Below are 56064 nucleotides of genomic sequence, written 5' to 3' on the forward strand. Positions count from 1 at the left end.
GCTCCCGGCGATCGAGACGCCGTGGGTGGCGGCGGTGCGGACGAGGGCCGCCGCCGAGCCTCCGGGCAGGCGCACCCACAGCGACAGCCCACCGCGCGGCGGCTCGGGCGTCCACTCCGGCAGGTGCTCGGCCATCAGCGCCTGCAGGAGACGCAGACGCTCCTGGTGGATGCGGCTGTTGGCTCGACGGAGGTCATCGGCGCGCGCGATCAGATCGAGTGCGAGCAGCTGTCCCGGCACGCTGGTGGACTGGTCGGCGAGCTGGCGCGCGCCGCGGAGCCGACGGCCGAGCACCGGGTCCGCGCGCAGCCAGCCGATCCGCAGCCCCGCCCATACCCACTTCGACACCGACTCGACCACGATGATGGGGGCATCGGCGCGTTCGGCCGCGAGCGTCGGCGGCACGACCCCGTCGAAGGAGATGCCGGCGAGCACGCGGTCTTCGATGACGGGTACGCCGTACTGGGCGGCGAGCTCGGCGACGCGATGCCGAGCGGCGGGCGGCAGGCGCGATCCGGTGGGGTTCTGATGGTGCGGGTTCACCGCGACGAGCACGGGCCGCAGGCGGGCGAGCGCCTGTTCGAGCGCCTCGACGTCGAGTCCGTCCTCGCCCATCGCGATGCCGTGCACGGTGCCGCCGCGGAGGCCGACCGAATCCGTGACGCCCGGCCAGGTGATCTCCTCTGCGAGCACGATGTCGCCGGGACCCACGAGCGCGTTCACGACGAGGCTGATGGCCTGCTGCGCCCCGTGCGTGACGAGGATCTGCTCCGGCGTGGTCGGCGTGCCCTCCGCGGTGTACATCTCGGCGATGAGGTCGCGCAGTGCAGGAAGACCCGCGGGGTCGGTCTCCGGAAGCAGGGCGAGGTCGAGCCGCGGCTTGTGGTCGCGGATGAGCTGCACTCCGAGATCGGAGATCTGCGGCACGGTGCGCAGCAGATCGATGGCGTTCGGCAGCGCGGAGAAGAGCGCCTCCCCGCGCCCCGGCCGTTGGGCGGGGACGGCGGTTGCGGCTGTCCCGGCGATACGGGTGCCACTCCCCTGCCGCCGGTCGACCAGGCCCTGTTCCGCGAGGTCCGTGTATGCCGCGACGACCGTGCCCCGCGAGACAGACCCTGCGGCTGCCAGCGCGCGCTCCGCGGGCAGCCGGTCCCCGGGGCGTAGCTCACCGCTCGCGATCAGGCCCTCGATGCCCCGTGCGAGCCGGGCGGCGAGAGTGCCGTCTCCCTGTGTCCAACGGCCGAGCCGTGCCGAGAGTGCGTCCGACGACACGTCACCTGCATGCACGAGAGATGCCGCTCGCTCCGCAGCAAGGGCCGAAACCTGATCCATTGGCCGACCATTGGCACTGTCACCTGCGCTCATGAGATCCGATTCTGGACCAATGAACAGGAATCTCGCCACCACTCCTTCAAGCAATGGTCCAATCAACCCCGATTGGACCATCACACAGCTCCTGGAGTGGCTCAGCGACGATGCCCGTCAGCACGATGTGGCGCTGCAGCATCCGCTCGCCCGCATCGAGGCGCTGATGACCGGGGCGCGCTGGGCGCGCACCCCGTCCACGGTTGCGTTGATCCGCTCGATCGCCGCCGCTGTCCACGACGACCCGGCATGGGGAAGCCTCCGGATCGGCGAACTCTCCCCGCAGCAGGAGCCAGGGGTGCCGGAGCGGATTCCCCAACTCACCTGACCGGAGGCTCGTGCCGTCTCGCCGAACCGCGATGCACCTCTCAGCCGATCGTCGGTCGAACCAGCTGCTCCTGCTCCTCGAGCGTCTGCGCCTGCGCGCGCTTCTCCGCCCTCTCCCGCTCCTGCGCCTCGGCCGCCTCGCGGCGTTCCGCACGCGTCTGCGGCTCACCGGAGCCGGCCTCCGCGTGTATCCCCTGGGACTGATCCGTCACGATCTGCGCACGGTCTCGGAAGCCCTCCGCCGTCACCTTGTCGAGAGCGACCTGTTTGCGGATCGCGGCCGCCTTCTCGTACAGGCTCGGGTCACCGTAGCTCGTGAGCACCTTGACCAGCACCGGAAGCAGCTCGATCATGAAGAACAGGGCCGCGATCAGGATGTGCGCCCACAGGATCGTGGGCTCCTTCTCGCTCAACCGGTTCAGACCGCTGATCTGGCTGAGCAGCCCCACGGCTCCGGCATTGCCCTGCGCCACGGCATCCGCCCGGGCGTTGTACGCGGCGAGCGCCTGGTCGTAGGTGTCGCGCGCGGTAGGCAGCTGCGACTTGGCCTGCTCCCGGTTCTGCGCCTCGGACGTGGAGGTGTTCTCCTTGGCGGCGGTGCCGGCCGCGGCGAGCTCCTCGTTGGCGGTGCGCAGCTGCGCGGCGAGCGCGTCGTACGTCTGCTGGGCCTCGGCGAGCTGTGCCTTCGCGGCATCCGAGCTCGCACCCTCGCCGTTGACCCCGGTGCACCCGGGGACCGTGCCTGCGCCTTCGCCGGTCAGCTCGCACTGGTACAGCACGCGCGCCTGGTCGATGACCTCCTGCTGCGCGGTCATCTTCGCGGTGACGTCGTCGACGGTGGCCTGTGCGGCCGACTCCGTCGCAGACGACGAGTCCGTTCCCGCCACGATCCCGGTCGCCGCCTGGTTCTCGAGCTCGGCGACCTTGGCGGAGGCCGCGTCCAGCGCGATCTTCTCCGGCCCCGACTCAAGGGCCTCCTGATCGGACTGCGACTGCGTGATGTTGGTCGACGCGACCTCGCGGGCGATGTCGTTGTGGAAGATCTGGAGCACGAGCGGCTCCGCCACCACGAAACCGATGATCGCCGCCATGATCACTCGCGGGATCGCCAGGCCGATGAGCCGCCAGACGCTCCTCGTCGAGCTCATGGTCGAGGTCAGGAACCGATCGAGGTTGAAGATGATGAGCGCCCACACGAGGGCGAGGGGCACGGCCAGCCACAGCGCCGCCTGCACACCGGTGGTGAGGGCGAAGAGCATCGAGATCGCCGAGACGAGCGCGGTGCCGGCGAGCACGAAGAACATCTGGACGAAGCGGGGGGTCTCGCCCGGGACGCGGTCGAGGATCTCGCCCTCCGCGCCGCCGAGGATCGCCAGGGTCCGCGCGCGCGAACCGGGAGCACGCGGCACGCGCTTCTTCCGCTCCTTCGGGACACGGGGCGCACGCGGAGTCTTCACCGGAGCGGGCTCGTCCGCAGCGACCGCATCGGCGATCGGGGTCTGCTCGGCGGAAGCTGCGACCGACGCGTCGCCTGCGGCGTCTTCGGTGCCGGTGGGCTCGAACTCGCGCAGGAAGTCGAGGTCATCCGTGACGGCGTCGGGTTCGCTGTCGAGGATGATCCGACCCTGCGAGTCGTAGCGACCCGGTCGATGGGCGGAATAGGGCATCCCGATAATCTACGAAACCTCGCCTGTGGATAGCGTGGAAGATTCCTCGGCGTCCACCCGGAATCCCACGTTCCCGTCGCGATATGTCAGCTTCCAAGCCGCGATTGCCTGCCATATCGCGACCGGAGCAGGGTCAGCGCGACCGGAGCAGGGTTCGGGAGACCGGAGCAGGGTCAGGGGGACGGGAGCAGCCGATCGAGGGCCGCCGCGTAGGCCGCGAGGGCGTCGTCGAGGGTGAAGTGCCCCGCAGCGGCGAGCGTGCCGAGACCGTGGATCAGCCCCCACACCACGACGGCATCGGTCGGCCGGTCCAGGCCTGCCGCGGCGACGCCCTCCGCGAGCACCGCCTCAAGCCCGTCGATCAGCGGCGCCATGGTCGCGGTCGGGGATCCGGGAACGCAGACCGTCGGGTCGTACACCGCATCGAACGCGTGCGGATGCTCCACCGCGAAGCGGATATAGGCGGAACCGGCGTCCGTGAGCGCCGCGCGCGGGGTCGACGCCCTCTCCGCGTCGGTGCGGACCTGCGTCAGGAGGTCGGCCATGCTTCGCTCGGCGAGCACCTTGAGCAGCCCGAGCCGGTCCGAGAAGTGGTGATACGGCGCGTTGTGACTGACGTTCGCGGCCCGGGCGACCTCGCGGAGGCTGATCTCCGCCGCAGGCATCCGCTCCAGCAGCTGCATGGCGGCATCCTCCAGCGCCCGGGCGAGATCGCCGTGGTGGTAGCCGTCCTTCGAACTTGACATGAGCAACATCATCTCCTATCTTGACAGTGTCCACCACCTTGACACTGTCCAGATAGGAACCTGACATGCCTGCTCTCGTGATCGACGGCCACCCCGACGCCCGCTCCCTGACCGCTTCCCTGGCCCAGCGGTACGCCGACGGACACGGAGACGCCCGGGTGCTCGCACTGCGTGACCTGGACTTCGATCCCCACCTGCGCTTCGGCTACCGGGAGCGCATGACCCTCGAGCCCGACCTCGTCGACGCGAAACAGGCACTGCACGACGCCGACACGATCGTCGTCGCCACGCCGCTCTGGTGGGGTTCGGTCCCCGCCGTGCTCAAGGGCTTCTTCGACCGCGCCCTGCTGCCGCAGCAGGAGTACCGCTACACGAAGCTCGGCCTCCCCGAGGGGCTGCTGCCCGCACGCCGCGGCCGACTGCTCCTGCTCGCGGACACCCCGTGGTTCGCGGTGCCGTTCACCGGGCTGCCCGCGCAGACCCAGGTGGCCCGCAACACCCTGCGGCTGTGCGGCGTGGGGTCCGTACGAGTCCACCGCATGCTCGGCGTCAAGGACGCCGACACCGCCACGGTCGCACGGTGGCTCGACCGCGCCGAACACCTCGGCACACTCGACGGTCGCCGAGCGGGGGTGACGCCTCAGCTCATCGCTGCGGAGGCGGCCTCGTCCTCGGTCGTGGCGACCAGCTGACCGCAGGCGCCGTCGATCTCCTTGCCGCGGGTGTCGCGGAGGGTCGTCGGGATGCCGGCGTCATTGAGTCGCCGGACGAACTCGTTCTGCACCGGGATCTCCGACGAGGTCCAGACCGAACCGGGCGTCGGGTTGAGCGGGATCGGGTTCACGTGGACCCAGCCGCGTCCGCGCTGATTGAGCTTCTCCGCGAGCAGGTCGGCACGCCACGCGTGGTCGTTCATGTCCTTGATGAGCGCGTACTCGATCGAGACGCGACGACCGGTCTTGGCGTAGTACTCGTACGCGGCGTCGAGGGCCTCATCGACCTTCCAGCGGGAGTTCACCGGGATGAGCTCGTCGCGGAGGTGATCGTCCGGGGCGTGCAGCGACAGCGCGAAGGTCACGGGGATGTTCTCGTCGGCGAGCTTCTTGATCGCCGGCACGAGACCCACGGTGGACACGGTGATGCCGCGCGCGCTCATGCCCAGACCGTCGGGCTGCGGAGCCACCATCGAGCGGACCGCATCCATCACGCGCTTGTAGTTCGCGAGCGGCTCGCCCATACCCATGAACACGATGTTCGACACGCGCTCCATGCTGTGGTCGTCGGCCTTCTTGCCGCCGAGGCCGCCGTCGGCGATCAGTCGGTTGGCACGAACGATCTGCTCGATGATCTCGGCGGTCGACATGTTGCGGGTCAACCCCGCCTGGCCGGTCGCACAGAACGGGCAGTTCATGCCGCAGCCGGCCTGGCTCGACACGCACAGCGTGATGCGGCCGGGGTAGCGCATGAGCACCGACTCGACCAGCGCGCCGTCGTGCAGACGCCACAGGAACTTGATCGTGTCGCCGCGGTCGGTCTCGAGGCGTCGCACCTCGGTGAGCAGCGACGGCAGCATCCCGGCGACGAGCTGCTCCCGGGTATCGGCCGGGAGGTCCGTCATCTGCTCGGGGTCGGACGTGTAGTGGCGGAAGTAGTGCGTCGACAGCTGCTTCGCGCGGAAGCCGGGGAGCCCGAGCTCCTTGACCTTCTCGGTGCGCTCGGCCGGCGTGAGGTCGGCCAGATGCACCGGCGGCTTGCCGCGCTTGGGGCTCGCGAACTGCAGCAGCGGGCGCCCCTCGGCATCCTTCTGCTGCGTCCACCCCTCGGTCCGGGGGCGCACCTGTGCCGTGCGCGTCTCGCGGACCGCCCCCGAACGGGACGACGCGGGCGCTGCCTGGGGGCGCGTCTCGCGCGTGCGGGGATTCTCCGTCATACCTCCAGGGTACGCGGTGACGGATGGGAAGGCCCTGGGGTGCGGTGCTTCCGTGACGTCAGCCCAGGAGGGGACGCTGTGCAGCACGCTGCTGCACGTACTCGTCGAGGGCCCGCTGTGCGGTGTCCGTGGTCGAGACCGCCGCCACCGGCACGTCCCACCATCCCTCCCCGTCCGGACCGTAGACCGTCGGGTCACTGTCGATGTGGATGAGCGTCGACCGCTCCGAGGCCTTCGCCGTGGCGACCGCAGCGCGCAGATCATCGATCGCCGCAGACCCCCGTGCGATCTCGATGACGTCGACGCCGTAGCTGCGCGCGTTCATCGCGAGGTCGACCGGGAGCACGTCACCGTGCTGGAAACTCCGCGTCTCCTCGTCGTAGCTCCGGTACTTCGTGCCGAAGCGCTCCGTGCCCACCGTCTCCGAGAGATGCCCGATCGAGGCGTATCCCTGGTTCTGGACGATCACGACGATGATCTTGATGCCCTCGGCCACGGCCGTCGCAAGTTCGGAGCTCAACATCAGGTACGAGCCGTCGCCGACCATGACGATCACGTCCCGCTCGACCAGTCAGGCGCTGCGATCGAGCTCGGCCACCACTGCTACCGCCCCGACCTGTATCGCTTCGAGACCACGCTCGTCGCGAAGTAGCCGACGCTCGCGCCCACCCTATGGGATGCGGTCGCCGTAGGCTGACTCCATGATGGACGGCCTGGATGGTTTCGAGTTCGTGCTCCTCGGCGGCGCCCTGGTCATCGGCGGCATCATCATCGGCGGAATCTGGATCATCGTGATAGCCCTTCGCCATGCGCGACCGAGGCCGCCCGAGCCGCAGACCTTCACGACGGCGACCAAGACATCGCACACCGCGGTCGCCTTTTCCGCATCTCCGAACGCCCCTCGCCTGCCGACCGACGTGGTCGCCGACGTCGACCGTCTCACCGCGGGCTCGAACCCCACCCCCGGGTACTCCTCGATCGTCGTGGCCACCCCAGACCTACCACCCAACTGACCGAGTTGTCATTACAGGGGACGCCCGGGAGAATGGAAGGATCCCCCACCGCAAGGAGCCTCATGTCCGACCGCCTCGACCGCGCCCGCAGCACCGGCATCCTCGCCGTCCTCCGCGCCCCCTCCCCTGAGCTGGCTCTGGAGGCGTCCGAAGCGATCATCCGCGGTGGCGTGACCGGCATCGAAGTCACCTTCTCGACACCCGATGCGCCGGCGGTGATCCGCGAACTGGTCGCGCGTCACGGCGACGCCGCGTACATCGGTGCCGGCACGGTGACCACCGCGGCTCAGGCCACTCAGGCCGCTGATGCGGGCGCGGAGTTCCTCGTCAGCCCCGGCACCCTCCCCCATCTCACCCGGTCGATGCTCGACACCGACCGCGTCGTGATGACCGGAGCGATGACCCCCACCGAGGTCATGGGCGCGCTGGAGCTGGGCGTCGACGTCGTCAAGATCTTCCCGGCGTCGCTGGGCGGCCCGTCGTACCTCGGCGCGCTGCGGGGCCCGTTCCCCACCGCACCCCTGATGCCGACCGGCGGCGTGAATCCGGACAACCTCGCTGCGTGGTTCGCGGCCGGCGCTGTCGCCGTCGGTGCGGGCGGAGACCTCGCGAACGGCGCATCGATCGCCGCAGCCGACTGGTCCGACATCGAGCAGCGCGCCGCACGCTTCACCACCGCACTCTCCGCCGCGCGGGGCTGATCGCACCACACGATGACCGACGCCACCACTGATCTGCTCACCTCCGCCGCGGCCGGCGATGCGGGTACCGAGCTCGAACGGTGATCGGGCGGCAACGGTGATCGCGCTCGACCCCTGGGCATGGGCCGCACTCGCCGTGGCCGCGGTGACGATCGGCATCTCCAAGACGGCTCTCCCGGGCGGCAGCATCCTGGCGATCGCGCTGTTCGCGGCCGTCCTGCCCGCACGCACGTCCACGGCCGCGATGCTGCTCCTGCTGATGGTCGGCGACGTGTTCGCGTTGATCGCCTACCGCCGCCACGCCCATTGGCCGACGCTGCTGCGCCTTGCACCGGCCGTCGTCCTCGGGCTCCTTGCCGGATTCGCGTTCCTCGCGCTCGCCGGCGACGGCATCGTCCGCCGGGCGATCGGCGTGATCCTGCTGCTGATGATCGGCGTGACCCTCTGGCGGCGATGGCGGCAGGACCGTGCGCACGCAGCGGTCCCGCCCTCCTCCGGCGGCATCGTGCTCGCCGGTGCCTACGGCACGCTCGGTGGCTTCACCACGATGGTCGCCAACGCCGGCGGCCCCGTGATGTCGATGTACTTCCTCGCCACCCGGACGCCGGTGCAGGTCTTCCTCGGCACCTCCGCCTGGTTCTTCGCGATCATCAACGTGCTCAAGGTGCCGTTCCTCGCCGGTCTCGGCTTGTTCCCCACTCCGGTGCTGCTGATGGATGCCGTCCTCGCGCCGCTCGTGGTGATCGGCGCGCTCCTCGGCCTGCGCGTCGCGCGACGCCTGAACCAGCGCGTGTTCGACCGCCTCGTGATCATCCTCACGATCCTCGGCGCGGCCTACCTCCTGATCTGACCCGGGTCTCCCTATCGGCGAGGCCAAAGCGCCCTGCCCGAATGAGGTGGGGAGGCGGGGCTCAGTCGAGGAAGATGTCGGGGAAGAGCGCGCTGTCGGGCGTGCCGGGGATCGCGGCGTACCCGGAGAAATCGGTCACGCCCTCACCTTCGAGCACATCCTCGACGATGAGCGACTGCCCGGTGTAAGAGCCCGCGGGCTTGAGCAGCACGGCGTAGGCGGCGTCGGCGTAGATGGCGGGCGTACGGCTCGCAGCCATCACCTTGTCGCCGCCGAGGAGGTTCTGCACGGCGGCCGTGGCGATGGTGGTGCGGGGCCACAGCGTGTTGGCGGCGATCCCGTCGCGCGCGAACTCCGCCGCGAGGCCGAGCGTGGCCAGCGTCATGCCGAACTTCGCGAGCGTGTAGCCGGTGTGCGCACCGAGCCACTTCGGCGTGGGGTTCAGGGGCGGCGACAGCGAGAGGATGTGCGGGTTCTCGGCATCCTTCAGGATCGGCACCGCCGCGCGGGACAGCATGAACGTGCCGCGCACGTTGACGTCCTGCATCAGGTCGTACTTCTTCGCCCCGAGGTCGAGCGAGCGCGAGAGGTCGATGACGCTGGCGTTGTTGATGACGATGTCGATGCCGCCGAACTCGCCCTGCGTCTTCAGGACCGCCTCGGTGATGTCGTCGTCATCGCGGACATCGCCCACGATCGGCAGGGCATTGCCCCCGGCCGCACGGATCTGCTCCGCGGCGGTGTGGATCGTGCCCTCGAGCTTGGGATGCGGGGTGTCGGTCTTCGCGAGCATCGCGATGTTCGCGCCGTCAGCCGCGGCCCGCAGCGCGATCGCGAGGCCGATGCCACGGCTGCCGCCCGACATCAGGATGGTCTTGCCTGCCAGTGTCATGGATTCTCCTGGGTTCTCGATCGCGGTTCTGAGGGCGGGGTCAGCGCGGGGCCATGCGGATCGCGCCGTCGAGGCGGATGGTCTCGCCGTTGAGGTAGCCGTTCTCGACGATCTGCTCCACGAGAGCGGCGTATTCGTCGGGTCGGCCGAGGCGGGCGGGGAACGGCACCTGCTGGCCGAGGGAGTCCTGTGCCTCCTGCGGCAGCCCCATCAGCATCGGCGTCTCCATGATGCCGGGCGCGATCGTGCAGACCCGGATGCCGTGGCGCGCGAGCTCGCGCGCGATCGGAAGGGTCATCGCGTGCACGCCGCCCTTCGACGCCGAGTACGCGGGCTGGCCGATCTGTCCGTCGAAGGCGGCCACGCTCGCGGTGTTGACGATGACGCCACGCTCGTCGTCGTGGAGCTCGTTCTTGGCGATCACGGCGGATGCCTGCGAGACGACGTTGAACGTGCCGACGAGGTTGATGCGGATCACCCGTTCGAAGTCGGCGAGCACGGCCGGGTTGCCTTCGCGGTCGAGCACCTTGGCCGGCGGCGCGATGCCCGCACAGTTCACCACCACACGCAGCGGCGCGGCGGACTGCGCGGCCGCGACGGCCGCCTGTACCTCCTCGGCGCTCGTGACGTCGGCGGCGACGAACAGCCCGCCGATCTCGTCGGCCACCTCCGCGCCCTTCGACGAAGCGAGGTCGATGATCGTGACGTGGGCGCCCGCGGCGACGAGGCGACGTGCGGTCGCCAGGCCGAGCCCCGAGGCGCCGCCGGTGATGAGTGCACCCTGTCCGCTGATCTGCATCTGATGTTCTCCTTCGAACGTCGTCGTGCGTCTGCTGTGATGGAACGCGGTCCCAGCCTACGTGGTTCTTGGTGTCATCACGAATGGAGGTACGGCGTCGAGAGCGAGCCTACGACATCACTCCTGACGTGCCGTCGGGCAGGATGGATGGATGTCGATCCCCGCCGAAGACGTCGTCGTCCCCGAACACGTCCGCCTGCTCGCCCGGGGAGCCGACCTCGAATGTGTCTGGCGCAACGACTACGGCGGACTCACCTTCCGCGCCACCGGCACCGCAGAGCCGTTCTACATCAAGTGGGGGCCTCGGAACCTCGAATTCACGTTGAGCGACGAGGCCGAACGGATGAGGTGGGCGTCGGGCTGGATCACTGTGCCGACCGTGCTCGACAGCGGGGCGGACGACACGCACGAGTGGATGATCACTGCCGCCCTCGACGGCCTCAGCGCGGTGGACCCGCGATGGATCGCAGAGCCCGCGACCGCCGTGCGAGCAGTCGGCGAAGGGCTCCGCGCGATGCATGAAGCCCTCCCCGTGCGGGAGTGCCCCTGGGAGTGGAGCGTGCCTTCGCGCATCGCGAACGCGGAACGACGCGGGATCGCCGTGCCGGAAAGCCTCCGGACCGCTCCCGCGGTCGACCGCCTCGTCGTCAGTCACGGCGATGCCTGCTGCCCCAACACCCTGGTGGGAGACGACGGCCGCTGGCTCGCGCACGTCGACCTGGCTCTGCTGGGCGTGGGCGACCGCTGGGCCGACATCGCCGTCGCCTCCATGAGCACCGAGTGGAACTTCGGCCCCGGGTGGGAGGACGCTCTGATCGAGGCCTACGGAGTCGAACCCGACCGCGAGCGTCTCGCCTTCTACCGCGACCTCTGGAATGCGACCTGAGCACCCCTAGTGGTGGAACGCCGAGTCGGGGTGATCGGACGGCATCGGCGCGGTGAGGGCGTCGAGGTGGGCGACTTCCGCCGTGATCGCGTCCAGCAGGTCGGCGGCCAGGTCCATGCTCAGCCCGTTGCGCACGACGATCCGCTGCACCGTGATCTGCTCGAGATCCGCGGGCATCGGGTACGCCGGCACGAGCCATCCGCGCATCCGGAGCCGGTCCTGCAGGTGGTACAGCGTCCAGTTCTTCGTATGGCCGTCCTTGAGGCGCCAGGCGAACACCGGGATGTCGCTGCCGTCGTTCCAGAGCTCGAAGGCCTCGAGCCCCGCGATCCCGGCCGACAGGTACTTCGCGACGTCCTGCGACTCCTGCTGCACGGCACGGTAGCCCTCGAACCCCAGCCGGAGGAACAGGTAGTACTGCAACAGCACCTGCGCCCCCGGACGCGAGAAGTTCAGCGCGAATGTGGGCATCTCGCCGCCGAGGTAACTGACCTTGAACACGAGATCCTCCGGCAGCCACTTCTCCTCGCGCCAGACCACCCATCCGAGACCCGGGTACACGAGACCGTACTTGTGGCCGGACGTACTGATCGAGTGCACGCGCTCGAGACGGAAATCCCACACGAGATCGGGTTGCAGGAACGGCGCGATCATCGCCCCGGAGGCACCGTCGACGTGGATGGGGATGTCGAGCCCGGTGTCCTTCTGGATCTCGTCGAGCGCCGCAGCGATCGCCGCCACCGGTTCGTACATCCCGGTATAGGTGACGCCCATGATCGCGACGACGCCGATCGTGTTCTCATCGACGTACGTCGCCAGGTCATGACCGTCGAGCGTCTTGTGCTCCTCGGAGATGGGGACGTAGCGCGGCTCGACGTCGAAGTAGTTGCAGAACTTCTCCCAGCACACCTGCACGGCGGACGACATCACCAGGTTCGGCGTCGACGTGTCCTTTCCCGCGGCACGTCGCGCCTGCTGCCAGCGACGCTTGAAGGCGAGGCCGCCCAGCATGCACGCCTCGGACGAACCGACCGTCGAGGTACCGATGGCACCCGAGGCGTCCGGCGCGTTCCAGAGGTTCGCCAGCATGTGCCAGCAGTTGTCCTCGATCGCCGCCGTCTGCGGGTACTCGTCCTTGTCGATCATGTTCTTGTCGAAAGACGAGGTGTACACCTGCTTGGCGTCGTCATCCATCCACGTGCTGACGAACGTCGCCAGGTTGAGGCGCGCATTGCCGTCGAGGATCGTCTCGTCCTCGACGATCTGCCTCGCCGTGGCAGGGAGCGAACCCTGGGGCGGGATCAGATGGCGCGGGGCGACCGACGCCTCCCCCGGGCGCGTGAACATCGGCTCGTAGTCGGAGGAGGGCGAACTGCTCATGCGAGAACCTTTCGGTGGAGGCGTCCTTGCGGCCTTGCCGCCCACCGTAGCGAGATCGCGCCGACGTATCGAGCGGTTCGCGACAGACCCTAGCTCCACACGAAGCGGAACGTCCCCACGACGACAGCAGCGGCGAGCGCGAGCGCCATGATCGCGATGCCGCCGATCAGCGCCACCGCATCTCTCGGGTGCAGCCGCGACGGACGCGACCAGGTGCGGGGGATGTCCGAGCCGAATCCGCGGGCTTCCATCGCGAGCGCCAGTTTGGAGCCGCGCCTCACGGCGAACACGAGCAGCACGAAGGCCATGGAAAAGAACCGTCGGAGCACGCCCCGGTCCCCCACACCGCGCGCACGACGAGCCAGGCTCATGGTGCGCCAGTCATCCAGGAACAGGCCCAGCATCCGCGTACCGGCGAGGATGCCCAGCACGAAGCGACTCGGGAGCTTGGCGACCTGGGCCAGCGCATCCGCGAGTTCGGTCGGGTCGGTGCCGCCGAAGAGCAGGATCGTGGGCAGCCCGAGCGCGACCACGCGCAGGCTCACCGCGATCGCGAGGGTGACGGAGTCCTCGCTGATCGTCGCGAACCCGAAGGTCCAATAGATCCGCCCGGCCGGTTCGGCGTAGAGCAGCATGCTCACGCCGGCGATCGGCGCGAAGATCATGATCGGGAGCAGCCTCCGCAGCACCGTCGGGAGACGCAGTCCGGTCAACGGCAGGCACAGCAGCTGCAGGACGATCGCGGCCAGCGCGCTCGTGATGTCGATGGACGCGAACAACGGCACCGACAGCAGCACGGCGAGCACCAGCTTCGTCACCGGGTTCACCCCGTCGAGCCATACCGGCCGTGCGGTCTCGATCACCGTCACGCTGCCGCCCCCAACTCGATGCGATGACCACCCAGATGTCGGACCACGGCATCGTCGTGCGTCACCGCGATGATCGACCGTCCACGCGTGATCTCCTCCTGCAGGAGCGCGACGAGGGAGATCCATCCACGCCGGTCCTGACCGAACGTCGGCTCGTCGAGCACGATCACTTCCGGTGCACCCGCCAACGCCGTCGCGACGGACAGCCGCCGCTTCTGCCCGCCGGAGAGCGTGAACGGGTTGGCCAACGCGAGTGGGGCGAGGCCGAGGCGCTCGAGGAGATCATCGACCACGGCGTCCGTCCTCGCACGGTCCCAGCCGAGCGCGCGCGGACCGACAGCGAGCTCGTCACGCAGCGTCTGGGTGAGGAACTGGTGCTCCGGCTCCTGGAAGACCATGCCGATGCGCGTGAGCAACTCGCGCGACGTCCACCGGATCGGGCGGGTGCCTTTGCGCCCCGCCAACTCGGGTGCCGACCGCACCTCTCCTGCCTCTTCGGGGATGAGTCCGGCGAGCGTGAGCGCAAGGGTCGATTTGCCCGCCCCGTTGGGCCCGGTGATCACGGTCGCGTTCGCCCGCGGTACGTGCAGGTCGAGTCCCGCCTGCACGACGACGCCCGCTTCCCTCGCAATCGCGAGCCCGGAGGCGGAGAGCGCATCGGCTGCCGTCACCCGCTCCAGCACGGGCAGGTCGATGCCCCGCTCGGGCACCCACACCCCCGCATCGGCGAGCACATCGCCGTGGACCGCGAACACGTGCTCGGGCGGTCCGTCCGCGAGCAGCCCGCCGTCGGCCGCCAGCACGATCACACGCGTCATCAGATCGACCCAGACCGGCGTGCGATGCTCGACGACGATCAGTGTCGCACCCGAGGAGACCACGGCCCGCTCGACGCTCGCCCGCACCTCGCGCACACCCTCGGGGTCGAGGTTCGCGGTCGGCTCGTCGAGCAGCAGCAGGCCCGGACGCATCGCGAGCACGCCGGCCAGCACCAGTCGCTGCTTCTGGCCGCCCGAGAGCGCCTTCGTGGGACGCTGCGGCGAGACGTCGAGGCCCACGGCGTCGAGAGCCTCCGCGACTCGGCCCGGGATCTCGGACGCCGCGACACCGAGATTCTCGCAGCCGAACGCCACATCATCGCCGACTTTCGACAGCACGATTCCGGCATCGGGGTCCTGGAGGACGAGCCCCACGCGACCGTGCCGCGATTCCGGGGACGCGCCGTCGATGCGCAGGTCACCGGTCCGCTCGCCCTCGTCATCGCCGCCCAGGACGCCGGCGAGACCGGCGAGCAGAGTCGACTTGCCCGCGCCCGATGCGCCGAGCAGCAGCACCCGCTCGCCCGGTTCGATCGTGAATGAGACGTCGGCGACGGCGGGGCGCTTTCGACCGGCGTACCGCCAGCCCCAGCCCGCAGCCTGCACGCGGGCCGGGGCGGCGAAGCTCACGCTCAGACCTCGCGCACGTGCTCTCGCCCGACGGCGAAGCGGTTGAGTGCGCCGGTGACGGCGAGTGCCCGCACGAGCAGCCAGCCGACCACGCCGGCGAGGATCGCGCCGGAGACGACGACGCTGACCAGATAGATCGTGTTGAACTCGACCGACTTCAGGATGTTCGGCGAGCTGCCGTAGAACAGCTCGAACACCCAAGCGGCGACCGCCGCTCCGATGCCGGCGAGCGCGGCGACCACGATCCCGAAACGACGATAGAAGAACAGCGCGAAGATGATCTCCGCTCCGAGGCCCTGCACGATGCCGGACAGCACGGTCGACACACCCCACACGTTTCCGATCAGCATCGACACGATCGCCGCGACCAGTTCGACGACCAGCGCGGCGCCCGGCTTGCGGATCACGAGGCCGCCGACGACGCCCCCGAGCAGCCAGATGCCGACGGCGATGCCGCCGAGACCCGGGGTCAGGGCATCGGCTGCACCGAACCAGGCGTATCCGATGGTGTTCCAGCCCCAGAACACGAGGCCGATCGCGACGCCGAGGACGGCGGCGACGACGATGTCGACGACGCGCCAGCGCCAGATCGACGTGGGGCGCAGACCGTTCGAGGCGGCGGATGCCTGCTTCGCGGATGCGGACGTGGACGTACTCATCTGAACTCCTCCCTGCGCTGGCATGACCCAGATCAGGTTCGACGGTCGAAGCGCGATTCGCTCCCTCTCAGCCCGGCTCGCCGGACTCCCGTGGTTGTGCTGATGATCTTACCCGGTGGCGACACCGGCGTGGCGACAGGGCTTCGCGCCACGGAACACGCCGGGGATTGGGTACCGTAAACGAGTGACCGCTTCAGATCCCGCCGACGAGGCGACGGGCGTCGTCAGCGACGACGGCTCGCGGACGGCCGCCCCCTCCGGGCCTGTGGACGAACTGGCGATCGCGTCGGACCCCGCCGCCCCCGCATCGGAGAGCGCCGCACCCTTCGCCGCCGATCGACTCTTCGCCGGCGACACGCCCCCGTCGGATCCCTCCGTCGTCTCCGCTGTCCCGGTCGACGCCGCCGCGATCGGCGCGCTGTTCACGGTCGACCGGACGCCCGCACGACGTCACGGCACGGCTTCGTCGGACGACCCCGCGTCGGCGTCCGATCCGGAGCCCGTGCTCGACCCGGAGCCCGTGCTCGACCCGGAGCCCGTGCTCGACCCGGAGCCCGTGCACGACCCGGAGCCGGCGCTCGACCCGGAGCCGGTGGATGGTCCCGCGACTCCGCCACTCACGAAGCCGCCCTTCCACCCCCGCCGACGCGGCGAGGGTGAGGAGGCACAGGAGCCCGATGAGGCCGAAGCGCTCGTCGACGGCGCGGCCGTGCAGTGGGCCGACGACAAGACGGGCGCGACCGCACTGACCTGGGTCGATGCCGCCGCCGTCGGTGCGCACACGGCCACGGCGACGTTCGAGCAGACCCCGGAAACCGAACAGAACGGCGGACTCCTCCGTGGGGCTCGCCTGCGGCCGGCCATCGCTCGTCCGGGAATCCTGGTGCCGCTCGTCGCGCTCACCGCGCTGGTCGCCGGCTATGCGGGCACGACGTTGCTCTGGCCGCTGCACGAGATTCCGCCGACGGCGCAGACCGTCGAGTTCGACACGGTTCCCGCTCCCGCCGCGACGATCACCTGGCCGAGTGAGGGCAGCGCGTCCGTCGGCATCGCCGGGCTCACCACCGCGGCGTCGATCACCGATCCGGTGAGCATCGCGAGCATCACCAAGGTCGTGAGCAGCTTGATGGTGCTCGACCGCATGCCCCTCGCCCTCGGCGAGCAGGGGCCGGAGTTCGGCTTCACCTACGGCGACAGCGTGGACTACTGGAACTACCGGCGCAGCGATCAGTCTGCACTGGATGTCCCCGTCGACGGCGTCCTCACCGAGTACCAGATGCTCCAGGGCACACTCCTCGGCTCGGCGAACAACTACATCGACCGGCTGGCCTCCGAGATCTGGGGCTCGGACCAGGAGTTCGCGGCCGCCGCCGAGGTGTGGCTGCGCGATCGTGCGCTCACCGACATCACGGTGGTCACCCCCTCCGGGTTCGACGAGCGCAATGTGGCGACCCCCGCGGCGCTGATCAAGCTCGGCGAGCTGGCCATGCAGAACCCCGTGTTCGCAGAGATCGTCGGCACCCGGTCGGTGGACCTCCCGGGTGCGGGCACGGTCGTCAACACCAACGGGATGCTCGCCGATCCGGGCGTCGTCGGCATCAAGACCGGCACGCTGGTCGGCTGGAACCTGCTGACGGCGAAAGACCTGACGATCGGGGACACCACGGTGCACCTGTTCGCGGCGGCGCTGAATCAGGCGGGCGACGACGAGCGCCTCGCTCTCACCCGTTCGCTGTTCGCCGAGACGGAGGCCGCCCTGGACGCACAGGAGGCAGCGGTCGCGAAGGGCACGGTCGTCGGACAGGTCACGACCGACTGGGGCGAGAAGGTCGACGTGGTCACCGAATCCGATGCCGATGTCGTGCTGTGGAACGGTGCTGTCGCCACTGCGACCACGGCCTTCGATCTCGGCGACAAGCGGGACGAGGACGCCACCGTGGGCACCTTGACCGCGGCCGGACCGCTCAACACCGTGACGGTTCCCCTGGTCCTGGCCGATGACGTCGAGGGGCCGAGCCCGTGGTGGCGCCTGACCCATCCCCTGGAACTGCTCGGGATCACGGACGACGGGTCCTGACACTTCGCCCGACCGAGTACAGCACGACGCCCCATCCCGCGTGAGCAGGATGGGGCGTCTGCGTGATGCCGCTCAGTCGCGAGAGGCGGAGCCGTCGGCCCCCTCCTCGAGAAGCGCCTGGGCAGCAGCCGTCTCGGCGGCAGGAACCTGCGCCCCCACCGACGCGCCGGCGACGGCCGCAGCCGCGTGCACGCTCTCCTCGTCCGCGTCACCGGTGACCACGACGGGCGTCGAGCCGGTGAGGGCCTCTTCGGCGTCGATGTCTGTGGCCGCCTGCTCGAACTGCGACTGGTACAGGCGCCAGTAGGCTCCCTGCGCGGCGATCAGCTCGTCGTGCGTGCCCTTCTCCACGATGTCACCGTGCTCCATCACGAGGATGAGGTCGGCATCGCGGATGGTGGACAGACGGTGCGCGATCACGAAGGACGTGCGTCCCTTGCGAAGGGCGGCCATCGCGTGCTGCAGCAACAGCTCGGTGCGGGTGTCGACGGCCGACGTGGCCTCATCGAGGATGAGGATCGACGGCTGTGCGACGAACGCGCGCGCGATGGTGATGAGCTGACGCTCGCCCGCGGAGACGTTCGCGGCATCCTCGTCGAGCACCGTGTCGTAGCCCTCGGGGAGGGCGTGGACGAAGCGGTCGACGTAGGTCGCCTTCGCCGCGGCGAGGACCTCGTCGTCGGTCGCGGTGGAGCGGCCGTAGCGGATGTTCTCGCGGATGCTCCCCGCGAACAGCCACGGATCCTGCAACACCATGCCGGTGCGCGACCGCAGCTCATCCCGGGTCACCTCGGCGATGTCCTGACCGTCGAGCATGATGCGTCCGCCGCTGAGCTCGTAGAAGCGCATGATCAGGTTGACCAGGGTCGTCTTCCCCGCACCGGTCGGCCCCACGATCGCGACGGTCTGCCCCGGCTCCACCCGGAACGACAGGTCTTTGATCAGCGGACGATCCGGCGTGTACGAGAATGCGACGTTCTCGAACTCGATGACGCCCTTGCCCTCGACGAGCTCCGGAGCATCGGCATCGTCCGCCTCCTGCTCGTCCGCGTCGAGGAGCTGGAACACGCGCTCCGCCGACGCCGTACCGGACTGGACCACCGCCGCCATGCCGCCGAGCTCGGAGAGCGGCTGCGTGAACTGCTGCGAGTACTGGATGAACGCCTGCACATCGCCGAGACGGAGCTGTCCGTTCGCGACCATCAGACCACCGAGCACCGCGATGCCCACGTAGCTGAGGTTTCCGACGAACATCATCGCCGGCATGATGACGCCGGACAGGAACTGCGCCTTGAAGCTGGCCTGGAACAGCTCTTCGTTCTCGGCCTGGAACTTGTCGAGCGCGTCTTTCTCGCGTCCGAAGACCTTCACCAGCGCGTGGCCGGAGAACGCCTCCTCGACGCGGGCGTTGAGCCGTCCGACCTTGCGCCACTGCGTGCCGAAGGCCTTCTGCGAGCGCGGACCGATGATGCCGAAGATCACACCCATCAGCGGCAGCGTGATGAGGGCGACGAGCGCGAGCTGCCAGGAGATCGAGAACATCATCACGAGCACGCCGATCACGGTGAGCACCGAGGTGAGCGCACCGGACAGCGATTGCTGCATCGTCTGGGTGATGTTGTCGATGTCGTTCGTGACGCGCGAGATCAGCTCACCGCGCTGCACCTTGTCGAAGTACGACAGGGGCAGACGGTTGATCTTCGCCTCGACCGCCTCGCGCAGACGCCACATGGTGCGCACCATGATCACGTTGATGACGTACCCCTGGATCCAGGTGAGGAACGCCGCGGCGACATAGATGGCGAGGACAGCGGCGATGACCAGGCGCAGCGCCCCGAAGTCGACACCCTGACCGACCGTGAAGTCACCCAGCGCACCGACCTGATTCGCGAAGTCGTCCTGACCCGCGCCTCGCAGCGCCTCGACCACGACGTCCTGCGATGTTCCCGCCGGGAACCCCGGGGAGTCGCCGTTCGGCTGCCCGAGTTGGATGGAGATGAACCCCTTGTAGACGAGGTTCGTCGCCTCGGCGAGCACCTTGGGCGCGGCGACCGTCAGCACGACGCCCAGCGCTCCCAGGATCGACACGAACACGAACCAGAGCGCCGAGGGCTTCAGCAACCCGATCATGCGCGCGAAGCTCGGCCCGAAGTTGTCGGCCTTGCCCGGCGCGACGCTGTCCCAGTCGCCGGAGTTCTGTCGGGCCTGCTCCGCGAGCTCGGCCTCGTACTTCTCCTCCGCGGTCAATTCGACCTCGGCCACGGGAGCCGTGGCCTTGCGGCGGCCACGCGTGGGCGTGCCCTGTTCCTTGTTCTGCTCGCTCATGCGTCCACCCCCAGCTGCGACTCGACGATCTCGCGGTAGGTCTCGCTCGTCTCGAGCAGTTCCGCGTGCGTGCCGACGCCCACCATCGTGCCGCCGTCGAGGACGACGATGCGGTCGGCGTCCGTGATGGTGGAGATGCGCTGCGCGACCACGATCTTCGTCACATGCGGGAGCTCCCTCCACAACGCCTGGCGGAGCCGGGCATCGGTGGTCAGATCGAGCGCCGAGAACGAGTCGTCGAAGACGAGGATCTGCGGCTGGTGCACGATCGCACGCGCGATCGCGAGACGCTGGCGCTGACCGCCCGAGACGTTCGTACCACCCTGCGCGATGCGCGAATCGAGTCCGTCCGGCATCTCCTCGACGAAGTCGCGACCCTGCGCGATGTCGAGCGCATGCCAGAGTTCTTCGTCGGTCGCATCTTCACGCCCGTAGCGAAGGTTCGACGCAACGGTTCCGGTGAAGAGGAAAGGACGCTGCGGCACCAGGCCGATGCTGTCCCACAGCGCTTCGACGTCGGCCTCGCGCACGTCCGTGCCGCCGACATGCACCGCCCCGCCCGAGACGTCGAAGAGACGCGGGATGAGCGACACGAGCGTCGTCTTGCCCGATCCGGTCGAACCGACGATCGCGACGGTCTCGCCCGGCTGCGCGGCGAAACTGATGCTGGTGAGCACCGGGGAATCGGCTCCCGGGTAGGTGAACTCGACGTCGTCGAACGCCAGGGATCCCGGTACCGGGAACTCGGTGACGCCGTTCTCGGGACGGATCAGCGTGGATTCGGAGTCGAGCACCTCGCCGATGCGCTCGGCCGAGACCGCAGCGCGCGGGATCATCATCGCCATGAAGCTCGCCATGATCACGCCGCCCATGATCTGGCCGATGTACTGCATGAAGGCGAACAGCGTGCCGACCTGCACCGTGCCGTTGTTCACCTCGATGCCGCCGAACCAGATGACCGAGACGACGGTGACGTTGAGGATGAGCATGAACAGGGGGAAGAGCAGCACGAACAACGAGCCGACCTTGCGACCGACGACCATGATGTCGGTGTTGGCCCCGCGGAAGCGCTCCTCTTCGATGCCCTCGCGCACGAACGCACGGACGACGCGGACACCGGTGAGCTGCTCCCGCATGATGCGGTTCACGTTGTCGAGCTTGCCCTGGTAGCTGCGGAACAGCGGGACCATGCGACCGATCACGAGTGCGGCGAGGATCAGCAGCAGCGGCACCGAGATCGCGATGAGCCAGCTGAGTGTCACCTCGGTACGCACGGCGAAGATGATGCCGCCGATCGCGAGCAGCGGCGCCGTGATGAGCATGGTCGCGCCCATCATCGCGAGCATCTGCACCTGCTGAACGTCGTTCGTGTTGCGCGTGATGAGCGAGCCGGCGCCGAACTGCGAGACCTCGCGCTCAGAGAAGCCACTGACCTTGCCGAACACGTCGGAACGAATGTCGCGGCCGGCGCCCATCGCGGCGCGCGCGGCGAAGTAGGTCGCGGTGACCGACGCGACGATCTGCCCGAACGAGACCGCGAGCATGAACAGGCCGGTACGCCAGATGTAGGCGGTGTCACCGCGGGCGACGCCGTTGTCGATGATGTCGGCGTTCAGACTCGGGAGGTAGAGGGTGCCTGCCACGCTGGCGAGCTGGAAGACCAGCACCGCGAGCAACAGCCACCGGTATCGAGAGAGATAGCGAAAGAGGATTTTTCCCAGCACAGGCGGACTTTCTAGGAAGTATGAAGCGGCGGGTTTCTCGGCAGACGGATGCCGACCGACAACCGGCCACAAGACAGAGTGCCACGATCCGCGGACATTCGTATCCCCCTGTGGACGGACCTTCGCTGACAGCGAACCGCTTTCCCGTGCGATCAGCGGGTCGGTCCGAGCTTGTATTTACGCACTGATACAACTTGTGATAGACATGCAGTACAAAGAGAACGGACTCCGCATGCCTGACCTTTTCACCTCCCCGCTCGCCTCCGCTCTGTGGCGCCTGGATGGCTGGCAGATGCTCGGCGCGCTCTTCACGATGCCGTGGGTCTCTCTGGTCGTCGCGGCGATCATCGCGTGCGGCATCTGCGTGTTCCCCGGAAGGCGCGCGCAGAGGGAGAGCCGGATGCGGCCCGGGGCGGCCACAGCCGGCGGCGTCGTCGCCCGCTACTCGCGAGAGCACCGCACGCTCGGTCTGACGGCGATCGGAGTGGTCGTCGTCTTCCTCGCCGAGAATCTGGTCTCCGGATACGTGCTCGATCTCAACGGCGTCATCTCCTGGTGGCGGTACGCGATGCCGGTGTTCACGGCGTCCGTCGGCATCGGACTCCTGCTCGCGATCGTCGCGACCCTCGGGAGCACGCCCCCGGAACGACCGGTCGCCGTTCCCCGCCGCACGTGGCTGACCTTCAGTCCGCGCGCAGGAACGGCGGGAGCCGCCCTCGCAGTGCTTGCTCTCACGGCGACCACGGTCCTGGCCGGTCTCGCTTCGTCGAACATCAACGGGGGTCCCTATGTCTTCCTCGAGATCGAGATCAACAACGAGCCGATCGACCCGCTCCGACCCTGGTTCTACGGCTGGGCGTACGGCATCCCCGTGCTGATCTGCACCGCGGTCCTCCTGGCAGTCATGGTGGCCGCGCTCCACGCGAGCGCCGTCCGCCCGTTCCTGCGCCCGGAGACGCTGGCCGCAGAGCAGCGGGAACGCCGCGATGTCGCGACGGCGATCACCCGGACGGCGACGTCGGCGCTCCTCCTCACCCTTGCGGGGGCGTGGCGGTTCATCGCCGATGCCGGATCGGTCGTCGGTCTGACCGTCCAGCGCGACGGCGGCTCGGACTCCTACACGGCATTCTGGCGATACGGCGAGATCGCAGGTGTCGGAGGCGGCCTGGCACCGTTGCTGGAGATCGCCGCCTTCGTGCTCCTCTTCCTGGTGATCGGGCAGCTGTACCCGCGCGATCACGGCGCGCGTACGGGCACCGAGGCCGAGAGCCCCGCCGACAGCGAGGCCGTGTGATGAGCCCGAATCCGAAGCTCTCGGCGGCAGATGAGACCAATCCTGCGCTCGACATCTACCGGCAGTTGCGCGGCCTCATCGTCTCGGGCCAGCTCGGTGCCGGCGAACGACTGCCGACCGTCCGCCAGACGGCGAGCGATCTGGGCGTCGCTCCCGGCACCGCCGCACGCGCCTACAAGATGCTCGAGGCGGACGGACTGGTGATTTCGCGCACCGCCGCCGGCACACGTGTCTCCGAGTCGGCTGGGGTCCTCCCGGCCTCGGTGATCCGCCGCCTCCGTGACCTGGTCGACGAGGCCGACCCCCTCGGCGCCGAGCTCGACGACATCGTCGATGTGCTGCGGACGATCTGGCAGTCGCGGACGACGCCAGAGGACGCCGGGGAGTAGCCCGATCCCGCTCCGGCCCGGCCCACCTGTCGGGGACTCCCTGCCCGCCTGTCGGGAGTTCCGGGCCGAACCGACTGGAAACGGCCGAAACCGTCCGACAAGCGGGCACACTCCCGGCGGGTGTGCACCGCACGCGGGCACACTCCCGGCGGCCCCGCACACCCCGGAGCGTCAGAACAGCGGCGGCCGGGGCACGTACGCCCGCGCCGGGGCACCCGCATCCGGGGCGAGCTCGGCCAGCGTCGGCGGGTCCCACTTCGGGTTGCGGTCCTTGTCGACGAGCTGCGCGCGGATGCCCTCGACGAGGTCCGGGTGCTCGTTGACGAACCACAGCACCCGCCGGTACTCGCCCTCGAGGGCAGCCCGCAAACCCGGGAGCTCGCGCGCTTCGCGCACGGCATCGAGCGTGACGGTGAGGCCGGTGGGGGCGAGGCCCGCCAAGAGCTCAGCCGTGGCGGCGGCCTCCGCGGTGCCCTGCGCCTGCAGGCGGTCGATGATCTCGCTCACGGTCGCGGCCGAGAACGCTTCGTCGACCCACGCCTTCGATGCGGGCAGCTGCGTGGGCTCCGGCGTCTCGTCGAAGAGCAGGACGATCTCGCTCGGGCCGGTCGGATCCGCACGGAACGCCAGGGCCTCCCGCAGCGCGTCCAGACGATCGGACGGCACGAAGTGGTCGGCGAACCCCAGGTAGACGGCATCCGCTCCGCTCATCGTCGCGCCGGTCAGTCCGAAATACTCCCCGAATCGGCCGGGCGCTCGTCCGAGCAGCCAGGTGCCGCCGACATCGGGCGTGAACCCGATCCGGGTCTCGGGCATCGCCAGCTTCGAGCGCTCCGTGACGATGCGGATCGCCGCATGACCAGCCAGGCCGATCCCTCCGCCCATCGTGATGCCGTCGGCGAACGCAACGACCGGCTTCGGATACTCCGCGATCATCGCGTTCAACGCATACTCCGCGCGGAAGAACTCGGCGGTGCGCTCGGACTCCCCGGCGACGATCTGCGCGTGCAGCGCACGCACGTCTCCGCCGGCGCACATGCCACGTTCCCCCGCCCCGTCGATCAGCACGATCTGCACGTCGGTGTCGTCGCGCCAGGCGTCGAGCGCCTCGGTGAGCGTCTCGATCATCCCCTCGTCGAGCGCGTTGATCGCCTCCGGTCGATTGAGGGTGAGCCGCCCGAGTGCTCCTTCGGTGCGGATGAGGACACGGGATGCAGCCTGGGATTCGGTCACGCGTGCCAGGTTACCGCTTCGCCGAGGGCGGAGAATCCGCGCGAAATGCGGGATCCGACAGGCTTTTCCGGCAGGATAGGGAGGAACTGTTCACTGCGACGAGAGGTCACGGATGCCTGAAGGACAGGTGCTGGAGTTCACGCACGTGACGAAGCGCTTCAATGAGGTGACCGCCGTCTCGGACTTCTCCGCGCGCGTCGAGCCCGGCGCCGTCACCGCCTTCCTCGGCCCGAACGGAGCCGGCAAGACCACCACCCTGCGAATCCTCCTCGGTCAGGTGCGCGCCACCTCCGGAACGGCCACGATCGGCGGGACGGCCTACGCGGAGCTCCGTCAGCCGCTGCGCACCATCGGTGCCGTCCTGGAAGAGACCGTCTATCGTCCTCGGCGCACCGCCGAACGTCAGCTGACGATCGCCGCCAAGGCGAACGGCATCCCGCTGGCCCGCGTCGGAGAGGTTCTGTCCCTCGTCGGCTTGGACTCCGAAGGCGACTCCCGGATCGGCGGCTTCTCGCTCGGCATGCGTCAGAGGCTGAGCGTCGCGCACGCCCTTCTCGGCGACCCGGGTGCGCTCGTCTTCGACGAGCCGGCCAACGGGCTCGACCCCGAGGGCATCCGCTGGATGCGCCTGCTGATGCGCCGCCTCGCCGACGAAGGACGCACGGTACTCGTGTCCTCGCACGTCCTCAGCGAGGTGGAGCAGGTCGCCGACAACGTCCTGGTCCTCTCGAAGGGCCGGTTGGTGCTGGCGAGCGGTATCGAGACGCTCGCCGACCCGCAAGGCGGCTCCGTCATCGTGGATGCCGCGGATCGTGGTGCGCTTCGTGTCGCGCTCGACGCGGCAGGATTCGACATCGAGGTCCTGCGCTCCGGCCTGACCGTGCGCGGCGGCGACGCCGGGACCGTCGGAGCTGTCGCCGCGGAGGCCGGAATCGCCCTGAGCACGCTCCTGCAGCGCGGCCCGACCCTGGAAGACGTCTTCATCGACCTCATGCGCGGCGGCCGACTCGCGCCCCGCGCAGACATGAACACGCCGCCGCTCGACGCGCCGGTGCTCGCCGCCGCGCCTGACGACGCCGATTCCGAGCGCGCGGAGCCCGACGCCGCTGCCACCGACGCCGCTGACGCCGACGCCGCTGCTACCGACACCGCTGACGCCGAGTCCACGGTCGCCATCCCGGTAGCCGCCGCCGCGGCCTGGGCCGCCGAGGCCGCCGCCGCACCCGCCGGTGAAGCCGTTGGCGATGACCTGGCCGCAGCGGCTTCGGCTTCGGCTTCGGCTTCGGCGACCGTCGACGAGGATTCGAACGACGGCATCTCCGAGCTGTTCACCCCCGAGGCGGACGACGAAACTCCGGTGGATGCCGCTCCCGTCGCTGCACCCGCATCCGAGGCGGACGAACCGCTCCCCCACGAAGATCACGAAGATCGTCACGGCGACGAGGACCACGGCGACACGAGCCGGGACGACGAGACCGACCAGGCCGAGGAGCCCCCGGCGCGGTCATTCGACGAGATCCTGTTCGGCGCGGCAGCTCCCGCCGCCTCCCCCGCGGCCACGGCTGACCCGGAATCGCCGCGGCACGACGTCGCCGAGGTCTTCACGACGAGTGACGACCCCGAGACGGACACTCCCGCACAGACCTCTGAGCACGACGGCACCGCCGCAGACGACACCGCCACAGACGACACCGCCACAGACGACACCGTCGCGGACGAGCAGATCGTCAGCACGGACGGCGCCGACGCCCACGACGACGACGCAGCGGAGGACGATGCCCCCGCCGGTGTCGAGATCTTCGCCGACCTCGACACCGCCGCGGACGTCGACGGCGGCGAGGACACTGCCGAGACCGAGGAGGACGCCGATCCGCGGTCGGCAGCCGTCAGCTCGATGCTCGCCGCGGCCGCACGCGCGTACTACGAGGACGAGCCGAAGGACTACCCGCTGGGGCAGGACGCCGAGGCCACCGACGATGCCCCCGTCCAGGACGGTGCCCACTGGAGCGTCGCCTCCACCGGCGTGATCGACACCGTTCCGCTGGCCGAGTCCGAGTCCGAGGAAACGAGCTTCGAGGAATCCGGCGACGCCGAGGCCCCGGACGGCCAGGATCACGACGGCGAGACCCACCACGGCGAGACCCACCACGGGTGACCCGCCCGCTCATGCAGCAGAACGCCCTCCCGGCCTGACGGCTGCGGAGGGCGTTCCCTGTCGTGGAGCGCGGATTCGCGCGTCGGTCGCCCTGTGCTCAGGCGGGCCGGGGGCGGATGACCGGTCGGCGGCTCCCCTTCGTCACGGGGGTCGGCGCCGTGGCGACGATCTCCTCGACGTTCGCGGGCTCCGAGGACACGTCGAGTCGGAGCGCTTGCGTGAGCGCGAGGCCGTGCCGGGTCGTGAGGATCAGGCGGCGGTACTGCTCGTCGCCCTCGAGGTCGATGACGACGCTCGGGCGACGGCGGCGGATGAGCACGAAGTCGAGGCTGCCCGCGGCCTTCCAGCTTCCCGCGGCCAGGACGCCGGGGATGTGCGTGCCGGGATTCGGCACCCCTCGCAGCCAGGTCCATGCGTCGTCGGTCAGCTGGACCTTGGTGATGGTGTCGCGCACGATCCGGAGGTTCTCGCGGTGGAAGGTCGCGGCTCGTTCCAGCGGCGAGAGCACGACTTCGAGTTGCGTCTGGTCCAGCAGCAACGTCACCATGACACTTAGTCTGCCAGCGCCGTCCTGCCAGTTGTCTGGAAGTTGCTCACAGGAACGCAACGATCCCTTGTGGGGTCACGCCATTCCCCGGCGCGCTACGGGCGAGCCGCCGCCGCGGCCTCCGCGGCAGCCGGCAGCGCCGCTTCGATGAGCCGGAGCTCCTCGTCGCCGTGCGCGGCGGTCAGGAACCAGGCCTCGAAGACACTCGGCGGCAGGGCCACACCCTGCTCCCGCAGCGAATGGAAGAACGGCGCATAGCGGAACGACTCCTGCGCCTGGGCCTCCGCGTAGTTCCGCGGCACGGAGGCGCGGAACGAGGCGCTGAACAGGTTGCCCGCCCGCGCGACCGCGTGAGTGACCCCGGCAGACGTGAGCGCGGCATCCAGGGCCGCAGAGAGCCGAGCGGAGGCGGCATCGATGGTCGCATAGACCTCGGGCGTCGCGAGTCGCAACGTCGCGAGGCCCGCCGCGACCGACAGCGGATTCCCCGAGAGCGTCCCCGCCTGATACACCGGCCCCAAGGGAGCCAGCAGGTCCATGACCTCGGCCCGCCCACCGAGCGCGGCCAGCGGCATCCCCCCGCCGACGACCTTGCCGAAGGTGACGATGTCGGGCAGGTAGTCCTCGCCCTCCGAGGCCTGCAATCCCCAGAAGCCTGAGGGGTGCACGCGGAACCCGGTGAGCACCTCGTCGAGGATCATCAGCGCACCGTGCGCGTGCGCGGTCTCGGCGATCAGGCGGTTGAATCCCGGCACCGGCGGGACGACGCCCATGTTCGCGGCCGACGCCTCGACGATCACGGCCGCGATCCGCTGTCCGTGCTCGGCGAACACCGCGGCCAGCGCCTCGGGATCGTTGTACCCGATCACGAGCGTCTGCGCGGCGATGGGAGCCGGTACTCCTGCCGATCCGGGGAGCGCCAGGGTCGCGACACCGGAGCCCGCTTCTGCGAGAAGACCGTCCGAGTGGCCGTGATAGTGCCCGGCGAACTTCACGAGCAAGTCGCGGCCGGTGGCTCCGCGCGCGAGACGGATCGCCGTCATCGTGGCCTCGGTCCCGGTGGACACCAGTCGAACGCGCTCGATCGGGCGGATCTCACCGAAGCGGACCCGGTCGGCGATCAACGCCGCGAGTTCCACCTCGCCCTCGGTCGGAGCACCGAACGACAGCCCGCGGGTCGCGGCCTCCTGCACCGCGGCGACGACTTCCGGGTGCGCGTGTCCGAGGAGCGCGGGCCCCCACGAGGCCACCAGGTCGACGTACTCGCGCCCTGCCGCATCCGTCACCGTGGCGCCCGTGGCCGACGCCAGGAAACGCGGTGTCCCCCCGACCGAACCGTAGGCGCGCACCGGCGAGTTCACGCCGCCGGGGATCACCGCCCTGGCAGCGGAGAACAGGTCGTCATTGCGGTCGGTCATGAAAGCTCCTTGCGATGCACGGAGCCGTCCCGGCATCCCTTCCAGGCTAACCGTCGTGCACGGTCTCCGAAGACGTCAGTCGCGCAGCCAGGCCGCAGCCTCGGTCGCCCAATAGGTCAGCACCGCATCCGCGCCTGCCCGTCGGATCGACAGCAGGGATTCGAGCACAGCGGCCCGCCGGTCGATCCAGCCGTTCGCGCCGGCGGCCTCGATCATCGCGTACTCGCCGGAGACCTGGTACGCCCACACCGGAACGCTCACGGTGTCGCGCACCTCCCGCAGCACGTCGAGGAACGCCATCGCCGGCTTCACCATCACGATGTCGGCGCCCTCGGCCTCATCGACGACGGCCTCACGCACGCCCTCGCGGCGGTTGCCGGGGTCGAGCTGGTACGTGCGCCGGTCACCCTGCAGCTGCGAGTCGACAGCCTCACGGAACGGTCCGTAGAAGGCGCTCGCGTACTTCGCGGCGTAGGCGAGGAGAAGCGTGTCGGTGAAGCCCTCGGCATCCAGGGCAGCGCGGATCACCGCGACCTGGCCGTCCATCATGCCGGAGAGCCCGAGGAGCTGCGACCCGGCCCGCGCCTGTGCGAGCGCCATCGAGGTGTACCGCTCCAGCGTCGCGTCGTTGTCGACCGAGCCGTCGGCCGCGAGCACGCCGCAGTGACCGTGGTCGGTGAACTCGTCGAGGCAGAGGTCCGTCTGGACCACGAGTGCGTCGCCGACCTCGGCCGCGAGCGCCGCCGTGGCGAGGTTGAGGATGCCGTGCGGGTCGTCGGCGCCGGAGCCGCGGGCGTCGCGGACCTCCGGGACGCCGAAGAGCATCACACCGCCGACACCCGCTTCCGCCGCCTCCACCGCTGCCGCGCGCAAGGAGTCGATCGAGTGCTGCGCGACACCGGGCATCGAGCCGATCTGCACCGGTTCGGTTAGTCCTTCGCGGACGAACAGCGGGAGCACGAGCTGCCGCGGCTCCAGCGAGGTCTCGCGCACGAGGTCGCGCACGGCCCGAGACCGGCGCAACCGCCTCAGGCGAACATCGGGGTAGCTCACGGTGCGAACTCGTCGGCCGCGTGCGGAAGGGTGAAGTGCGAGACGGCGTCGATCAGTGCGTCGATCGTCTGCCGGTCGGCGACCACCGACACGGGCAGTCCTGCGAGCTGGGCATCCCTCGCCGTCCGTGGGCCGATCGCGGCGAGCAGCGTCTCATCCGGGATCTCCGGGAACTGCTCGCGCACCTGCTGGGCGACCGAGCCGCTGGTGACGAGGATCGCGTTGATGCGGCCGTTCTCGACATCGCGGCGGATGCGCTCCGTCACCGGGACGCCGACCGTCCGGTAGGCGACGACACCGTGGACATCGTGCCCCGCCTCGGAGAGCAGACGGCTGAGCACCGGCTTGGCGATCTCGCTGCGCAGGGCGAGGATGCGGCGCGGTTCCTTCTCGAGTCCGATGAGCTGCCGCGCCATCCCCTCGGCGGAGTTGTCCTGCTCGGGGACGAGCGCGACCTCGTAGCCGACGGCCTGCAGAGCAGCGGCCGTCGTCTCACCGACCGCGGCGATCTTGGTCGATCGCGGCACGATCGCCCGATGGGCGAAGAGGACGTCCACGGTCGTCGCGCTAGTGATCGTGAGCCAGTCGAACTCTCCGGCGGCGAGCTGCGCGAGCGCGGTGTCGAGCGTCGCCTGGTCGGTGGTCGGGGCGAAGTTGATCAGCGGCGCCACGACGGGGACGGCGCCCAGCGCCCGAAGGCTCGCGGCGACGCTGTCGCCCCACGGCCCGCCACGGGGCACCAGAATGCGCCAGCCGTCCAGCGGTCGGTCCTGCTTGATTTCTTCGGAAGTGGTCATGAGGATTGCTCTCGGGATACGAGGCCGGCCGCCCCTTGATCGAGCAGCCGACGGGCAACAGTGAACCCGAACTCGCGCGCTGCGTGCATCGGGTCTGCACCATCGGCAGCATCCGCTCCATTGCCACTGCCGTTCCGACGAATATACTCCCCGTTCAGGTCTTCGGTGACGTCGAGGCCGATCCGGCGCCCACCGTCCGTCGCGTAGACCACCGTTCTGACACGGATCGACGAGCCGTCGACGACGGCGTGCGCGGCCATCGGCGCCTGGCATCCGGCGTCGAGTCCCTGCAGGATCGCGCGCTCCACCGTGATGGCCAGCCGGGTGGCCCTGTCATCGAGACCGGCGAGGGCGTCGAGCAGCTCCCGGGGCGCGTCCGCACGGGTCTCCACCGCGAGCGAACCCTGCCCCGGAGCGGTCGGCCACTCGGCGAGCCCGAGCTCCTCGCGCTGGAGGGGAGTCCTCGCATCGAGCCGCGACAGCCCTGCCGCAGCGAGGATCACGGCATCCAGCTCGCCCGAGACGACCCGCGCGAGACGTGAATCCACGTTCCCCCGGATGTCGACGACCTCCGCACCCGGCGCACGCCGGTGGACCTGGGCGATGCGCCGCGGAGAACCGGTGCCGATCGTGCTGCCGGAACGCAGCTCGTGGAGCGGGACGCCGTCACGGGTGAGGACCACGTCTCGCGGATCCTCCCGTTTCGGCGTCGCGGCGATCACGAGCCCCCCGGGGACTGCGGTCGGCAGGTCCTTGAGCGAGTGGACGAGGAAGTCGCACTCCCCCGCGAGCAGCGCCTCGCGCAATCGCGTGGCGAAGATGCCCTGGCCACCGATCTCGGACAGGGAGGCACGGTTCGTGTCGCCCTCGCTGGTGATCGGGACGAGTTCGACAGGGCGACCGGAGAGCTTCTCGAGCGCGGTCGCGACATGGCCCGACTGCGCCTGCGCGAGCGCGCTGCGACGGGTTCCCAGACGGATGGGGGTGCTCATGGCGCTTACTGGAGGACGTCCGCGATCTCGTCGAACCGGAGCCTGCGCCCCGTGTAGAAGGGCACCTCCTCCTTCACATACATCCGGGCGTCCGTGTAGCGCAGGTCCCGCATGAGGTCGACCAGGTCGGTGAGCTCATCGGCCTCGAGCGGCAGCAGCCACTCGTAGTCGCCGAGCGCGAAGGACGCGACCGTGTTGGCGAGGACGCCGGTGAACGCCGCACCCCGGCGTCCGTGGTCGGCCAGCATCGTGCGCCGCTCCTCCTCCGGAGCGAGGTACCACTCGGGCGTGCGCACGAAGGGGTACAGGCACAGCCAGTCCTTGGGCTCGATACCGCGCAGGAATCCGGGGACGTGTGCGCGGTTGAACTCGGCATCGCGATGGACGCCCATGACGTTCCACACCGGGAGGAGCGGACGCAGGAGCTCGGTGCGGCGCAGGCGTCGAAGGGCCTTCTGCAGCTCTTCCGCGGTGTCGCCGTGCAGCCACACCATGAGATCAGCGTCGGCCTTGAGTCCGGAGACGTCGTAGAAGCCGCGAACGGTCACCCCGGAGTCCTCGATGTACGCGACGATCGTCTCGAGCTCCGTCGACTCGCTCTCCGTCACGGGAACATCGGGATTCCGTCGCCAGACGGCCCAGAGTGTGAAGCCGGACGGGTTCTCAGCGCTCTCTTCGGACATCATGCTCCCCAGTCTGCCTCGTTTGTGCAGGAGCCGCTAATCACCCCAGAAGCGGTCCCGACCTCTCGGAACTCCGCGCGTCAGCGGGAGATCACGCGCGCGATCGCCCAGACCGCACCGCCCACGGCCGCAGCGACGCCGACGGCCGCGGCGATCGCACCGATCGGGTTGCGATCGGCGAACACCCGGGCCTTGGCGGCGGCGCGCGTGGAGGCCTTCTCGAGACGGCGCGGCAGGTTGCCCTTGACCTCGATGGCGGCGAGCGCGGCCTTCAGTTCCGCGCGCGCGGAGGCGACGGGGTCGACGATCCCGGCGGGGACGGCGGTGCGCGGCATCGACTCAGAATTCGTCATCGCCGGCCTCCTTCACGAGTCGGATGTCTTCCGCGACGGCCTGCGCCGGGTTCTGGCGCGCGAGGACCTTGCGGAACTTCAGGATGCCGAGCAGCGCGAACAGCAGCACGGCCAGGATCAGGATGCCGAACACGGCGATCGCCGAGAGCCACACGGGCCACCACGACGAGAGTCCGGCGATCGCGAAGACCAGGATCACGGGCACGGCCCAGAACAGGAAGAACAGCGCGACGAGGAACCAAACGGAGCCGATGCCGGCGTCCTTCGAGGTCCGCGAGATCCACGCCTTGGCGGCGTCGATCTCGGCCTTGACCAGATTCGTGACGAGCTCCGGCAGATCCCCGAGCAGGGTCAGCAGACTGTCGTCGGCACGATCACGGTAACCGCGGGGCATGTCAGGCGCCGGACTTCTTGGGAGCGGACTTGGTCGCCGCGGGCTTCTTGGCCGCAGGCTTCTTGGCGGCGGGCTTCTTGGCGGGCGTGCTCGCCGTCGCCTTCGCGGCCTCGACCGCTTCCTCGGTGGCTTCGGCGAGGTCTTCCGCCGCCTCGCGGCCGGTGGCGATGGCGGAGTCGAGCCGCTGACCCGGGGTGCCGTTGCCGCTGACGGACTTGGCGACCTTCACCACGCCGGTCCAGAGCGCTCCCGGCACGGCAGCGGCCTTGTCGCCGACGAAGCCCTTGACCTTGGTGACCTGCTCCTGCACCGGATCGAGGTTCCACACCTTCAGCCACTGCGTCTTGATCTGTTCGTAGCGCTCACGTCCGGCACGGGTGCCGAGGACGTAGCCCACGCCGAGTCCGACGACGAGTCCGATCTTCCCCTTCATGGGGTCTCCTCACCTTGTTCCGGTTGTCCGGCCAGCTTCGCCCGGCTTGGATCGACCGCAGGCTTCGCGCCCTGCGGCAGGTTCCCAGCGTAACCCCGTATGCCGATTTCGGCATCTATGCGCCGGAGGGTTGACACGGAGAGGTGTCTCAGTCCCACAACAGGGTGCGCCGCAAGCGGTCCGCCTCGTCCCGCGCATCCGGGATCACCTGCGCGAGCCCTGTTCCGGCGAGCCAGGCACCGACCGCAGCGAGGCCGGGAACCGCCTGAACCGCAGCCCGCGCGGCCCGACGCCGGGCCCCGGATCCGATGATCGACGCCGGCTGCGACTGCACGAAACGGCCGCGATGGGAGGCGAGGACGGCCGCGGGGGCGAGGGGGATGCCGAGCAGAGCAGCGGCTTCGCTGCGGGCGAGGTCCGCGGCGTCGGCATCGCTCAGCTCTGCAGTGGCGGCCGGTTCCCCCTGCGCGCCGAACGACACGCGGACGACATGGCGGTCTCCTGCCGCTTCACGCACCCACCCCCATTTCGCGGTCGAGTGTGTCAGCGCCTTGGCCGTGTGGCTGCCCGGCACCGTGAGTACGCCGGTGCCACGCGGGGTGGCATCCAACGCGGGCGCGTCGAGGATCAGGGTGACGATCTCGATCTCGGGCGAGGCCGCCGCCTCCGTCTTCCGGAGATCGGGCACCACCGAGGAGAGGAGTTCCCGCGCCGTGGACTCGGGCGTCGCGATGATGACGGCGTCGGCGGCGAGCTCTTCGACCACCGGAGCAGCGGATTCCACGGCGGCGGCACGCAACTCCGTGACGACCGCGGCCTCGTCGTCGGTGACGGTGGGGAGGTCGACGACGGGCGCAGTCTCCACCTCCACCGTCCAGGCCGCCCCGGCCCGGCGCACGCTGCGCACCCTCACTCCCGTCCGCACGTCGGCGTCGAGGCGTCCCAGATCGGCGGCGAGCGCGTCGACGAGGGCGCTCATGCCGCCGGAGAGTCCTTCGACCGCCGCTCCGGGCGTCTTGTCCGCCGCGCTCGCCGTCGCCGCCCTCGCCGTGGCCGCCTCGTCACGGAGCGACTGCACCGCACCGGAGAGGGAGCCGACGCGGGTGAGCGCGGCGTTGAGACCCGGAGCAGCCACGTCGATGTCGACGTCGTCGGGAGACGCGGAGTAGACGCCGGTGGTGACGGGCGCGACGAGACGGTCGCGCACCTTGGGTCCCATACGCGAGGCGACCAGCTTGCCGAGACTGAGCTGGTGGCCGATCGTGAGGGGCGGCCGGACCCGATCGAGGTAGGCGCGCCAGACGCCCGACCATCCGATGATCCGACGCACGTCGTCCTGGAACGGGTTCGCGGGGATCCCCAGGATCCCTCCGACCGGGAGCGGTGCCGCGCCCACGCCGGGGATGCCGGCCAACCAGGCGGCGCCCGCCTGCGGAGCCACGATGCGATCTGCGAGGCCGAGCTCCTCGACGAAGGCGCGCACGTGTCCGCCCCTGGTCGCATAGCTCTCAGCCCCGGCATCGACGACGACGCCGTCCAGCTCGATCCGACGGATCGCGCCCCCCGGTTCGTCCGCGGACTCGAGCAGGGTGACGCGCATGCCGACCTTGGCGCACTCCCGCGCCGCGACGAGGCCGCCGATGCCGCCACCGATCACGACCACGTGCTTCTGCGCCGCGCGGGCGGCGAGATCGGACGGCTCTGCAGAGGAGGGGTCGGGCGTCATGCCCTCAATTCTCCCACCGGTGCGGATCAGGCCCCGACGGGCTCAGAACTGCCGCGTCCACGCTTGCGGACCTCGCGCAGCACGATCTGCTCGGGGCACACCGTCGAGAGGAAGTCGCCGACGGAGAGCGCGAGCCGTTCACCGACGAGCGAGTAGAGGATGCGGTTGGCGTCGCGGCGCTCGGTGACGAGTCCGGCCTGGCGGAGCACGCTCAGGTGACGGGAGATGGTCGGCCCGCTCGCGGAGAAACGCGAGGCGATCTCGCCGGCCGCGAGTTCCCCCTCTTTCAGATCCTGCAGGATCTGGCGCCGGGTGGGGTGCGCCAGCGCCGCGAAGATGTCGCTCGCGCTGTCGGTCATGGTTGCAATATAGCACCTTTGCTAGATACTCTGTAGCCGCGTAGCTAATTAGCAAAGGAGAAACACCATGCGGGTAGCGATCACGGGCGGCACCGGATTCGTCGGCAGGAACCTCGCCGACCGCCTCGACGACGCGGTCGTGATCTCCCGCCGGAACGGCATCGAGATCACCGACGTGGAGGCCCTGAGTAAAGCCTTCGAGGGGTGCGACGCCGTGGCGCACTGCGCCGGGATCAACCGCGAGATAGACGGACAGACGTTCCGTCGCGTGCACGTCGACGGGACGAGGGCCGTGGTGGAGGCAGCCCGCCGCGCCGGCGTGCAGCGCATCGTCCTCGTCAGCTTCCTCCGAGCACGCCCCGACTGCGGCTCCGGATACCACGAGTCGAAGTGGGAGGCGGAGGAGATCGTCCGCGCCTCCGGCATACCGCACACCATCCTCAAGTCCGGGATGATCTACGGCCCCGGCGATCACATGGTCGACCACGTGACCAAGGCGGTGCGGACACTGCCCTTCTTCTGGACCGTCGGCTACCGCGAACGCACGGCACGACCGGTGCCCGTGGAGGACGCCGTCGACGTCCTCGTCGCCGCTCTCGAAGGCCGCATCGAGGAGCCGACGATCGCGGTCATGGGTGCGGATGAGGTCACACTCGGCGAGGCGATCCGTCGCATCGCCCGTGTCGCCGGACGCCGTCCCGCGTTCCTCCCGGTGCCGACCTGGATCGTGCGGGCGCTGGCCCAGGTGACCGAGTGGACGATGGTCGTCCCGCTCGTGGCGAAGGCTCAGGCACGGATGCTCGCGGAGGGCGTGAGCGAGGCCGCACCGTTCGCCCCCGAGGCACCGATCGGCATCCGCCCGGCCCGGGCGTTCGACGACGAGCGCATCCGCGCGGCGCTCCCGGCCGGGGGCTTCACTCTCGACGACCTGCGGATCATGCGTCGTCTGCGGCGGACTGCTGGCCCTCGAATCGCGTGAATGGTCGCTTTCGCGTCACGGATGCGACACTTCGCGCGACTCGAAAGCCGATCTGATCGTCAGAGGGAGTGCGCCAGCTCGACGATGCGGGTGAGCTGGTCGGGGTCCGTCTCGGGCGGGACGCCGTGTCCGAGGTTGAGGATGTGGGCTCGCGCCGCTCGACCGCGATCGATCACGTCGCGCACATGAGCCTCCAGCACCGGCCACGGGGCGGCGAGGAGCGCAGGATCGATGTTGCCCTGCACCGTGACGTGCGGTCCGAGGATCGCGGCCGCCTCATCGAGGCGCTGTCGCCAGTCGACGCCCACCCCGTCGGCCACGCCGTCGAGGCGCATGTCGGCGAGGAACGGCCCCGTGCCGACGCCGAAGTGGATGGTCGGAAGGCTGATGTCTGCGAGCGCGGCGTGGGAGTGCGGAGCCACGAACGCGCGGTAGTCGGCGGTGCTGAGCGATCCGGCCCAGCTGTCGAACAGCTGCACGACGGAGGCCCCGGCATCCCGCTGGGTCTCCAGGAAGCGACGGGAGACACGCGCCAGCCATCCGGCCAGCCGGTTCCACGATTCCGGGTCGGAGTGCATCATGGCCCGCGCACGCAGATGCTCCTTGGAGGGGCCGCCCTCGACGAGGTAGGCCGCGAGCGTGAACGGCGCACCGGCGAAGCCGATCAGCGGGGTGTCGCCCAGCTCCGCCGTGACGATGCCGACCGCCTCCGCGATGGCCGTGCCGTCCAGGTCGTCCGGATCGATGGCGGTGACACGATCGACGTCGGATGCCGTGCGCACCGGGTCCGCGAACACCGGACCACGCCCGGGCTCGATCTCGACGTCGACCCCGGCCAGACGCAGCGGGATGACGATGTCGCTGAAGAACACCGCCGCGTCCACCCCGTGCCGGCGCACCGGCTGCAGCGTGATCTCGGCAGCGAGATCCGGGGTCAGGCAGGCGTCGAGCATCCGGGTCCCGACGCGCAGGTCACGATACTCGGGCAGCGACCTGCCGGCCTGCCGCATGAACCAGACCGGGGTGCGGGCGGGACGGTCGCCGGCGAGGGCGCGCAGAAGCGGGGCGTCGGTGAGGGCCATGTCCCCATCCTCGCATTCCGCCCTTATGGAGCCGCCGAGTCGGGCCGTGCGACTCCCCGCTCTCCGCGCTCCGGTACAATCGAAACGTGCTGCTGTGTGTGACGGCGAGTCACAAGACCGCCTCCTTCGAACTGCTCGAACGCCTGAGCCGCACCCCCGACGACGTCGCTCCCACTCTCGTGGGCATGACGCCGTGTGTGCAGGGTGCCGTGGTCCTGGCGACGTGCAACCGGTTCGAGGCGTACGTCGAAATGGACGAACCGGTGACCGCAGCCGGTGCGATCGGCGTCGAGGCCGTCATCGAAGCGGTCGAATCCGCGACGGGCATCCCTGCCGCCGAGCTCGACGGTGCCTACGCCGTGCACTCGGGACGCCGCGTCGCCGAACACCTCTTCTCGGTCGCCTCCGGTCTCGAATCCGTCGTCTCCGGCGAGGGCGAGATCGCCGGGCAGGTCCGCCGCGCCCTCACGTCCGCGCGCAAGGGCGGCACAACCTCCCCCGAACTCGAACGCCTCTTCCAGCGTGCGAGCCAGGCGCAGCGCAAGGTCAAGAACGTCACCGCCCTCGGCCGCGCGGGCCGCTCGCTCGTGCGCCTCGCCTTGGAACTCGCCGACAGCCGCATCGCCGACTGGGCCGCCGAGCGCGTGCTACTGGTCGGCACCGGAGCCTATGCCGCGGTCACCCTGGCCACGCTTCGTGAGCGCGGCGCCGTGAACATCTCGGTGTACTCGCCCTCGGGCCGCGCCGAGGTCTTCGCCGCGAAGCACGGCATCCGTCCCATCGCCGCCGACGAGTACGCCCGCACCGCCGCACGCTCGAGCCTGCTCATCACGTGCACCACCGCCACGGAGCCCGTGCTCGGCCCCGAGCACCTGCAGCTTCCGACCGGACCCGCCGCTGTCGGCTGCCCCGTCGGCGCCCACAGCCGGCTCGTGGTCGACCTCGGCATGCCGCGCAACGTCGACCCCGCCGTCGCCTCGCTCGAGGGCGTGGCCCTGCTCGACCTCGAGACCATCCGCCTCCACGCACCGCTCGAAGAGCTCCAGGCGACGGATGCCGCGCGCACGGTCGTCCGCGAAGCCGCCGAGACCTTCCACGTGGTGGGCGCACGACAGAGCGTGACCCCTTCGGTCGTGGCTTTCCGCTCACACATCTTCGAGTTGCTCGAGCGTGAGATCGATCGTGCTCGCGCGCGCGGCGACGAGGACGGCAAGGTCGAGCAGGCTCTGCGCCACCTCTCCGGCGTTCTGCTGCACACCCCGACCGTGCGCGCGCACGAGCTCGCCGCCGCCGGTCGCGCCGACGAGTTCACCGCCGCGCTGTCCGCGCTGTACGGCATCGCACCCGAAGCCGAGACCTCCGCCGCGGACGACGCCGCGACCGCCTGACACGCTCCGGCGCGGGGTGGGACACTGGAGGCATGGCCCTTCACATCACCGGAGACACCGCCGCCGACGACCTGCTCACGAACAACCCGCTCGCCCTGCTGGTGGGGATGCTGCTCGACCAGCAGGTTCCGATGGAGACCGCATTCGCCGGTCCGCTCAAGATAGAGCAGCGCACCGGAGCTGCCGACGCCGCGACGATCGCCCACATGGCGCCGGACGAGTTCCTCGAGGCCTTCAGGCAGACCCCCGCGGTGCACCGGTTCCCCGGATCGATGGCGACCCGCGTGCAGACGCTGTGCCAGACCCTCGTCGACGACTGGGACGGAGACGCCGCCGCGCTGTGGACCGAGGGAGCCCCGTCGGGACCCGAGGTGCTGAAGCGCCTGAAGGCGCTCCCCGGCTTCGGCGAGCAGAAGGCCAAGATCTTCCTCGCGCTCCTGGGCAAGCAGTACGGCTTCACGGGCGAGGGCTGGCGCGAGGCGTCCGCTCCCTACGGCGAGGACGGCTCCTACCGCAGCGTCGCCGACATCGTCTCGCCGGACTCGCTCACGAAGGTGCGTGAGCACAAGAAGGCCATGAAGGCCGCGGCCAAGACAGCGAAGTGAAGCCGACCGGGGATGACGTCGCGGGACTCATCGCCCGCTCCTCCCCCGCGGCCCGCCGTCGGGACGCCGAGACCCTGACCGCGCTCCTGCAGGAGATCACCGGACGCGAACCGCAGACCTGGGGCACGATCATCGGGTTCGGCTCCTGCCACTACCGCTACCCCACCGGCACGGAGGGTGACAGCGGGCTGCTCGGTTTCGCTCCGCGCAAGGCTGCGACGACGATCTACCTGTTCGACGGAGTGGCCGCGCACGCCGAGGCCCTGGCCGAGCTCGGACCGCACACCACGGGCGTCGGATGCCTGTACATCAAGGATCTGGAGCAGATCGACCTCGACGTGCTGCGGGGCATCCTCGAACGCTCACTCGCCTGGGTCGAGGCGGGCGGCACCTCCGAGGTGCAGCTCACCGTCACGGGCTGACCCCCCGCCCCGGTGCTGCGACGCTGCGACGCCCCCTTGATCGTCGACGCCCCCTCTCGTCGCCGAGACCCCCTCCTGCAGCCGTCTGCAGGAGGGGGTCTCGGCGCGGAACGGGGGTCTCGGCGCGTGTGCGGGGGTGGGAGGAGGGACGGGACGGGGACGGGGGTCAGGGGTGCGAGGAGAAGAACGCGCGGAGGTCGGCGGCGAGCAGGTCGGGGCGCTCCAGAGCGGCGAAGTGCCCGCCCTCGTCGAAGCGGCTCCAGTGCACGATGTTCGCGTTGTCGCGCTCGGCGAAGACCCGGATCGTCTGGAAGTCGTCCGCGAACACGGCGACTCCGGTGCGGGCGGTGCTGACGCGCGGCTCTGCCCCTTCCTCGGCGGCGTCTGCCCTGGCGTTCTCGAGGTAGCTGCGCGACATGCCGGACGCCGCGTTCGCGAACCAGTTCACGCTGACCTCGAGCAGGATCTTCTCGAGAGGCACGAGCGAGGTGCCGTTGCCGAACGAGTTGAACAGCTCGCTGTACGCGAGGAGTCCGACCGGAGAATCGCTGATGCCCACCGACACGGTCTGCGGGCGCGAGGAGTTCATGGCGTTGTACCCGCCCACCGACTGGAACCACTGCATGTGCTCGAGGCCGGCGTAGTCCGCGGGCTCCAGCTTCTCGAACTCCGCCGGGTCGCCCGAGGGGAACGAGAACAACTGCAGCACGTGCAGACCGAGGAATCCTTCGGGTTCGCGCAGCCCCAGCTCGCGGGCGACCATCGCCCCGTTGTCGGATCCGTGGATGCCGTAGCTGTCATAGCCGAGCCCCCGCATGAGGCGGTCGTAAGCCTCCGCGACGCGTGCGGTCGTCCACCCTGCCGAAGCGAGCGGCTGTGAGAAGCCGTAGCCGGGCGCATCCGGGATCACGACGTCGAAGGCGTCCTCCGCCCGGCCGCCGTATGCCACCGGGTCGACGAGCCGGTCGATCAGGTCGAGGTAGTCGATCGACGAGCCCGGGTAGGTGTGGGCGAGCAGCAGGGGTGTCGCTCCCTCGTGGGCCGAGCGCACGTGGAGGAAGTGGATCGTCTGACCGTCGATCTCGGTGGTGAAGTGCGGGACGGCATTGATCCGATCCTGGGCGGCGGTCCAGTCGAAGTCGCGCCAAGCGGCGACGGCCTCGCGCAGGTAGGAGTTGGGGGTGCCGGCATCCCAGTCATCCGTCGGCGACGGCTGCGGAAGACGAGTGCGGGCGAGACGATCCTGGAGATCGGCGACCTCGGCAGCGGAGACCGAGACGGTGAAGGGGCGGAAGGTGAGCGTCGTGTTTTCCATATCTCGAAGGTAGAAGGGCATTAGGTTGGATTCGTTCCTAATAAATGACCGACTTTCACGGAGTTCCGATGGCCGATCCGACCGCTCGTCTGCTCGCCCTTCTGGCCCTGCTGCAGACCGGCCCCGAGCGCGCCGGGTCCTACCTGGCCGCCCGTCTCGGCGTCTCGGCGCGCACCATCCGGCACGACATCGAGCGGCTGCGTGACCTCGGGTATCCGGTCGACGCCACGCGCGGATCCATCGGCGGATACCGCCTGGGGGCCGGCGGGAAGCTTCCTCCGCTGCTCCTCGACGACGAAGAGGCGGTGGCGGTCACGGTCGGGCTCCGCGCCGCGGCCGGCATCGCAGGGGTCGCGGAGTCGGGCGCCCGGGCCCTCGCCAAGCTCGAGCAGGTTCTGCCGTCGCATCTGCGTCCCACGGTGGACGCCCTCCGCACCAGCGTCGACCGCGCTCCGGAGAACAACGACACCGACGCCCCGGATCCCGAGGTGGACGCCGCATCGCTGCAGGCCATCGCGCGCGCGATCCGCAACGAGGAGTGGTTGCGCTTCGAGTACGAAGGGGCGCCCGTGCTGGTCGAGCCCTATCGGCTGCTCACCTGGCATCGGCGCTGGTACCTGGTTGCGCGCGATCCGCACACTGAGGAGTGGGGCACCTACCGCGTCGACTGGATGGAGCTGCGGATGCCGACCCACCGGCGCTTCGACCCGCAGCCGCTGCCCGGGGGCGACTACACGGCCTTCGCGATGCGGACCATCGCAGTGAGCGGGTGGATCGTGCACGCCCGACTACGGATCGACGCCCCGGCGGAGGCCGTGCTCGACCGGATCCATGCCGCGGTCGGTGTGGTCGAACCGATCGACGAGGAGCACTGCATCCTCGTCACCGGCGCGGACAGCCTCGACACGGTCGCCGCCTACATCGGGATGCTCATGATGGACTTCACGGTCGAGAGTCCGCCCGAGCTGATCCCCCGCCTCCAGCTGCTGTCCGAGCGCTACGCGCGCGCGGTGGCCGGCAGCTGATCTCTCCCCCTCCGTGCCGAGACCCCGGCTGATCGTCGAGACCCCCGCCTGCTGACGTCAGCGGGCGGGGGTCTCGGCGGGGCGCGGGGGTCTCGACGATCCGGGGGTCTCGACCACCAGGCCCGGAAGTCAGGTGGGCAGGTGACCCGAGGGTCAGGCGCCGCGCAGACGCTCCGCGAGGTACGCGTGCAGCTGGTCGATCGAGACGCGCTCCTGCGCCATGGTGTCGCGATCGCGCACGGTCACGGCACGGTCGTCGAGCGAGTCGAAGTCGACCGTCACGCAGAACGGGGTGCCGATCTCGTCCTGACGACGGTAACGGCGACCGATCGCCCCCGCGTCGTCGAAGTCGACGGCCCAGGAGCTGCGGAGCGTGTCGGCGACCTCACGCGCGAGAGGCGACAGCTTCTCGTTCCGCGACAGGGGCAGCACCGCGGCCTTGACGGGCGCGAGGCGCGGGTCGAGCTTGAGCACGGTGCGCACGTCGGTGCCGCCCTTAGCGTTGGGCACCTGCTCCTCGCGGTAGGCATCGACGAGGAACGCCATCATCGCGCGGGTGAGGCCGAACGACGGCTCGATCACGTACGGGGTGTAGCGCTCGCCCGTGGCCTGGTCGAAGTAGGTCAGGCTCTGCCCCGACGCCTCGCTGTGGCTGGACAGGTCGTAGTCGGTGCGGTTGGCGACGCCCATGAGCTCGCCCCACTCCTTGCCCGCGAAGCCGAACTTGTACTCGACGTCGATCGTGCCGGCCGAGTAGTGCGCACGGTCGTCTTCCGGCACGTCGAACTGGCGCATGTTCTCGGGGTCGATGCCCAGATCGATGAACCAGTTCCAGCAGGCCTCGACCCAGTGCTCGAACCACTGCTGTGCGTCGGCGGGCGGCGTGAAGAACTCGATCTCCATCTGCTCGAACTCGCGCGTGCGGAAGATGAAGTTGCCCGGCGTGATCTCGTTGCGGAACGCCTTGCCCACCTGGCCGATGCCGAACGGCGGCTTCTTGCGGCTCGCGGTGAGCACGTTAGAGAAGTTCACGAAGATGCCCTGCGCGGTCTCGGGTCGCAGGAAGTACAGGCCCGACTCATCGTCCACGACGCCGAGGTAGGTCTTCACCAGGCCGGAGAACGCCTTGGGCTCCGTGTACTGCCCCTTGGTGCCGCAGTTGGGGCAGGGGATGTCGGCGAGGCCGTTCTCGGCCTTGCGCCCCTTGCGCGCCTCGAAGTCCTCGATGAGGTTGTCGGCACGGAAGCGCTTGTGGCACTGCAGGCACTCGACCAGCGGGTCGGTGAAGGTCGCGACGTGACCCGAGGCCTCCCACACGCGCTTGGGGAGGATGATGCTGGAGTCCAGGCCGACCATGTCGCCACGGCCGCGCACGAACGTCTGCCACCACTGACGACGGATGTTCTCCTTGAGCTCCGTCCCGAGGGGGCCGTAGTCCCAGGCCGACCGAGAACCGCCGTAGATCTCACCCGCTTGGAACACGAACCCGCGGTGGCGGGCGAGGGCGATGACCTTGTCGAGGCGGGACTGTTCGGCCATGGTGGCTCCAATGGTCGGATGCGGGAGGAGACCCGTGAACACGGGCACCCCATTCTATCCGTCGCCCCGTGGCGACCCTGGCCCCGACGGCCGCACGGGAGTAGCGTCCTGACATGAGCACTGCAGCGCGAGATCAGCGGGCCCGCAACGAAGACACCCGCTTCTTCGGCCAACCGTGGGCTCTGGTGCACATCTTCGGCGTGGAGATGTGGGAGCGCTTCAGCTTCTACGGCATGCAGGGCATCCTGCTCATCTACCTGTACTACTCGGTCTCGCAGGGTGGCCTCGGCCTCCCCGAAGCCGTCGCCGGCGGGATCGTCGGCGCGTACGGCGGCGCGGTCTACCTGTCGACCATCCTGGGCGCCTGGCTCGCCGACCGCCTGTTCGGGTCCGAACGGGTGCTCTTCGTCAGCGCGATGGTGATCGTGGCCGGCCACGTCGCCCTCGCCCTGCTCCCGGGCTTCGTCGGCGTGGGCGTCGGCCTGGTGCTCGTCGCGCTCGGCTCCGGCGGCCTGAAGGCGAACGCGACCTCGGTCGTCGGCAGTCTCTACACCCCGGAGGATCCCCGCCGGGACGCGGGCTTCTCGCTGTTCTACCTGGGCATCAACCTCGGCGCGTTCCTGGGCCCGATCCTGACCGGCATCCTGCAGTCCTCCCTCGGTTTCCACTTCGGTTTCGGACTCGCGGCCCTGGGGATGACCTTCGGTCTCGTCCAGTACTCGTTCGGGCGTCGCGCCCTGCCCGCCTCGGTCCGCGAGGTGCCGAACCCGCTCCCGACGTCCCGCTACCCTCTCGTCGGGATCATCGCGGTCGTCGCCGTCGCCCTCATCGCCGTCCTGGTCCTGACCGGGCTGATCCGCGCAGACAACCTCGCGACCCTGGTCATCGGTGGCACCGTGATCGCCGCCGTCGCCTATTTCACCGTCATCCTGTCCAGCCGTCGCATCGACACCACCGAGCGCTCGCGGGTGTGGGGGTTCCTGCCGCTGTTCGTCACCAGTGTCGCGTTCTGGTCGCTGTACCAGCAGCAGTTCACGGTCCTGACCGTCTACTCGGACAAGCGCCTCGACAGGAACCTGTTCGGCTGGGAGATGCCCGTCTCGTGGGTGCAGTCGATCAACCCCGTCTTCATCATCATCCTGTCGGGAGTGTTCGCCGCGATCTGGACCCGACTCGGAAAGCGCCAGCCCTCGACACCGGTGAAGTTCGGACTGGCCGCGATCATCATGGGATCGGCGTTCCTGCTGTTCCTGCCGTTCGCCGGAGGGGGCGAGAACTCCACGCCGCTGCTGGCGATCGTCGGGATCCTGTTCGTCTTCACGGTCGCCGAACTGCTGCTGTCACCGGTCGGGCTCTCGGTGGCCACCAAGCTCGCGCCCGCCGCGTTCCACACGCAGATGGTCGCGCTGTTCTTCCTGTCGATCGCCCTCGGCACCGCGATCTCCGGATGGCTGGTGCAGTTCTACAACCCGGATGACGAGGTGCCGTACTTCTCGATCCTCGGTGGCATCGCCATCGTCGTCGGGATCGGCCTGCTGCTCAGCGTGAAACCCGTCCTGAAGCTCATGCGCGGGGTGCGCTGATCGCGCCGCCGCGGAAGGCGGTCAGGCCGTGAAGAGGTAGCCGCGCGCGTTGTCGTAGCCGGCGACCTTCAGTCCGCTGCCGAGCAGACCTTCCATCTGGGCCCGCAGACGGAGCCGCCACTCGTGTGCGGCCGCCGGATCCGAGATGCGCAGCGCCTCGATGTCCGCCGGGATCTCCAGGGTCTCGACGACCTCGTCGTCTGCCGGCGGCTTGGCGATGTCGGCGAGGGCCCACTCGACATCGAGCCGGTCGCTCTCGTCACCCGCGTCCCCGCCGCCGAAGATCCCGTAGCGGTTCACCGAGTATCCCGTCGCCCGTGCGCCGAGCACCGTGAAGAAGAAATGCGCGTTGCGCGCGACCAGCGGATCGAACACCCAGGTGATCCGACCGACGTCGCGGGAGAACGCCCACTGACGCTGGTGCTCCTTGAGCTCACGCCCCCAGCCGCGACCCCGATACTCGGGGAGCAGGGCCGTGATGTGCGAGTGCATCGCCCGCCGGGCGGGTTCGCCGAAGAACGCGATCGATGCCCCGACCATGCGCTCCTCGTCGCCCTCGCCGTCGAAGAAGCCGACGACGTAGTTGCCCGACTGCTGCAGGGCGCGCAGGGTGCCGGCATCCACCACGCGCTGCGGACCCCGGATGGAGTCGAGCAGGCCCTGCGCGTCGAGGATGAGTTCAACGGTGTCGAGGTCACGGATGGTTCGCACGCACCCAGTCTGCCCCTCGTCGGCCCGTTCGAGGAATCGACGGGCCCGGATCAGCGATAAGGGAAGGCCTCCCCGCCACCCGCCGCGAGCGCTTCCGCGACGATCCGGAGGTGTGCTTCGGCCATCTCCGGCGGCAGCGGCGGCAGGATCTCGTCCCAGAAGGCGAGCACGGCGCCGCGGCCCTGCATCATCCCCGCCGGGCGTCCCATCGCCCACAGATGCATGTGCGCGGAGCCGTCGTTCCAGCGACCGAAGTGGCAGCGCGCGACCCCAGGGACGCTCTTGACGGCCTGGGAGACCCGCTGCATCAGCGGACCCAGCGCGGCGAGCACGTCGTGCGGGGCGTTCTCGAGCAGCCAATGCTCGCGCGGCGCGACCCCGCCGATGAACGGCAGACCGCCGACGTCCCATCCGGCACGCACTTGCCACAGCTCGTCGTGCCAGATCGTGTGCACGCTCGGACCGCAGTGCCCGCACTCGCCCGGGTCGATCTCTCCTCCGCGCGGCTTCTCCGGCACGAGCATCGGTTCGAGCGGACGCATCGTGATCGTCTCGAAGGCCCAGGGCAGACCCTCGGCGATCGCGGAGGCGTCGAGCACCTCGCCGATCGGGAGCCGGCGGTGGTATGCGGAGTCGGCGGGGTGCTGGTCGAAGGCGGCGTCATCGCTCATCCGCCCATGCAATCACGAACGGCGGAGCGTGCTCACACCTTCCTCAGCGCGTCCCGATCGAGTTGAGAGGCGGAGGTGAGCCCCGCCAGCCCGAGGGTGATGTCGATCTCGGCGAGCACGTTGCGCACGACCTCGCGCACACCCACCTCCCCGGCGATGCCGAGGCCGTAGGCGTAGGGACGGCCGAGAGCCACGACCGTCGCGCCGAGGGCGAGGGCGATCACGGCATCGGCGCCGCCCCGCACCCCCGAGTCGAAGACGATCGGCACCCGGCCCGCGACACGCTCCGCGATCTCGGGCAGCACGTCGAGCGTCGGCACCGAGCGATCGATCTGACGGCCGCCGTGGTTCGAGATCCAGATCCCGTCCATCCCCGCATCGAGCGCCGCCTGGGCATCGTCGGGGTGCACGATCCCCTTGAGGATGATCGGCAGACTCGTCCACTCGCGTGCTTTCGCCAGGTCTTCCCCCGTGAGGGCAGGAGTGGAGAACACGTCGAGGAACGTCTCGACCGCAGCCCGCGGCAACGGCGAGCGGAGGTTGTCGCGCAGCGAAGCTCCGCCGGTGAGCGGCGCCCCCTTGCGGGCGATCGTCAGGGCCGCGGCCACCGCCCGAGGTGTGACGCGGACGCCGGGCGCATCGCCCTTCGGCGCGGCGGCGCGCTCGCGCACCAGCTGCTGGAACGCCGGATCACTCGTGTACTGCGCGATCCCCATCCCGCGGGTGAACGGCAGGTACGCGAGATCGAGGTCGCGGGTGCGCCAACCGAGCAGGTGCGTGTCGAGGGTGATGACGATCGCTTCGCACCCGGACTCCTCGGCGCGGGCGAGCAGCGAGCGGTTGAGGTCGTCCGACGCCGACCAGTAGAGCTGGAACAGCCGGGAGCCGTGCGGTGCGGCATCCGCCACCTCCTCCATCGGGAAGGAGGCCTGGTTCGAGAGCGTGTACGGGACACCGAGGGATGCCGCGGCACGCCCGACCGCGAGGTCGGCCTCCGCGTGGGCCATCTCCATCACCCCGAGCGGGGCGAGCAGGAGGGGCGTCGGGCGCATCCGTCCCAGGAACTCCACGCCGAGGTCGCGGGTCGAGACGTCACGGAGCGGCCTCGGCCAGACCTGCCAATGGTCGAACGCGCGACGGTTGGCCGTCATGGTGCGCTCGGAACCCGCGCCACCGGCGATGTACGCGAACGCTTCGGCGCTCAGCGCCTTGCGGGCCGCCGCCTTGAGGGCCACGGGGTCGATCGGCACCGCGGGCTTCGTCCCGCTGATGCCCGCGCGGTAGATGTCGGACTGGGTACGCCGGGAGATGCCGCGGTGGGCGGCGGGATCGTCCGGAGCGACGCTGCTCGTGACCATGCCCACATGCTAACCAGCGCCGGACGGCCCCGCATCGTCCGATCGCCGATAGCCTGAGCCGGTGGGTGCGAGCGACGACAGAGCCAGGAAGCGTCTCTCCCGCACCCCGCCGAAGTGGGCGATCGTCGCGGTCCTCGCGTTCGCCGGCCTGTGCTCGTCGTTCATGTTCACGCTCGTCGTCCCGTTGCAGGCCGAGCTGCCGCAACTGCTGAACGCCTCCCGCGAGGACACCACCTGGGTCGTCACGATCACGCTGCTCGTCGCCGCGGTCGCCACTCCCATCTCCGGCCGCTTGGGCGACATGTACGGCAAACGCCGGGTCGTGGTCGCCCTGCTCGCGCTCCTCATCCTCGGCTCCGTGATCGCCGCGGTCTCCGGCTCGATCGTGGGCGTGATCATCGGTCGCGCGCTGCAGGGTGCCGTGACGGGTGTGGTCCCGCTCGGCATCGCCATCATGCGCGACGTACTGCCGCCCGAGCGGCTCGGCACCGCCGTGGCCCTCATGAGCGCGACCATGGGCGTGGGTGGTGCCATCGGGATGCCCGTCGCCGCCCTCCTCGCCCAGAACGCCGACTGGCACATGCTGTTCTGGCTCGCGGCAGCGCTCGGCGTCGTCGGCCTCGCCCTCGTTCTCATGGTGATCCCGGAGGACGTGCTCCGCTTCCCCGGCCGACTCGATGTGGTCGGCGCCATCGGTCTCGCGATCGGCCTCACCGGAATCCTGCTCTTCGTCTCGCGAGGCGCGCAGTGGGGATGGACCTCGCCGCTCACGCTCACCTGCATCCTCGGCGGAGTCGCCGTCCTCCTGGTCTGGGGCTGGTACCAGCTGCGCACCAAGGACCCCCTGCTCGATCTCCGGGTCGCCGCCCGCCCGGCCGTGCTGTTCACGAACATCGCCGCGATCGGCATGGGGTTCGCGCTCTTCGCCTCGAACGTGACGTTCCCTCAGCTGCTCGAGATGCCGACGGTCGGCGGCGCGGGCTTCGGGCTCGACATGCTGGCGGCGTCGCTCGTGATCATGCCGGCGGGGCTCGTGATGATGGTCATCTCACCGCTCTCGGGCTGGCTCGAACGCACCGTCGGCCCGCGCCCACTGTTCACGGTCGGCGCCGGCGCGATCGTGCTCGCCTACGTCTTCGTCCTGCTCTGGTCCTCCGAGGTGTGGCACATCTTCGTGGCCAACATCTTCATCGGCATCGGTATCGGATTCACCTTCGCCGCGATGCCGATGATCATCATGCGCTCGGTGCCGGCGAACGAGACCGGGGCGTCCAACGGGCTGAACGCCCTGTTCCGCTCGGTCGGAACCTCGAGCGCCTCCGCCGTGATGGGCGGTGTGCTCGCGGCGATGAGCATCGATGTCGACGGGGTCGCCGTCCCCACGCGAGCCGCCTTCGAGGTGTGCTTCTGGCTCGCGATCGCGGCCGGCGTGATCGCCGTGGTGCTCTCGCTCTTCATCCCGAAGCAGCGCAGCTCCGAGCAGCATCCGTCCCTGCCCGGCTGAGCACGGCGCGACGCCGCACATCCGCGACGTGAACCGGCTCAGATCCTCCGGTAGGTGATGTGGGTGACCAAGGAGGTCGCGCGCACCGACACCCGTTCGAGCCGCTGCGGAGGCACCCCCTCGAAGACGCGCTCCCCCGCCCCGATGATGCACGGCGTGATGTGCAGGCGCAGCTCGTCGAGGAGACCCGCCGTGAGGAACTGGTTCACGGTGCGCGGCCCGCCGGCGATCGAGATGTCCTGCTCCCCCGCGGCATCCCGGGCGAGCTCCAGTGCCCTTTCGATGCCGTCGGTGATGAAGTGGAAGGTCGTGCCGCCCTCCATCTCGATCGGCTCGTGCGGATGATGCGTGAGCACGAAGACGGGGTTGTGGTACGGCGGGTTCGGACCCCACCAGCCACGCCAGTCGCGATCCCATTCCCCCCGCACCGGGCCGAACATGTTGCGGCCCATGATGGTCGCCCCCGAGGTGACGATCGCGTCGACCTCGGCCTTGTTCTCCTCGTACGCGTCGAACATCCAGTTGTGCAGCCAGGAGTCGTCGACATCGCCGAACGGTCGCTCCTCCGTCTGGTTCAGACCGGTGGCATAGCCGTCGGCCGAGACGGCGAGGTCGCTGAAGATGATGCCCATGCGTGACTCCTCCTCGGATGCGGACGCCCTCCGGTCTACGCGAACCGAGGCCGTCCGTCAACGGGTGATCGTGCGGGGGTCGGGGTCGTCTGCGCGCGGAGGGCGCAGCCGATCCGGGATCGGCCAGGCCAGCACGAACTGCGCGGTCGCCGGACGGGTCATGTCGCCGAAGTCGTCGATCTTCACCACGATCCGCCCCGGCACACCGTCCTCGTCGGGAGTCACCTCGAGGAGGCGCACGCGCAGCGGACGGTCGTCCTCACCGTCCAGCATCCACGGATCCGCGAGCCACGCGATCCCGTGCTCCTCCAACGCGGCCTCGGCATCGAGCCATTCGGCGGGAGCACCGACACGGCGTCCGAGCACGTCGACAGCCACCCACTCGTCTCCGGCAGGGTGGATCCATCCGAGCAGCTCGCCGTCGTCGCGGCGGTGCGGGGTCCAGTCAGATCGTGGCATCCCTCGATGCTAGCGACGTGCCGTGCGCGTCAGTGCGTGTACTCCATGAGTTCGACACCGAGCACGCGGAAGGCGTCGTGCGCACGAAGCCGGTGCGTGATCGAGAGGTCGTCGAAGCAGACGATGAGCGAATAGGCCACCCCGGCGCGAGGGCCGGCGAGCACACCCGCCTCCGCACGCACCCCTCGGTCGCGACCGGTCTTGTTCACGAACAGCAGGCCGTGCGCATCGTGATCGTGCGCGAACGGATCGAGGCCCGTGGAGGCCGCGACCAGGCTCAGGTCCTGGTTCAGGCTCAGCCACTCCGACACCTGCGCGCTGACGGCGGCGTCGACGACCTGCGAGTTCACCAGCGCCGAGAACAGCCCGGCGAGTTCACGCGCCGAACCGACGGCGACCTGCGGAGCGTCGTCGGGGCCACGACGGTCGCGAAAACGGTCGAGCAGCGCCGTGCGGCGGAGCCCGAGGGACTCGATGCGCTCGCGCACCCGTTCGTGCCCGACCTTCTGCAGCAGTGCGTTGACCGCGATCGGGTCGCCCGCGGTCGCCGCCAGCACGGCGAGGTCTTCCAGCGGAAGCGCCGGGGCATGCAGGTGTCGCCAGAGCCCCGAGGTCTCCACGGCATCGACGTTCTCCCGCTCGACGATCTCGAACGGATCCAGCGCACCGCTCTGGAAGCCCGCGGCCACCTCGATGAGCAGCGGGACCACGCCGAGCCCCGCGACGGGCATGGTCACATGGTCGTCACCGGCCAGGACGTGCACATGATTGTCGAGGTCGACGACGTGTACCGAGACCTGCGCGCCGGAGTCCGCCAGCCCCTCCAGCGATCGGAGCGTGGCGGTGAACGACCGTCGCCCGGCGGCTGCGCGCCGAGGGAGTCGACGGCTGGTGCGCTGCGAGCGGCGACCGCCGGACGACTCCGGGGCACCCCGCAGAGACTCGGGGACCGAGGAGTTGCGGAACCCATCACCAGGCTCGAGAGCGCCCACGCTGATCCTTAAGGGGGGTGGATTTGCGGGATACCGAGGGAAGACGCTCCCCAGCGGCAGGGCTATCGTAACCCCACCGCTGGGGGATGCTTCACAGAGTGTGACGTTTGGTCACCAGATGGTCACCCGCGATGCCGCGGGCAGCCAGAGGGCGTCGGTGTCGGACACCCCGAACGCCTCGTAGAAGGCATCGATGTTGCGCACGATCTGGTTGCAGCGGAACTCGTTCGGCGAGTGCGGGTCGATCGTCAGCAGCCGCAGGGTCTCGGCGTCACGGCTCTTCTGCTGCCACACCTGCGCCCAGGAGAGCAGAAGTCGCTGCACGCCGGTGTACCCGTCGATCACCGGTGCCTCCGCACCGTCCAGCGACAGCTCGTACGCCCGGAGCGCGATGCCGAGACCGCCGAGGTCGCCGATGTTCTCACCGATCGTGAGGGCGCCGTTGACGTGATGCTCGGCGTCGAGGCCCTCTGGAACGAGCGCGTCGTACTGGGCGATGAGAGCCTTGGTGCGCTCTTCGAACGCCGAGCGATCCGCATCCGTCCACCAGTCCTGCAGTCGGCCGTCGCCGTCGTAGCGGCTGCCCTGGTCGTCGAAGCCGTGGCCGATCTCGTGACCGATGACCGCGCCGATGCCGCCGTAGTTCGCGGCCGCATCACGACCGGCGTCGAAGAACGGGTACTGCAGGATCGCCGCGGGGAACACGATCTCGTTCATGGACGGGTTGTAGTACGCGTTGACCATCTGCGGCGGCATGTGCCACTCGGTGCGGTCGATGGGCGTGCCGACCTTGTCGACGTTGCGATCGTGCTCGAAGATCGATGCGCGGCGCACGTTGCCGAACAGGTCGTCCCGGTCGATCTCGAGGCTCGAGTAGTCACGCCACACCTCGGGATGCCCGATCTTCGGCGTGAAAGAGTCGAGCTTGGCGAGCGCGCGCTCACGGGTCTCCGCGGTCATCCACTCGAGGTCGGTGATGCTCCGGCGGTAGGCCTCGATGAGGTTCGCGACCAGCTCGTCCATCGCGGCCTTCGCCGTCGGCGGGTAGTGCCGCTCGACGTACACCTTGCCGATCGCCTCGCCGAGGGCCCCCTCGGCGAGCGAGACGCCGCGCTTCCAGCGCTCGCGCATCGTGGGGACACCGGTGAGCTCGGTGCCGTAGAACGAGAAGTTCTCCTGCACGAGATCGTCGGTCAGGTACGGCGCCGCGGCGTGCACGACCTTCGCCCGCAACCACGCCTTCCAGTCGTCGAGACGCTCCGGGGTCAGCAGCGAGCCGAGGCCCTCGAAGAAACTCGGCTGCGACACGACGACCTCGTCGAACGCGGCGGGGTTCGACGGCGAGACCGCTTCACGCCACGGCGTGAGATCGACACCGGCGAGCTCCTGGAGCTCGTCCCAGGTCTTGAGGTTGTAGGTCGCGACCGCATCGCGGCTGCGCACGTTGTCCCAGTGATGACCCGCCAGCTCGGTCTCGAGCGCGATCGCCCGGTCGGTGTTCTCCGCCGCCTGCGGGACGCCCGCGAGCGCCAGCAGTCGCTCGAGATGGGCACGGTAGGCGGCGCGGGTGTCGGCGAAGGTGTCGAGGCGGAAGTAGCTCTCGTCGGGGAGCGACAGACCTGCCTGCACGAGCACAGGGAGGTAGCGCTCGGGGTCGCCGGGATCGCCGTCGACGTAGAGTCCGATCACGGATGCACGACCGTCGCGGTCGTACGCGCCGACGGTGCGCAGGAACGCCGGGATGCCGTCGATCGCGTCGATCTCGGCCAGCGTCCCGGCGAGCGGGGCGACACCGGCGGCATCGATCCGCTCGGTGTCCATGAAGCTCGCGAACAGGTCGCCGATCTTGCGGGCGAGAGTGCCCTCCGCCGCGTCCTGCGACTCCTCGACGATCGCACGCACGTCTTTCTCCGCCTGCTCGGCGAGGAGGTGGAAGGAGCCCCAGCGCGCCTTGTCGCCCGGGATCTCGGTGCGGGCGAGCCAGGCGCCGTTCACGTGGCGGTAGAGGTCGTCCTGCGGGCGGATGTCGGAGCTGAACTCATCAAGGGCGAGGCCCACGGGAAGAACGTCAGTCATGCGCCCCAGCCTATGACGCCCCTCCCCCACCGCGTCGAGGCGGGCCCGTCCGCCTTCACCATCCGGTCTGCAACAGGGACTGGACGATGATCGCGGCGACGACCTGCACCGCCAGCAGCCAGCGGCGCGCCCGCTCGTCGAAGAGCGCCAGACCGATCGTGATCCAGGGCACGAACGGCAACCAGATGCGCTCCACCTCCGCCCGGCTCATGTTCGACAGATCGGCCAGGAGCACCATGAGCACCCCGGCGGCGCAGAGCAGCAGCACGATGGTGCGCGGTTCCCATCCGCGCCCTGACTCGGTTCGGAGTTCCGGAACCTGACGCCGCTCTCGTGGTCCGCGGATCGCCCACGCCCCGACTGCGGCGAAGGCCGCACCGATCGCCGGCCCCGCGCTGACCGCGAACGCGGCGATGTTCCCCCACAGCCAGTACGCGGGCGGTCGGCGCGATGCCACCCCATCCCAGTAGCGCTGCTGCAGCACCGGGAACGCCTCCCACCAGGCGAAGCCGAAGACCGCGAACGCCCCCACGACAGCGATCGCCGAGACCGCGGCGATCGGCAGCGGGATCCACGACCTCCCCGCCACCAGCACGGCGACCGCGAGCACCCCCAGCAGGGGGAGGCCGTACGAGAGCATCACGCAGTATCCGAGCAGGAGGCCGGCCCCGACCGACCACGCGATCCGCGCGACACCACCCGCACGCGTCGCGAGCGCCAACAGACAGATGCCCCACGCGGCGACAGCCATGAACATGCCGTCGCCCGAGACCGCCACCCAGATCGCCGCGGGGGTGAACACCAGGAACGGAGCCGCGCGACGGGCGAGGTCGGCCGCCCCGAGGGCCCGCAGGGTGATCAGCACCGCCACCACGGTCGTGGCACCCAGGAGCAGGACCACGAATCCGGCGGCGAGCGCGCTCCCGAGCCCCATCCGCACCAGGACGACGAAGAAGAGCAGGGCTCCCGGGGGATGGCCGGCGATGTGCACGGGCCAGTTGTCCTCATGCGCGTAGGGGATCCGCTCGATGTACTCGCGAAGCGTGGCCCCGAAGTCGTCGACCTCCCGTGCGGTCCCGAGGTACTCGTACCGGTGGTCGAGGATGGTGCCGATGCCGTCGAGCCCGTCCACCGTGGCGAGCGCGAACAGCCACAACGCGGACCCCGCGAACGCGAGCAGCAGCAGCCGCCCCCACCGGACCGAGGAGGCGAGCCGCGGACCCCAGATCACGCCGGCCACACCGAGCAGCACCGCCAGGGGCGTCCCCGGTCCGACTCTCGGCGCCCACTCCGCGTGCAGCGGCGGGAACGACTTGACGCGCACGTTCCATCCCGTGAGCGCCGGGATCAGGACCGCGGCCGCGATGAGCGCGACGGCCGCGACCGTCCCCCAGACGGCGAGACGCGGCCCCGGACGCGTCGCGGCACCCGCCATCAGACGTCCGCCCCCGTGCGAAGCGAGGCATGCGCGAACTCACGCACCCCCTCGTCGAAACCGACCTGCGGTCGCCACCCCAGCTCTCGAGCGATGCGATCCGCCGAGGCCGTGATGTGGCGCACGTCGCCCGACCGGAACTCCGCCGTCCGCACCGGCGGCGGCCCTCCGAATGCCGCGGCGAGCGCGTCGGCGAACTCCCCGATCGTGTGCGGGACCCCGGTGGCCACGTTGAACGCCCGCGTGGTCCCGCGCTCCACACGATCCGTCCACTCGAGGGCGGCGATGTTGGCGCGTGCCACATCCCGGACATGGATGAAGTCGCGTCGCTGCTGCCCGTCCTCGAACACGCGGGGGGCCTCGCCCCGCTCGAGGGCCGAACGGAAGATCGATGCCACTCCTGCGTACGGCGTGTCCCGGGGCATCCCCGGCCCGTAGACGTTGTGATAGCGCAGCAGCGCCGCCCGCCCTCCGTCATAGGCCCACGTGCGGGCCAGCAGTTCCTGTTCGAGCTTGGTCGCCGCGTAGGCGTTGCGCGGATCGCAGGGCTGCTCCTCGGGGATCGAGGTCGGTCGGAGGGGCTCCCCGGTGTGCGGCGACCGCGGCTCGAAGCGACGCGACTCCAGATCGGCCCGGCTCCGCGGTGCGGGCTGCACGAGACGATCCCCCTCCCGGTACAGCCCCTCGCCGTAGACGACCATCGACGACGCGAGGACGAGGCGTTCGATCCCGGCCTCCGCCATCGCCGAGAGCACCACCGCCGTGCCGAGCGAGTTCGAGCCCACGTAGTCGGGGGCATCGTGG

Annotated in this window: 53 protein-coding genes, 1 pseudogene and 1 riboswitch (1 of these 55 only partly in view); of the genes and pseudogenes, 17 read left to right on the plus strand and 37 right to left on the minus strand. The window is 69.7% G+C overall.

Going from position 1 to position 56064, the window contains the following annotated elements:
- On the minus strand, positions 1 to 1332 hold a 1332-nt coding region (gene yczR, locus L978_RS05035), incomplete at its 3' end, for an aminotransferase-like domain-containing protein (protein ID WP_231554974.1).
- A 52-nt stretch (positions 1333 to 1384) separates the two neighbouring features.
- Between yczR and L978_RS05040 the strand changes: the two genes are divergently transcribed.
- Positions 1385 to 1693: a hypothetical protein gene (locus L978_RS05040; RefSeq protein ID WP_047520954.1), complete on the plus strand. Its 309-nt coding sequence runs from the start codon at positions 1385 to 1387 to the stop codon at positions 1691 to 1693.
- 40 nt (positions 1694 to 1733) lie between these two features.
- Here L978_RS05040 and L978_RS05045 read toward each other — a convergent pair whose 3' ends face one another.
- A complete protein-coding gene (locus L978_RS05045; protein WP_047520957.1) occupies positions 1734 to 3359 on the minus strand; it encodes a DUF4407 domain-containing protein in 1626 nt (541 codons plus the stop codon).
- Between the two features lie 173 nt (positions 3360 to 3532).
- A complete protein-coding gene (locus L978_RS05050; RefSeq protein ID WP_047521130.1) occupies positions 3533 to 4105 on the minus strand; it encodes a TetR/AcrR family transcriptional regulator in 573 nt (190 codons plus the stop codon).
- Between the two features lie 65 nt (positions 4106 to 4170).
- Here L978_RS05050 and L978_RS05055 point away from each other — a divergent pair, with 65 nt between their 5' ends.
- Positions 4171 to 4797, plus strand: a complete 627-nt coding sequence (locus L978_RS05055; protein WP_047520959.1) for an NAD(P)H-dependent oxidoreductase — start codon at positions 4171 to 4173, stop codon at positions 4795 to 4797.
- Here L978_RS05055 and rlmN read toward each other — a convergent pair.
- Positions 4746 to 6035 (minus strand): 23S rRNA (adenine(2503)-C(2))-methyltransferase RlmN, encoded by a 1290-nt coding sequence (gene rlmN / locus L978_RS05060; RefSeq protein WP_047520961.1) that lies wholly within the window; start codon positions 6033 to 6035, stop codon positions 4746 to 4748. The two genes, L978_RS05055 and rlmN, sit on opposite strands and share 52 nt — an antisense overlap.
- A 58-nt stretch (positions 6036 to 6093) precedes the next feature.
- Positions 6094 to 6600 (minus strand): annotated as a pseudogene (locus tag L978_RS05065) (thiamine pyrophosphate-dependent enzyme); the annotation flags it as partial.
- A 136-nt stretch (positions 6601 to 6736) separates the two neighbouring features.
- Here L978_RS05065 and L978_RS05070 point away from each other — a divergent pair.
- The 3 genes from L978_RS05070 to L978_RS05080 all read left to right on the plus strand — a co-directional run bounded on the left by L978_RS05070 (position 6737) and on the right by L978_RS05080 (position 8599).
- The gene (locus L978_RS05070; protein ID WP_156118230.1) at positions 6737 to 7048 is read left to right on the plus strand and encodes a hypothetical protein; all 312 of its coding nucleotides are present in this window, start codon (positions 6737 to 6739) and stop codon (positions 7046 to 7048) included.
- A gap of 62 nt (positions 7049 to 7110) precedes the next feature.
- Positions 7111 to 7749: a bifunctional 4-hydroxy-2-oxoglutarate aldolase/2-dehydro-3-deoxy-phosphogluconate aldolase gene (locus L978_RS05075; protein WP_047520967.1), complete on the plus strand. Its 639-nt coding sequence runs from the start codon at positions 7111 to 7113 to the stop codon at positions 7747 to 7749.
- A gap of 97 nt (positions 7750 to 7846) precedes the next feature.
- Entirely contained in the window at positions 7847 to 8599 is a 753-nt protein-coding gene (locus L978_RS05080) for a sulfite exporter TauE/SafE family protein (RefSeq protein WP_047521131.1), read from the plus strand.
- A 61-nt stretch (positions 8600 to 8660) separates the two neighbouring features.
- On the opposite strand, the gene L978_RS05085 is transcribed toward L978_RS05080, so the two are convergent.
- On the minus strand, positions 8661 to 9491 hold the full coding sequence (locus L978_RS05085; protein ID WP_047520969.1) for an SDR family oxidoreductase: 831 nt from the start codon (positions 9489 to 9491) through the stop codon (positions 8661 to 8663).
- A 40-nt stretch (positions 9492 to 9531) separates the two neighbouring features.
- Complete coding sequence (locus L978_RS05090; protein ID WP_047520971.1) at positions 9532 to 10290, minus strand: SDR family NAD(P)-dependent oxidoreductase; 759 nt, start codon at positions 10288 to 10290, stop codon at positions 9532 to 9534.
- Positions 10291 to 10441: 151 nt separating this feature from the next.
- Between L978_RS05090 and L978_RS05095 the strand changes: the two genes are divergently transcribed.
- The gene (locus L978_RS05095; RefSeq protein ID WP_047520973.1) at positions 10442 to 11176 is read left to right on the plus strand and encodes an aminoglycoside 3'-phosphotransferase; all 735 of its coding nucleotides are present in this window, start codon (positions 10442 to 10444) and stop codon (positions 11174 to 11176) included.
- Between the two features lie 6 nt (positions 11177 to 11182).
- On the opposite strand, the gene L978_RS05100 is transcribed toward L978_RS05095, so the two are convergent.
- From L978_RS05100 to L978_RS05115, 4 genes are all read right to left on the minus strand, one after another.
- The gene (locus L978_RS05100; protein WP_047520975.1) at positions 11183 to 12556 is read right to left on the minus strand and encodes a glutamate decarboxylase; all 1374 of its coding nucleotides are present in this window, start codon (positions 12554 to 12556) and stop codon (positions 11183 to 11185) included.
- 89 nt (positions 12557 to 12645) lie between these two features.
- Positions 12646 to 13425 (minus strand): energy-coupling factor transporter transmembrane component T family protein, encoded by a 780-nt coding sequence (locus L978_RS05105; RefSeq protein ID WP_047520978.1) that lies wholly within the window; start codon positions 13423 to 13425, stop codon positions 12646 to 12648.
- Positions 13422 to 14879, minus strand: coding sequence for an ABC transporter ATP-binding protein (locus tag L978_RS05110; protein ID WP_197055617.1), 1458 nt, complete (start codon positions 14877 to 14879; stop codon positions 13422 to 13424). The genes L978_RS05105 and L978_RS05110 overlap by 4 nt, the downstream gene beginning before the upstream one ends.
- Complete coding sequence (locus L978_RS05115) at positions 14876 to 15532, minus strand: ECF transporter S component (RefSeq protein ID WP_047520980.1); 657 nt, start codon at positions 15530 to 15532, stop codon at positions 14876 to 14878. Before L978_RS05115 ends, L978_RS05110 begins: the two co-directional genes overlap by 4 nt.
- Positions 15523 to 15634: riboswitch (TPP riboswitch) on the minus strand. It overlaps the preceding gene by 10 nt.
- A gap of 82 nt (positions 15635 to 15716) precedes the next feature.
- Between L978_RS05115 and L978_RS18285 the strand changes: the two genes are divergently transcribed.
- Positions 15717 to 17609: a hypothetical protein gene (locus tag L978_RS18285; RefSeq protein ID WP_052193348.1), complete on the plus strand. Its 1893-nt coding sequence runs from the start codon at positions 15717 to 15719 to the stop codon at positions 17607 to 17609.
- A 72-nt stretch (positions 17610 to 17681) separates the two neighbouring features.
- On the opposite strand, the gene L978_RS05125 is transcribed toward L978_RS18285, so the two are convergent.
- Together L978_RS05125 and L978_RS05130 are read right to left on the minus strand one after the other, a co-directional pair.
- On the minus strand, positions 17682 to 19934 hold the full coding sequence (locus L978_RS05125) for an ABC transporter ATP-binding protein (protein WP_052193349.1): 2253 nt from the start codon (positions 19932 to 19934) through the stop codon (positions 17682 to 17684).
- The gene (locus L978_RS05130; protein ID WP_047520982.1) at positions 19931 to 21658 is read right to left on the minus strand and encodes an ABC transporter ATP-binding protein; all 1728 of its coding nucleotides are present in this window, start codon (positions 21656 to 21658) and stop codon (positions 19931 to 19933) included. The genes L978_RS05125 and L978_RS05130 overlap by 4 nt, the downstream gene beginning before the upstream one ends.
- Before the next feature lie 232 nt (positions 21659 to 21890).
- Here L978_RS05130 and L978_RS05135 point away from each other — a divergent pair, with 232 nt between their 5' ends.
- Complete coding sequence (locus L978_RS05135) at positions 21891 to 22952, plus strand: hypothetical protein (RefSeq protein WP_156118231.1); 1062 nt, start codon at positions 21891 to 21893, stop codon at positions 22950 to 22952.
- Positions 22952 to 23341, plus strand: coding sequence for a GntR family transcriptional regulator (locus L978_RS05140; RefSeq protein ID WP_047520986.1), 390 nt, complete (start codon positions 22952 to 22954; stop codon positions 23339 to 23341). Before L978_RS05135 ends, L978_RS05140 begins: the two co-directional genes overlap by 1 nt.
- Positions 23342 to 23512: 171 nt before the next feature.
- Here the strand turns inward: L978_RS05140 and L978_RS05145 are convergent, their stop codons facing one another.
- Complete coding sequence (locus L978_RS05145) at positions 23513 to 24574, minus strand: enoyl-CoA hydratase/isomerase family protein (protein ID WP_047520988.1); 1062 nt, start codon at positions 24572 to 24574, stop codon at positions 23513 to 23515.
- Positions 24575 to 24686: 112 nt separating this feature from the next.
- On the opposite strand from L978_RS05145, the gene L978_RS18875 reads away from it, so the two are divergent.
- On the plus strand, positions 24687 to 26729 hold the full coding sequence (locus tag L978_RS18875; RefSeq protein WP_197055616.1) for an ATP-binding cassette domain-containing protein: 2043 nt from the start codon (positions 24687 to 24689) through the stop codon (positions 26727 to 26729).
- A 97-nt stretch (positions 26730 to 26826) separates the two neighbouring features.
- On the opposite strand, the gene L978_RS05155 is transcribed toward L978_RS18875, so the two are convergent.
- From L978_RS05155 to L978_RS05205, 11 genes are all read right to left on the minus strand, one after another.
- Positions 26827 to 27276, minus strand: coding sequence for a hypothetical protein (locus L978_RS05155; protein ID WP_047520990.1), 450 nt, complete (start codon positions 27274 to 27276; stop codon positions 26827 to 26829).
- A gap of 95 nt (positions 27277 to 27371) precedes the next feature.
- Entirely contained in the window at positions 27372 to 28694 is a 1323-nt protein-coding gene (gene hemL / locus L978_RS05160) for a glutamate-1-semialdehyde 2,1-aminomutase (RefSeq protein WP_047520991.1), read from the minus strand.
- A 75-nt stretch (positions 28695 to 28769) separates the two neighbouring features.
- On the minus strand, positions 28770 to 29747 hold the full coding sequence (hemB, locus tag L978_RS05165; RefSeq protein ID WP_081996927.1) for a porphobilinogen synthase: 978 nt from the start codon (positions 29745 to 29747) through the stop codon (positions 28770 to 28772).
- Positions 29744 to 30544 carry a uroporphyrinogen-III synthase gene (locus tag L978_RS05170; RefSeq protein ID WP_047520995.1) on the minus strand — a complete coding sequence of 267 codons (801 nt, stop codon included), beginning with the start codon at positions 30542 to 30544 and terminating at the stop codon, positions 29744 to 29746. The genes hemB and L978_RS05170 overlap by 4 nt, the downstream gene beginning before the upstream one ends.
- Positions 30541 to 31536: a hydroxymethylbilane synthase gene (hemC, locus tag L978_RS05175; RefSeq protein ID WP_047520997.1), complete on the minus strand. Its 996-nt coding sequence runs from the start codon at positions 31534 to 31536 to the stop codon at positions 30541 to 30543. The genes L978_RS05170 and hemC overlap by 4 nt, the downstream gene beginning before the upstream one ends.
- A 5-nt stretch (positions 31537 to 31541) precedes the next feature.
- Complete coding sequence (gene hemQ / locus L978_RS05180; RefSeq protein ID WP_047520999.1) at positions 31542 to 32222, minus strand: hydrogen peroxide-dependent heme synthase; 681 nt, start codon at positions 32220 to 32222, stop codon at positions 31542 to 31544.
- A 77-nt stretch (positions 32223 to 32299) separates the two neighbouring features.
- Positions 32300 to 32572: a hypothetical protein gene (locus tag L978_RS05185; protein WP_047521001.1), complete on the minus strand. Its 273-nt coding sequence runs from the start codon at positions 32570 to 32572 to the stop codon at positions 32300 to 32302.
- Positions 32559 to 32966: a phage holin family protein gene (locus L978_RS05190; RefSeq protein WP_021198266.1), complete on the minus strand. Its 408-nt coding sequence runs from the start codon at positions 32964 to 32966 to the stop codon at positions 32559 to 32561. The genes L978_RS05185 and L978_RS05190 overlap by 14 nt, the downstream gene beginning before the upstream one ends.
- Before the next feature lies 1 nt (position 32967).
- Positions 32968 to 33399 carry a hypothetical protein gene (locus tag L978_RS05195; RefSeq protein ID WP_047521004.1) on the minus strand — a complete coding sequence of 144 codons (432 nt, stop codon included), beginning with the start codon at positions 33397 to 33399 and terminating at the stop codon, positions 32968 to 32970.
- A 148-nt stretch (positions 33400 to 33547) separates the two neighbouring features.
- A complete protein-coding gene (locus L978_RS05200) occupies positions 33548 to 35125 on the minus strand; it encodes a protoporphyrinogen/coproporphyrinogen oxidase (protein ID WP_047521005.1) in 1578 nt (525 codons plus the stop codon).
- Between the two features lie 26 nt (positions 35126 to 35151).
- On the minus strand, positions 35152 to 35484 hold the full coding sequence (locus L978_RS05205) for a metalloregulator ArsR/SmtB family transcription factor (protein WP_047521007.1): 333 nt from the start codon (positions 35482 to 35484) through the stop codon (positions 35152 to 35154).
- Between the two features lie 67 nt (positions 35485 to 35551).
- On the opposite strand from L978_RS05205, the gene L978_RS05210 reads away from it, so the two are divergent.
- Entirely contained in the window at positions 35552 to 36463 is a 912-nt protein-coding gene (locus L978_RS05210) for an NAD(P)H-binding protein (protein ID WP_047521009.1), read from the plus strand.
- Between the two features lie 59 nt (positions 36464 to 36522).
- Here the strand turns inward: L978_RS05210 and hemE are convergent, their stop codons facing one another.
- Positions 36523 to 37545 carry a uroporphyrinogen decarboxylase gene (gene hemE, locus L978_RS05215; RefSeq protein ID WP_047521011.1) on the minus strand — a complete coding sequence of 341 codons (1023 nt, stop codon included), beginning with the start codon at positions 37543 to 37545 and terminating at the stop codon, positions 36523 to 36525.
- A gap of 86 nt (positions 37546 to 37631) precedes the next feature.
- On the opposite strand from hemE, the gene L978_RS05220 reads away from it, so the two are divergent.
- The 3 genes from L978_RS05220 to L978_RS05230 are packed head-to-tail and all read left to right on the plus strand — an operon-like array spanning position 37632 to position 39960.
- The gene (locus L978_RS05220) at positions 37632 to 38933 is read left to right on the plus strand and encodes a glutamyl-tRNA reductase (protein WP_047521013.1); all 1302 of its coding nucleotides are present in this window, start codon (positions 37632 to 37634) and stop codon (positions 38931 to 38933) included.
- 32 nt (positions 38934 to 38965) lie between these two features.
- Complete coding sequence (locus L978_RS05225) at positions 38966 to 39538, plus strand: HhH-GPD-type base excision DNA repair protein (protein WP_047521014.1); 573 nt, start codon at positions 38966 to 38968, stop codon at positions 39536 to 39538.
- The gene (locus L978_RS05230) at positions 39535 to 39960 is read left to right on the plus strand and encodes a DUF1801 domain-containing protein (protein ID WP_047521016.1); all 426 of its coding nucleotides are present in this window, start codon (positions 39535 to 39537) and stop codon (positions 39958 to 39960) included. Before L978_RS05225 ends, L978_RS05230 begins: the two co-directional genes overlap by 4 nt.
- Positions 39961 to 40126: 166 nt before the next feature.
- Here the strand turns inward: L978_RS05230 and L978_RS05235 are convergent, their stop codons facing one another.
- Positions 40127 to 41275, minus strand: a complete 1149-nt coding sequence (locus tag L978_RS05235; RefSeq protein ID WP_047521018.1) for an epoxide hydrolase family protein — start codon at positions 41273 to 41275, stop codon at positions 40127 to 40129.
- Between the two features lie 68 nt (positions 41276 to 41343).
- On the opposite strand from L978_RS05235, the gene L978_RS05240 reads away from it, so the two are divergent.
- Entirely contained in the window at positions 41344 to 42300 is a 957-nt protein-coding gene (locus L978_RS05240) for a helix-turn-helix transcriptional regulator (RefSeq protein ID WP_047521020.1), read from the plus strand.
- 153 nt (positions 42301 to 42453) lie between these two features.
- Here L978_RS05240 and L978_RS05245 read toward each other — a convergent pair whose 3' ends face one another.
- On the minus strand, positions 42454 to 43839 hold the full coding sequence (locus tag L978_RS05245) for a glycine--tRNA ligase (protein WP_047521021.1): 1386 nt from the start codon (positions 43837 to 43839) through the stop codon (positions 42454 to 42456).
- Between the two features lie 113 nt (positions 43840 to 43952).
- Here L978_RS05245 and L978_RS05250 point away from each other — a divergent pair, with 113 nt between their 5' ends.
- On the plus strand, positions 43953 to 45422 hold the full coding sequence (locus L978_RS05250) for a peptide MFS transporter (protein WP_047521023.1): 1470 nt from the start codon (positions 43953 to 43955) through the stop codon (positions 45420 to 45422).
- Between the two features lie 21 nt (positions 45423 to 45443).
- Here the strand turns inward: L978_RS05250 and L978_RS05255 are convergent, their stop codons facing one another.
- From L978_RS05255 to L978_RS05265, 3 genes are read right to left on the minus strand one after another with little or no spacing between them, the layout of a single operon-like run.
- Positions 45444 to 46133, minus strand: coding sequence for a GNAT family N-acetyltransferase (locus L978_RS05255; protein WP_047521025.1), 690 nt, complete (start codon positions 46131 to 46133; stop codon positions 45444 to 45446).
- A gap of 50 nt (positions 46134 to 46183) precedes the next feature.
- Positions 46184 to 46804 carry a hypothetical protein gene (locus L978_RS05260; RefSeq protein WP_052193350.1) on the minus strand — a complete coding sequence of 207 codons (621 nt, stop codon included), beginning with the start codon at positions 46802 to 46804 and terminating at the stop codon, positions 46184 to 46186.
- A gap of 32 nt (positions 46805 to 46836) precedes the next feature.
- Positions 46837 to 48162, minus strand: a complete 1326-nt coding sequence (locus tag L978_RS05265; protein ID WP_052193351.1) for an alpha-hydroxy-acid oxidizing protein — start codon at positions 48160 to 48162, stop codon at positions 46837 to 46839.
- A gap of 61 nt (positions 48163 to 48223) precedes the next feature.
- Between L978_RS05265 and L978_RS05270 the strand changes: the two genes are divergently transcribed.
- Entirely contained in the window at positions 48224 to 49666 is a 1443-nt protein-coding gene (locus L978_RS05270; RefSeq protein ID WP_081996928.1) for an MFS transporter, read from the plus strand.
- Positions 49667 to 49704: 38 nt separating this feature from the next.
- On the opposite strand, the gene L978_RS05275 is transcribed toward L978_RS05270, so the two are convergent.
- The 6 genes from L978_RS05275 to L978_RS05300 all read right to left on the minus strand — a co-directional run.
- Positions 49705 to 50298 (minus strand): dihydrofolate reductase family protein, encoded by a 594-nt coding sequence (locus L978_RS05275; protein WP_047521027.1) that lies wholly within the window; start codon positions 50296 to 50298, stop codon positions 49705 to 49707.
- A 57-nt stretch (positions 50299 to 50355) separates the two neighbouring features.
- Positions 50356 to 50757, minus strand: a complete 402-nt coding sequence (locus L978_RS05280) for a hypothetical protein (RefSeq protein WP_047521029.1) — start codon at positions 50755 to 50757, stop codon at positions 50356 to 50358.
- Between the two features lie 29 nt (positions 50758 to 50786).
- Positions 50787 to 51749 carry a serine hydrolase gene (locus L978_RS05285; RefSeq protein WP_047521031.1) on the minus strand — a complete coding sequence of 321 codons (963 nt, stop codon included), beginning with the start codon at positions 51747 to 51749 and terminating at the stop codon, positions 50787 to 50789.
- A 111-nt stretch (positions 51750 to 51860) separates the two neighbouring features.
- Entirely contained in the window at positions 51861 to 53825 is a 1965-nt protein-coding gene (locus L978_RS05290; RefSeq protein ID WP_047521032.1) for a M13 family metallopeptidase, read from the minus strand.
- Between the two features lie 55 nt (positions 53826 to 53880).
- Positions 53881 to 55260: a membrane protein gene (locus L978_RS05295; RefSeq protein WP_047521034.1), complete on the minus strand. Its 1380-nt coding sequence runs from the start codon at positions 55258 to 55260 to the stop codon at positions 53881 to 53883.
- A protein-coding gene (locus tag L978_RS05300; RefSeq protein ID WP_047521036.1) for an NAD-dependent epimerase/dehydratase family protein crosses the window boundary here: on the minus strand, positions 55260 to 56064 show its 3' portion. Its footprint extends 266 nt past the window's final position; the window shows 805 of its 1071 coding nt (coding positions 267–1071); the start codon falls outside the window, past its right edge; the stop codon is at positions 55260 to 55262. Before L978_RS05300 ends, L978_RS05295 begins: the two co-directional genes overlap by 1 nt.

This window comes from Microbacterium sp. ZOR0019, assembly GCF_000800925.1.
GTDB classification, from domain to species: Bacteria; Actinomycetota; Actinomycetes; order Actinomycetales; family Microbacteriaceae; genus Microbacterium; species Microbacterium aurugineum.

What these genes read in the sequence shown, in the direction of transcription:
- L978_RS05205 (WP_047521007.1), bottom strand. Translation starts at nt 35,484, where the DNA reads ATGACCGACAGCGCGAGCGACATCTTCGCGGCGCTGGCGCACCCCACC.
- L978_RS05155 (WP_047520990.1), bottom strand. Translation starts at nt 27,276, where the DNA reads ATGGTGACGTTGCTGCTGGACCAGACGCAACTCGAAGTCGTGCTCTCG.
- L978_RS05085 (WP_047520969.1), bottom strand. Translation starts at nt 9,491, where the DNA reads ATGACACTGGCAGGCAAGACCATCCTGATGTCGGGCGGCAGCCGTGGC.
- hemC (WP_047520997.1), bottom strand. Translation starts at nt 31,536, where the DNA reads ATGAGCACCCCCATCCGTCTGGGAACCCGTCGCAGCGCGCTCGCGCAG.
- L978_RS05095 (WP_047520973.1), top strand. Translation starts at nt 10,442, where the DNA reads ATGTCGATCCCCGCCGAAGACGTCGTCGTCCCCGAACACGTCCGCCTG.
- L978_RS05235 (WP_047521018.1), bottom strand. Translation starts at nt 41,275, where the DNA reads ATGGAAAACACGACGCTCACCTTCCGCCCCTTCACCGTCTCGGTCTCC.
- L978_RS05295 (WP_047521034.1), bottom strand. Translation starts at nt 55,260, where the DNA reads ATGGCGGGTGCCGCGACGCGTCCGGGGCCGCGTCTCGCCGTCTGGGGG.
- L978_RS05240 (WP_047521020.1), top strand. Translation starts at nt 41,344, where the DNA reads ATGGCCGATCCGACCGCTCGTCTGCTCGCCCTTCTGGCCCTGCTGCAG.
- L978_RS05040 (WP_047520954.1), top strand. Translation starts at nt 1,385, where the DNA reads ATGAACAGGAATCTCGCCACCACTCCTTCAAGCAATGGTCCAATCAAC.
- L978_RS05125 (WP_052193349.1), bottom strand. Translation starts at nt 19,934, where the DNA reads ATGAGCGAGCAGAACAAGGAACAGGGCACGCCCACGCGTGGCCGCCGC.
- L978_RS05275 (WP_047521027.1), bottom strand. Translation starts at nt 50,298, where the DNA reads ATGGGCATCATCTTCAGCGACCTCGCCGTCTCGGCCGACGGCTATGCC.
- L978_RS05260 (WP_052193350.1), bottom strand. Translation starts at nt 46,804, where the DNA reads ATGAGCGATGACGCCGCCTTCGACCAGCACCCCGCCGACTCCGCATAC.
- L978_RS05290 (WP_047521032.1), bottom strand. Translation starts at nt 53,825, where the DNA reads ATGACTGACGTTCTTCCCGTGGGCCTCGCCCTTGATGAGTTCAGCTCC.
- L978_RS05075 (WP_047520967.1), top strand. Translation starts at nt 7,111, where the DNA reads ATGTCCGACCGCCTCGACCGCGCCCGCAGCACCGGCATCCTCGCCGTC.
- L978_RS05265 (WP_052193351.1), bottom strand. Translation starts at nt 48,162, where the DNA reads ATGGTCACGAGCAGCGTCGCTCCGGACGATCCCGCCGCCCACCGCGGC.
- L978_RS05090 (WP_047520971.1), bottom strand. Translation starts at nt 10,290, where the DNA reads ATGCAGATCAGCGGACAGGGTGCACTCATCACCGGCGGCGCCTCGGGG.
- hemL (WP_047520991.1), bottom strand. Translation starts at nt 28,694, where the DNA reads ATGACCGACCGCAATGACGACCTGTTCTCCGCTGCCAGGGCGGTGATC.
- L978_RS05185 (WP_047521001.1), bottom strand. Translation starts at nt 32,572, where the DNA reads ATGACGAATTCTGAGTCGATGCCGCGCACCGCCGTCCCCGCCGGGATC.
- L978_RS05170 (WP_047520995.1), bottom strand. Translation starts at nt 30,544, where the DNA reads ATGACCACTTCCGAAGAAATCAAGCAGGACCGACCGCTGGACGGCTGG.
- L978_RS05195 (WP_047521004.1), bottom strand. Translation starts at nt 33,399, where the DNA reads ATGAAGGGGAAGATCGGACTCGTCGTCGGACTCGGCGTGGGCTACGTC.
- L978_RS05055 (WP_047520959.1), top strand. Translation starts at nt 4,171, where the DNA reads ATGCCTGCTCTCGTGATCGACGGCCACCCCGACGCCCGCTCCCTGACC.
- hemQ (WP_047520999.1), bottom strand. Translation starts at nt 32,222, where the DNA reads ATGATGTCCGAAGAGAGCGCTGAGAACCCGTCCGGCTTCACACTCTGG.
- L978_RS05045 (WP_047520957.1), bottom strand. Translation starts at nt 3,359, where the DNA reads ATGCCCTATTCCGCCCATCGACCGGGTCGCTACGACTCGCAGGGTCGG.
- L978_RS05280 (WP_047521029.1), bottom strand. Translation starts at nt 50,757, where the DNA reads ATGCCACGATCTGACTGGACCCCGCACCGCCGCGACGACGGCGAGCTG.
- L978_RS05115 (WP_047520980.1), bottom strand. Translation starts at nt 15,532, where the DNA reads ATGAGTACGTCCACGTCCGCATCCGCGAAGCAGGCATCCGCCGCCTCG.
- L978_RS05200 (WP_047521005.1), bottom strand. Translation starts at nt 35,125, where the DNA reads ATGACGCCCGACCCCTCCTCTGCAGAGCCGTCCGATCTCGCCGCCCGC.
- rlmN (WP_047520961.1), bottom strand. Translation starts at nt 6,035, where the DNA reads ATGACGGAGAATCCCCGCACGCGCGAGACGCGCCCCCAGGCAGCGCCC.
- L978_RS05250 (WP_047521023.1), top strand. Translation starts at nt 43,953, where the DNA reads ATGAGCACTGCAGCGCGAGATCAGCGGGCCCGCAACGAAGACACCCGC.
- L978_RS05100 (WP_047520975.1), bottom strand. Translation starts at nt 12,556, where the DNA reads ATGAGCAGTTCGCCCTCCTCCGACTACGAGCCGATGTTCACGCGCCCG.
- L978_RS05140 (WP_047520986.1), top strand. Translation starts at nt 22,952, where the DNA reads ATGAGCCCGAATCCGAAGCTCTCGGCGGCAGATGAGACCAATCCTGCG.
- L978_RS05190 (WP_021198266.1), bottom strand. Translation starts at nt 32,966, where the DNA reads ATGCCCCGCGGTTACCGTGATCGTGCCGACGACAGTCTGCTGACCCTG.
- L978_RS18875 (WP_197055616.1), top strand. Translation starts at nt 24,687, where the DNA reads ATGCCTGAAGGACAGGTGCTGGAGTTCACGCACGTGACGAAGCGCTTC.
- L978_RS05225 (WP_047521014.1), top strand. Translation starts at nt 38,966, where the DNA reads ATGGCCCTTCACATCACCGGAGACACCGCCGCCGACGACCTGCTCACG.
- L978_RS05135 (WP_156118231.1), top strand. Translation starts at nt 21,891, where the DNA reads ATGCCTGACCTTTTCACCTCCCCGCTCGCCTCCGCTCTGTGGCGCCTG.
- L978_RS05210 (WP_047521009.1), top strand. Translation starts at nt 35,552, where the DNA reads ATGCGGGTAGCGATCACGGGCGGCACCGGATTCGTCGGCAGGAACCTC.
- L978_RS05070 (WP_156118230.1), top strand. Translation starts at nt 6,737, where the DNA reads ATGATGGACGGCCTGGATGGTTTCGAGTTCGTGCTCCTCGGCGGCGCC.
- L978_RS05050 (WP_047521130.1), bottom strand. Translation starts at nt 4,105, where the DNA reads ATGTCAAGTTCGAAGGACGGCTACCACCACGGCGATCTCGCCCGGGCG.
- hemE (WP_047521011.1), bottom strand. Translation starts at nt 37,545, where the DNA reads ATGGCCCTCACCGACGCCCCGCTTCTGCGCGCCCTCGCCGGCGACCGT.
- L978_RS05245 (WP_047521021.1), bottom strand. Translation starts at nt 43,839, where the DNA reads ATGGCCGAACAGTCCCGCCTCGACAAGGTCATCGCCCTCGCCCGCCAC.